The organism is Allobosea sp. LC85, assembly GCF_000735605.1.
GTDB lineage: Bacteria > Pseudomonadota > Alphaproteobacteria > Rhizobiales > Beijerinckiaceae > Allobosea.
Genome location: NZ_JPKG01000019.1, coordinates 56,048 through 110,951, shown reverse-complemented (window position 1 = coordinate 110,951; position 54,904 = coordinate 56,048). Strand labels below are relative to the sequence as shown.

The window sequence follows — 54,904 nt, the reverse complement described above, 5'->3', positions numbered from 1 at the left end:
CTCGGCGCCCGTGGCGTGGTGGGAGGCGGTCATCGCCTATGTCGGCGCGGCGGCCACGAAATCGATCCTTCTTGGCCTGATCATCCTGCTGACGGCCACGGCCTTCGTGCCGCTCAGGGTCGAGCATCCGCTCTGGATGCTGCTTTTCCTGTTCCTGACCGCGATGACCTTCAGCCTGTTCGGCTTCATCATCGGCATCTGGGCCGACGGTTTCGAGAAGCTGCAGGTGATCCCGCTGCTGGTGGTGACACCGCTGACCTTTCTCGGCGGGTCGTTCTACTCGATCGACATGCTGCCGGGATTCTGGCGGACGGTGGCGCTGTTCAACCCGGTCGTCTACCTGATCAGCGGTTTCCGCTGGAGCTTCTTCGGCGTCTCGGAGGTCGGCATCGTCGTCAGCCTGGGAATGACGCTGGTCTTCCTTGCAGCCTGCATCGCGGCGGTCGGCTGGATCTTCCGGACCGGATATCGTCTGAAGACCTGAGCCGGCCTCAGGCGGCCTTCACGTCCGTGAAGAAGGTCTCGACGGCACCCCGCAGCGTCTCCGCTTCACGGCTCAGGCTTTCTGCCGTCTTCAGAACCTGGCTTGCCGAGAGCATGGTTTCCTCGGATGCAGCGGTGACCCCTTCCATCTTGCGCGAGACGCGGATGGTGCCATCCGACGTCGCCTGCGCATTGCGGGCGATCTGCGCCGTTGCCTGCATCTGTTGCTCAGTCGCCCCTGCAATCGCCACGGTGTGCTGGGCCACTTCGGCCATCACCGCCGCAATCGCTTCGATTGCGGCGACCGCGCCTCGTGTCTCGGTTTCGAAGGCCGCGATCTGGGCGGCGATCTCGTCCGTCGCCTGGGACGTCCGGCTCGCCAGGGTCTTCACCTCGCCAGCGACGATGCTGAAGCCGCGCCCGGCCTCGCCGGCACGCGCCGCCTCGATCGAGGCGTTGAGGGCGAGGAGATTGGTCTGGGCGGCAATGTCGCGGATCATCGAGACGATCTTGCCGATCTCCTCGGCGGCATAGGTCAGATTGGCGACATTCGCGCTTGCGCTGATGGCATCACGCGCGGCATCGCCAACGACGCCATTGGCCTTGGCGACGCGCCCCGTGATCTCGGCAATCGAGCCGGAGAGCTGTTCCGAGGCTGCCGCAACATTGCGGACGCTGTCGGCGGCATCGAGGCAGGCAGCGCGCGCGTCCTCGGCCTGTGAGGTTGCGGCAGTCGCTGCGTCATTTAACGTCCGGGCCGTGCTCTCCATCTGGCTCGAGCCGGTTCTCACCGTCTTCAGCACGGCGTCGATCCTGGCATCGAAGCTGCGGATGAGGTCGTCGATCCTGATCTGACGATCGGCACGGGCGGTCTCGGTCACCCGAGCGGCATCTTCGAGTTCGGCGCGCGCCATGGCGTTGTCGCGAAAGACGACGACCGAGCGGGCCATGTCCCCGATCTCGTCAGGGCGTGCGGCCAGAGGAATTTCGGCGACCGGTTCTGATTGGGCCAACCGGCGCATCGTTGCCGCCAGGCGCCTGAGCGGCTGTGAAACGCGCCGGTGCACGATCCAGAGCGCGAGAGCGAGACCGGCCGCGATCATCAAGGCGCCGATCAGCGTCTGCCGCCTTGCGCTGCTTTCCTGGAGCGCGTCGAGGCGGGAACCGATGATGCGGCTGTTGACGTCGTTGAGGACCGCAATGTGTTTCAGCGCCTCGTTCAGTGCCTTGCGGTTCGCCCGGTTGACCTCATTGTTGCCATGCCGGTCGGCTGCGGACGGGCCCTCCATGCGTGCGAGCCGGACCGTCTCGCGCCGGAACCGTATGAACTGTTCGATCTGATCGGAAACAACGGCGAAGGCGGCGCCGTCCTCGGCCTGTACGAGGGGGCGCCAATCGTCCATCACCTCGCGGATCTGCGCGAGTTCATCCAGCAGGGGCAGGGCGAAACGCTCGGCGTCGGCAGAGTCGCGGCTCATATAGAGCCCGCGCGTTTCCATCACGACGGCATTGACCAATCCGTTGATACGTTCCGCCATCAGCACGCGGCGTGATGCGAGCTGCATCTCGTCCGTCATCGCCGCGTAGCGGCCGAGTGCCTGGACGCCGAGGATGGTTGCCAGGGCGGCAGTGACAGCAAGAAGGAGGACGGCTCCGAAGATCTGGCTCGAAATCTTGCGCAGGGACGCCATCCGCTCGTGGGTTGAAGCGCCGGCCGCAACTGGCGCAGATGTGATCGCGGCGCCGGATGATGGCTGCGAATGGTTAATCCATGGTGATCTGCGGGCTCGCGAAGTGGCGTGGCTCGCGTCAGGACGCGCTACGGATGATTGACAGCGGACGCCCTTCCTGTCTTCACACCGGCATGACCGATATCTCCACCCTTGATGCCCCGGCGACCGCCGTCGCGCCGCATGCCCGCCGGCGCACCTTCGCCATCATCTCGCACCCGGACGCCGGCAAGACGACGCTGACCGAAAAGCTGTTGTACTTCGGCGGCGCCATTCAGCTTGCCGGCGAGGTACGCGCCAAGGCGGGCCGCCGCCAGACATCATCCGACTGGATGAAGATCGAGCGTCAGCGCGGCATCTCGGTCGTCACGTCGGTGATGACCTTCGAGTATGGCGGGCACGTCTTCAACCTGCTCGACACGCCGGGCCACGAGGACTTCTCGGAAGACACCTATCGCACTCTGACGGCGGTCGATTCCGCGGTGATGGTGATCGACGCCGCCAAGGGCATCGAAGCGCGGACCAAGAAGCTGTTCGAGGTCTGCCGGCTGCGAGACATCCCGATCGTGACCTTCATCAACAAGGTCGATCGCGAGACGCGTGATCCCTTCGACCTGATCAACGAGATCGAGACGACGCTGGCGCTCGACGTTGCGCCGATGACCTGGCCGGTCGGGCGCGGGCGCGACTTCGTCGGGACGCTCGATTTCGCCTCGAATACCTTCCGCCGCAACCAGAAGGGCGATGAGAGCGACGCGGGAACGCCCGTTGCGGGCGAAGACGATCCGCTCTTCGACGGGCTTCTGCCGAACGGTCTTGCCGAGACCTGGCGGGAGGAGGTTTTCCTGGCGCGCGAGGGCCTGAAGCCGTTCGACCTGGAGTCCTTCCGCGAGGGCCATCTGACGCCGGTCTATTTTGGGGCGGCGCTGCGCGACTATGGCGTGCGCGACCTGATCGACGCGCTCGGCCGTCATGCTCCGAGCCCACGCGCCCAGGTCGCGGACAAGCGCGCGGTCGAGGCGGAAGAGCCGAAAATGACCGGCTTCGTCTTCAAGATCCAGGCGAACATGGATCCGAACCATCGCGACCGCATCGCCTTCATGCGGGTCTGCTCGGGCAAGCTCTCGCGCGGCATGAAGGCGAAGCTGGTTCGCACGGGCAAGCCGATGCCGCTGAACGCGCCGCAGTTCTTCTTCGCGCGCGACCGCTCGATTGCCGAAGAGGCTTTTGCCGGCGATATCGTCGGTTTGCCGAACCACGGCACCTTGCGCATTGGCGATACGCTCACCGAGGGCGAGGACATCGTCTTCAAGGGCGTGCCGAGCTTCGCGCCGGAAATCCTGCGCCGCGTCAAGCTCAAGGACGCGATGAAGGCGAAGAAGCTGCGCGAGGCCCTGCAGCAGATGGCGGAGGAGGGGGTGGTCCAGCTCTTCCTGCCGCATGACGGTGCCCCGGCGATCGTCGGCGTGGTCGGTGCGCTGCAGCTCGACGTGCTGAAGGAGCGCATGGATGTAGAGTATTCGCTGCCCGTCGATTTCGAACCGTGCCAGTTTGCGATTGCGCGCTGGGTCTCCTCGGACGATCAGGCGGCGCTCGCAAAATTCGTCGCGCTGAAGCCGTCCTCGATGGCAGACGACCTCGATGGCGACCCGGTCTTCATGGCCTCGTCGCAGTTCACGCTGAAATACGATGCGGAGCGCGTGCCGGAGATCACCTTCTCCGACGTCAAGGACTATCAGAAGGTCGCGAAGGCCTGAGATTTCTCCCCCTCCGAGGAGATGGAGAGGCCAGAACGGGGATCGGCGACGCGCCCAGTCCCCGTACTCAGGCCTATCCGCCATTCGATCTCGACACCAGGGCGTGCGTTACCGTCGACTGCGCGCCCGTTTCCGGCCGGGGCGCGTCGCCTCTTCAGGATGCGGCGCTGCCGAGTTCTCCGCTCCCGCGGGCTGACGAACGGGCTTACCCCGCGCGATTGCCCGAAACGATCGCCAGTGCCTCGACGAAGCGATCGAGATCCGCTTCCATGATGTAGGGCGCCGGCGAGATCCGGATCGTGTTGCCCTTGGCGACGCCGCCGCGGCGAACGGTCATGACCTTGTGCTTGTCGCGCAGCTCCGCAACGATCGCATTGGTCTCCGCAGGGCTGCGCTTGCCGGTCAGGGCGAACGAGGTGATGCCGGCCACCATGCCGGGGTCGTCCGGGGTCTGGATCTCGACGCCCTTGAGCTCGCGAGCCTTGGCGACCCAGTGATTGCGCAGGTGACGGTAGCGTGCCTCCTTGGCCTCTGGCCCGATCTCCTGATGCAGGGCGAGTGCAGCGGGAACTGCGAGCTGCGCGGCGAAGTTCGGCGTGCCGGTATGAATCCGCGAGCGGACATCGTCGGCCTTGAAATCCTCGTCGGCCATGTAGGGGTCGATATCGCCGAGCCGGTCCTTTGCAATGTAGAGCAGGCCGACACCGAGCGGTGCGCCGATCCATTTGTGCAGGTTGAAGCCGATGAAATCGACGCCAAGATCCCGGGCCTGGAACGTGACCTGGCCCCAGCTATGGGCGGCGTCGAGGATGACATCGGCGCCACGCGCCTTGGCCATCGCGGCAAGTTCCTTGACCGGCATCATCAGCCCGGTGCGGTGGCTGATATGGGTCAGCAGAAGAAGCTTCGTCCTGGGATTGGCATTGAGCGCCGCATCATAGGCATCGAGCACCGCCTGACGCGTGGCGGGCTCCGGAATGTCGAACCTGACGACATCGACGCCACGCCGAGTTTTCAGCCAGTTCATCGCGTACTGCATCGAATCGTAGTCGAGATCGGCATAGAGCACGGTGTCGCCGGGCTTGAGCCTGTTGTAGCCGGAGATCAGCGCCTGCAGCGCCTCGGTCGCCCCCCGCGTCAGCGCGATCTCCTCGCGCGCCACACCGAGGAATGCGGCAAGCGGGGTGCGGACATTGTCGAGATCGGTGCCGATCCTGCTGCGGGCATAGACCGTATTCTCGAAGTTCACGAAGTCGGTCAGGCGCTTGTACTCGGCCTTCACCGGTTCGGCCATGATGCCCCAGTAGCCGTTCTCGAGATTCACCATGTCGGGCGTGACGCTGTAGAGGCCGCGCACGGTGCTCCAGTAGCTCGCATCGGTGCCGGGATTGGCGGTCGGAAGAGCCGGCAGGCTGCGCGCGGCGGCAGGCATCGCCTGCGGTATCAACGCTGCAGCGCCAAGGCCGAGCAGAAGCGTGCGGCGGTTCGTTTCAAGGGCCTGGCCGGTCATGAGCGTCATCTCCTCGCTGATGCCGCGCAGAGCTAACGATGGGCTGTTGCAGGCCTGTGACGGTCCACCGGGTCAATCGTGGGACTTGTTCCCCGGCACGCTCGAAAGGCGCGGCACCATTTGGGGCAGCGACGCCAAGCGCTTCCATGGACCATGCGCTTCCACGGACGCGACGTGTTCCAGCTCACAGGCTGCTGGAAGCCGGCGTTTCGGGACCCATTTGACGCCGACGACGTCGTCGGCATGCTGATCACCGGAGAGGCGGCCGCGCGCGTCTGCTGGCTGTGGCCCAGACTACCCGGAGCTAAAGCATCGGCCCGAAAAGTGGATTGCGGTTTTCGGGAAAGACGATGCAAACGCAGACGGTTAGATCATCGGGCCGGATAGGATATCCGGTCCGATGATCTAGGCGTGTCCGGCCTTCAGCGCCTGGTCGAGGTCGTTGTAGAGGTCTTCGACATCCTCGATGCCGGTCGAGAGGCGCAGCAGATCGACCGGGCAGGGCGAGCCTGGGCCCTCGATTGAGGCGCGATGCTCGATCAGGCTCTCGACGCCGCCAAGCGAGGTGGCGCGCTTGTAGAGTTCGACATGGGCCGCCGCCTTGACCGCCGCCCTCTCACCGCCGGTGACCTGGATCGAGAGCATGTAGCCAAAGCCGTGCTGCATCTGGCGCGCCGCGATATCATGGCCCGGATGCTGCGGCAGGCCAGGATAGAGTACGCGTGCCACGAGCGGGTGGGCGGAAAGCTTCTGGGCCAGCGCCATGGCAGAGGCCGTCTGGCGTTCCTGGCGGACGTGCAAGGTGCGCATGCCGCGCATCAGCAGATAGGCCTCGAAGGGGCCCAGAATGCCGCCCTGCATCTTGCGGACGGTTTTCACGCGGTTCCAGAACGCGTCGTCCTCGCGGGCGCAGAGGGCGCCGGCGACGACGTCGGAATGGCCGTTCAGCACCTTGGTCGCAGCGTGCATGACAATGTCGGCGCCGAGCGTAAGCGGGCGGGTATGGACCGGGGAAGCGCAGGTCGAATCGACCGCGAGCTTCGCACCGGCCGCATGGGCGATTTCGGCTGCGGCGGCAATATCGGTGATGGTCCAGAGCGGATTTGAGGGCGTTTCGGCCCAGACCAGCTTGGTGACGCCCGGCTTCACGGCGGCTTTCAGCGCGGCGAGATCGTCGGTCTCGACGAATTCGATCTTCAGGCCCCAGCGCGTGGCTTCCGTCAGCAGCCAGGAGCGCAGCGCCCAGTACATCACCTTCGAGGCGACGACATGATCGCCGGGCGAGAGCGCCTGGAAGACAGCGGTGGCTGCCGCCATGCCCGAGCCGAAGAGCAGAGCACCTGCCTTCGCCTCTTCCAGCATGGCGAGCACGCTTTCCGCCTCGCGCACCGTCTCGTTGTCCGGGCGGCCATAGACGAAGCCGGAGGAATAGGCGTTGTCCTCGTCGCGGATATAGGTCGTGGCGATATGGATCGGCGTTACGACGCCCTTGGTGAGCGGATCGATCTTGCCCATGGCCTGGGCGGCCAGCGAACGGGGATGAAGCGGGCGCTTGGCCATGGAGCGATTCCGGAAAGGTTCCATGAGGAACGGGAATGTCCATCTGGCGCAGGCAAGGGGGGTGGCGCAAGGGGCTCGGCTTGCCGACACCGCAGACGCACCCCATGCTGAGGGCATAAGCACATTGTCGAGCAAGGCCCGAAATTCGCCGCGGCCGATTTGGGGCGATCTGTCTATCGCGGTCGTCCCTGTGGTCGCTGCATCCTTGCTGGGCAGCGCGGCAACTGTCCCGCAGATTCCAGGCTGGCATGCGGCGCTCGCCAAGCCGTGGTCATTCGCGTTCTTCGGAATGCAGAGCCCACTCGCCGGGATCCTGGTGATCCTGCCGCTACTGGCGATGATCCTGGTCACGATCACCCGGTTCAGACCACTCGATCGGCACGCGGCGAACCTGCTCCGGCCTTATGCCGCCTGGGTGTCCTTCGCGACCCTGCTGACGATCTCGATCTGGTTGCTGAACCGGTCGATTTTCGCTCGGTTCAGCCAAAGGCGACGTCGAAGAGCAGCTTGATGTTCAGGGCGATGATGATCGCTGCGATGACGAACGCGCTCGCCGTCAGCCAACGCGGTGCGACCAGTTCGCCCATCTTCTTGCGCGATGCCGTGAACATGACGAGCGGCACGATGGCGAAGGGCAATTGGAAACTGAGGATCACCTGCGAAAGGATGAGCAGCTTGCCGGTCTGGGCTTCGCCATAGACGATCGTCACGACGATGGCGGGGATGATGGCGACCAGTCGCGTCACCAGGCGACGCAGCCAGGCCGGCAGCTTGAGGTCGATGAAGCCTTCCATGACGATTTGTCCGGCCATGGTGGCGGTCACCGTCGAGTTCAGGCCGCAGCAGAGCAGCGCAATGGCGAAGAGCGATGGGGCGATCGAGGCGCCGAGCAGCGGAGCGAGCAATTCATGCGCGCGCCCGAGTTCGGAGACGGTGTTCTGACCCGTTTTGTAGAAGGTCGCGGCGGCGAGGATCAGGATCGCTGCATTGATGGTCAGCGCGAACATCAGGGCGACGGTCGAATCCAGTGTCGCGTATTTCAGCGCATCGCGCTTCTCGGGCAGGCTGCCGCCATAGGCGCGCGTCTGCACGATGCCGGAATGCAGATAGAGGTTATGCGGCATCACGGTCGCGCCGATGATGCCGAGCGCCAGGTAGAGCATGGTCGGATTGGTGATGATGTCGGTCGTCGGGGCAAAGCCGCGAATGACCTGTCCCCAATCCGGGTCTGCAAGCGCGATCTGGATCGCGAAACAGACTACGATGACGCCGAGCAGCGTGATGATGAAGGCTTCGATCCAGCGAAAACCCCTGGTCTGCAGCCAGAGGATGACGAAGACATCGAGCGCGGTGATCAGTACACCGATTTCGAGCGGGATACCGAAGAGCAGATTGAGGCCGATCGCCGTGCCGATGACCTCGGCGAGGTCGGTCGCGCAGATCGCCAGTTCCGCAAAGATCCAGAGCGGCCAGGAGGCCCAGCGCGGATAGGCGTCGCGGCAGGCCTGGGCGAGGTCCCTGCCCGTCGCGATCGCAAGCCGCGCGCAAAGCGACTGCAGGATGATCGCCATGATATTGGAGACAAGCGCGACAACCAGCAGCGTGTAGCCGAACTGCGCGCCGCCGGCGAGCGAAGTCGCCCAGTTGCCGGGATCCATGTAGCCGACGGCAACCAGATAGCCTGGGCCGAGAAATGTGAGGAACTTGCGCCAGGGAGTGGCCTTGGCCGAAACCGGGATCGATCGAAAGACGTCCATCAGCGACGGATCACCGCGCGGCCGTTGCCAGCCGGCAGGGTGCGAGGCGCCTGCGACATCCTTCGACGTGCTCACGACATCGATCGTCATTCTCGACCCCGACCTGCAAATCATTTGCAAGAGCAGGATGTCAGGTCGAGATAGACCCGTCAATGCAGCTGCAACTCGGTTGCAATAAATGCAACGACGGAAGTCCGCGACTTAGATCATCGGACCGGATATCGTACCCGGCCCGATGATCTAACCTTTTGTGTTTGCATCGGCTTTGCCCCAAAAACCGCAATCCACTTTTCGGGCCGATGCTTTAGCCAAAAGTCGGCACACTCCGGGCTGCCGAACTGGCCGGGGCGTGTGATGTCGGTGTAATCGCGATGTTCAGATCGAGCGTTCGATCACGCGCATGACGGTGGCGCGCAGTTCGGCGATGGTGAAGGGCTTCGTCATCACTTCCGAGACGATCGCCTCCAGACTCTTGGCGCGCTCACGCTGCTCGGCATAGCCCGTCATCAGCATGATGGGCAGGTCCGGAAACTCCTGCTTGGCGGCAAGCGCGAGCGCGATCCCGTCCATCAGCGGCATGCGGATATCGGTGAGCAGCAGGTCGAAACGCCCCTTCTCGGCCATGAGGATCTCCAGCGCCTCGGCGCCGTCGCCCGCCATCATGCAGACATGTCCGTCAAGCGTGAGACCGCGCGCCACCAGGGCGCGCAGGCTTTCCTCATCGTCGACGACCAGAATACGCGACATCGCTCAGATACCCGGAAGGCCAGCCTGATCGGCAGTCTCGATGACGCCGACATAGGGCAACTGCCGATAGGAGTGTGCGACATCCATGCCGTAACCGACAACGAAGTAATCGGGACAGTCGAAGCCGACATAATCGGCCTGAATGTTGACGGCACGCTTGGCCGGCTTTTCCAGGAGCACCACCGTCGAAACCCGCGATGCACCGCGGGCCGCCAGCAGGTCCTTGGCGAAGGCGAGGGTTCGGCCGGATTCGAGGATGTCGTCGACCAGCAGCACCTGGCGGCCACGAACATCGCTCTGCACGTCGCGCAGGATTTCAACCTGCCCGGAGGAGATGGTCGCAGTGCGATAGCTCGACAGATGGACAAATTCGACCTGCGGCGTCATGCCGGCGCGATGCATCGCCCGGATGAGATCGGCCACGAACATGAAACTGCCCTTGAGCACTGCGACAACCAGCAGGTCGGGCGGGTAGGCAGCAGCGATTTCGCGCGCCATTTCCTCATTCCGCTTGGCGATCGCGGCCTCTTCGTAGAGCACCCGGATGCGTTGGGGCTGAGTCATCGTCGTCAGTGTCCTTTCGGGTCTCGCCGGCTGCCGGCCGCCCGCTTGGCGCAGCGTGCTGCGCAGTCTGGTTCCAATCGCAGGTTTATACGATCGCTTGCAGCGGGATAGTGCGGCGAGGTGAAGGCGCGGGCAACCTCGACCGTTGTCTGATCAGCGTGCGCTGGCGATCCCGGCCGATTTGGCGGCCGTGAAGCGCACCAACACGGATTGCCCGGCTTCCGGGGGGGCTGCGAGCCGGGCCCGGAAGCGAACGAGTTCAGACGGTTCCAGGCTCGGGCGGGGCGGCTCCGTTGCCCAGGTATAGAGTGTCTGGCCGGCCGAATCGCGCACTGCGACCTCGATCTGCGGCACTTTGGCGACGGACTTGGTGATGTTGGTGACATCGCCCTCGACCACCAGGAAGCGGCCTTGCGCGTCCTGCACGACCCCGCTCTCGATGCCGGTCAGGCTAAGGCCGCGCACGTTCACCGGCAGACCGATCTTCTCGAAGACGACAGCGAGCTGGGGAGCCCCGCGCACCGCCATGTCGCGTTTCCAGACAAGCAGGCCGAGCACAGCAAGGCCACCGATTGCGAGCGCGGGGGCTGCCATGGCTCGCAGGCGGAGGCCCAGCGGCTGCGGAACGGCCTTTCGGCCCTTGCGTGCAGAACGGAGACCGCGCGGCCTGGCGGCAGAGGCAGCCTGCTCATCGCTGTCGGCCAGGGCTGCGCGCTCGGCTGTGAGTGCGGACACCTGTTCCTCGATCTCGGCTGCGCGGCGCAATTCTTCGTCGAGCAGGGCAGTCGTTTCCTCACTGCTCGGCGCATCGGGAAATGCGACGGGCTCGGGCTCGGCCTCGACATGCCAGCGCGTCTCGCATTTGGCGCAACGCACCTTGCGTCCGGACGGGCCAAGTTTGGCCGCATCGAGTTCATATTGGCTGGAGCAGGACGGGCAGACGATCAGCATGGTTTGGCGAATGACTCTTTCGCAATGGCACCGGTACGGGCGGCTCAAGCGCCGCTCCAGATTTCTTCCCGGGCGCAGTGCGATTCAAGCTTTCGCGTGCGGCTCGTGGAGGTCTCGCCCCATTGGGGGGATTTATGGTTAACGCCCCGTGAAGAACCTGTACTGCATGGATTGACGGTGGGCCGGCTTTCCGCCGCCGCCAGCTTGCGGTGTAGGATCGCAGGTGAGATTCGCAAGGGATGCCCGCGACTGCCGGGCTTGCTCCGAAGGGACGAGGGCTTGGTTCGGTTCGAGAATGTCGGTCTGCGTTACGGCATGGGCCCCGAGGTGTTGAAGGACATCAACTTCAGTATCGCGCCGCGCTCGTTCCAGTATCTGACCGGCCCGTCTGGCGCCGGCAAGACGACTCTTATCCGGCTCGTTCTGATGGCGCTGAAGCCGACGCGCGGGTTGGTGAACCTGTTCGGCCAGGATGTGTCACGGCTGGATGCGACGACACTCACGGCCTTTCGCCGCCGCATGGGGGTGGTGTTCCAGGATTTTCGCCTGCTCGATCACCTCACCGTCTACGAGAACGTCGCGCTGCCGCTGCGCGTGCTCGGCAAGGAGGAGACGAGCTACCGGGCCGAGGTCGTCGAGCTGCTGCGCTGGGTCGGTCTCGGCGAACGCATGCATGCGGTACCCACCATTCTCTCAGGCGGCGAGAAGCAACGCGCCGCGATCGCGCGCGCCTTGATCGGGCGGCCGGAGCTGTTGCTGGCGGACGAACCCACCGGGAATGTCGACCCGGCGCTCGGCCGGCGACTGCTGCGCCTGTTCATGGAATTGCAGTCACTCGGGACCGCAGTCGTCATCGCAACGCATGATCTCGCGCTGATGGAGCTCTATGATGCTCCACGTCTTGTCATTGCCGACGGCCATCTTCATGTCGACAGCTGACTTCGAGCAGGATGGGGAGCCGCGTGAACGCGCGCTACCGCTCAATCTCCGACGGGACCAGCCGCTGGTCCCGGTCGATTCGGCTGCCGGACGGGCCCTGGTCGCCGTGATCGCGATCCTGACCTTTCTCGCGGCCCTCAGCGCCGGCGCGGCGCTGCTCGCCGCGCATGCCTCGGAGCAGTGGCGCGGTGCTGTCGCCAATGAGATGACGATCCAGATCAGGCCGGACACACGCCGCAACATCGAGAGCGACGTCGCGCGCGCTGTCGAGATGGCACGGGCCGTTGCCGGCGTCGACGAGGTTCGCGCCGTGCCAAAGGCCGAATCGGACAAGCTGCTCGAGCCCTGGTTGGGCGCGGGACTCGATCTTGTCGAACTGCCGGTGCCGCGGCTGATCGTGTTGAAGCTGCGCAGCGGCAATTCGGCGGAAATCGCAGCGTTCAAGGAAACGCTACGGCGCGACGTCCCGACCGCGAGCCTGGACGATCACCGCCTCTGGATGCGCCGTCTCTCGACCATGGCCAACACCATCATCCTTGCCGGTGTCGTCGTCGTGCTGCTGGTCCTGACGGCCGCGGCGCTGGCCGTAGCCTTTGCGACGCGCGGAGCGATGGCCGGCAGCCGCGACAGCGTCGAGGTCTTGCATCTTGTCGGAGCTGACGATGACTTCATCGCGCGGGAATTCCAGGCGCGTTTCGTCAGGCTCGGGCTCAGGGGAGGGGCGGCTGGGGGGCTTGCTGCGATCGTGGCCATCGCCATTCTCGGCTGGCTCGCTTCCAGCTGGAGTTCGTCGCCAGGGTCAGAGCAGATTCAGGCCATGTTCGGTGCTTTCGAGATCGGCTGGTCAGGTTACGCCGCTGTGCTTCTGGTGGCGATGGTGGTGGCGGCGATATCCGGTCTCGTTTCACGGTTTACCGTGCGCCATTATTTGCGGGTGCTGGCGTAGTGAAGTCTTAATCTCTGGGGCGGAGGACGGCTTTTCGCGCCGCCCTTATGCCCGATTGCCGGTTTAGCCTGGCAAGACATGGTGATGATGGGAATCAGACACGGACAGCTGCCGGTGAAGGGGGGTGACGATGCGATGTCGCTGACCGCGGCGAGCAGGAGGAGCACCGCAGGAGTCTGGGCGCGGCGCCTGGCCATTGCCGTTGCTGCCCTGCTGACGATCGCGCTCGCCTGCGGTTTTGCCGGGTTCATTGCCAGGATCGAACAGCGCGAGCCGGCGGTCGCGCCGCGTACGGATGCGATTGTCGTCGTGACCGGCGGGGCCCAGCGTGTTGGCGATGCCATCGGCCTGCTCGGGGCCGAGCGCGGGTCTCGCTTGCTGATCAGCGGTGTCAACGAGCGCACCGGCCGCGAGGAGCTCGCGAAGCTCAACCCCTCGGCGCGCGAACTGCTCGGCTGTTGCGTCGATCTCGACTATCGGGCCCGCAACACCATCGGCAATGCCATCGAGGCACGGCGCTGGGTCCGCCGGCACGATTTCAAGTCGCTGCTGCTGGTGACCTCCAATTATCATATGCCGCGGGCGCTGGCCGAGTTCAGCCACGCGATGCCGGGCGTTCGTGTCGTGCCGCATCCGGTGGTGACCGACCATATCGATGCAGCGAGCTGGTGGCACGAATGGCGCGTCGCAAAGGTGCTCGTCCCGGAATATGTGAAATATCTGGTGGCGCGGCTGCGCAGCATGCTGGAGGACGACCCTGAAACATCGCGCCTGTCGGTGATCATCGGCGGGAGAAAGCCGGTCTCCTCCAAGCCTGCCAGCGTGCTCGGCCCCGAGAATGAAAAGCGCACGCGGCTGGGGGCGGAGGAGCGCGGCGCTTGACGTCGGCGAGCCGGCGCGCTCTTTGCGCGCCATGCTCGTGCTGCGCTCGCTCCTTTTCAATGTCCTGTTCTATCTGAACCTGATCCTGTGGCTGGTCTTTGCGGCATTGCCCGCGCTTGTCCTGCCGCGACGCTATATGCTGGCGGTCGCCCTGGGCTGGGCGCGCAGCGCGTTGTGGCTCATGCGGGTTACGGCTGGAACCCGCTACGAGATCACCGGTCTCGAGAATATTCCGCAGGGCGGCATGATGGTGGCCGCGAAACACCAGTCGTTCTGGGAAACTTTCGCACTCGTCACCATCTTCCAGGACCCTGTGTTCATCCTGAAGCGCGAACTGACCTGGATCCCGTTCTTTGGCTGGTGCCTGTGGAAGATGCGCATGATCCCGGTCGATCGCGGCGCGCGGGCACGGGCGCTCTCGCATGTGACCCGCAGTGCGAAGGTCGAGCTCGGCCAGAACGGCCGTCAGCTCCTGATCTTCCCGGAAGGAACGCGCCGTCCGGCCGGGGCGCCGCCTGCCTACAAGTTCGGCGTCGCGCATCTCTATGCCGAACTCGGCGTGCCCTGTGTGCCGGTCGCGCTCAATTCGGGGCTCTACTGGCCGCGCCGTAAGTTCCTGCGCCGGCCCGGGACGATTCGTGTCGAAATCCTGCCGCCGATCCTGCCCGGCATGTCGAAGGAAGCTTTCCAGGCCTTGCTGCAGGATCGCATCGAGACTGCGAGCGACAGGCTGCTCACTACGGGACGCGGCGAACTCGCCAAGATCGGGCACGATCCCCTCGCTTAGACGAAACCGGCAGCGCACTCTGCTCGCGCAAGGTTCGCGGTGCTTGACAGGCAGCGAAATCTGTTCTCTTTTTGTTTGGAACAAAGGAGGAACAAATGCCTGTTCTCGCCCTTAAGCTGGACGAATGGGGCGCCGAGCCTGGCACCGACGCGCGCGAAATGCCGCTGCGCAGCGCCGCGGGATTGGGCGAACGTCGCTTCACGGCCTGGCGTGGTCGATCAGGGCAGCGCTATGTCGCCTCAGTCTTTTCGGTCACGGACGATCATGCGCTCGGCTTCAGCGATGCCGTGCTGCTCGCGGTATCGGAAGACCGGCAGATCATCGCGGCGCGCGAGAGTGGTCCTTTCGGGATCGAAGCCGCGCTGACGCGCTGGCGCCGTTCGGTCGTGCTTGCAGGGGCGAGCGAGATCCATATCCATCTGCTCGCCGAAGACGGCTTGAGCCGCCGGGCCGCCCTGCTCGACCTGATGCCGCAGGTGTGAGGCTCAGAGCGGCGGGCGCGACTCCGGAAGACCGGGCGCCAGCACATGAGCAAGATGACTCAGGACCGGGTCGAAGATGCCCATCTTGCGCAGATGATCATGCGTGCGCAGGACGTAGTCGGGATTCTCGCCGGAACTTCCGCGGCCCTGGCGCACCAGTTTGAGCAACTCCTCCGCCGGCAGGCGGCCAGCATATTGCAGGTGTTTGCGGTCGGCGACATAGACCAGCGCCCGGACACGGCGGCCATCCTCGAGGCTGACGGGCAGATGGCGTTCGAGATAGACGGAGGTCGCCTGCTCGCGCTCGCGCAGATAGGCGATGGTCCCGGCGGCATGGGCGGGCGCCACCTTGAAGGCGAGCCCTCGGCAAATACCGCCCCGATCGAGCCCAAGCACCAGGCCTGGCCGTTCCGGGGTGCCGCGATGGACATGCGAGAAGACGCAGAGCGAGCGATGATAACCGTTGAGCCGGGCCGCCACGCTTTCCTCGAAGGCGAAGCCGGGGCGCCAGATCAACGAACCGTAGCCGAAGACCCAGAGATCGTCAGAAGTTGCATCCGCTGTCATCGTTATCCCACAGTTTCGCCGTCAGGAACTGCTTGACGAAGGAAGCGCCCGAATCCGCCGAGAGATTGGCGGGTCTGGCGCTTCCTGCGACCGGGAGCTAACAATCCGGCCGCTTTCGCGCAATGGATCGCTGCTGCATGACCGACCTCCCTTCCGCGCGCCGCCGAGGCCGCTTCTGGCTCTATGCGCCCTTCGCCCTGCTCGTGCTGCTGGCCGTGGCCTGGTCGGGCTTCTGGTTCTTCATCAAGGGGCGGGTGGTCGAGGGGCTTGATCGCGCTGTCGCCCGCGAGGTCCAGATGGGTCGGACATGGACATGCAGCGATCGTTCCGTCGAAGGCTTTCCCTTTCGGATCGAGGTCCGCTGCGCCGGGCTGACGCTGACCTCGTCGCGCTGGGGCGATACGGTCAAGGTCGAGACTGGCCCGGGCGTGGCGGTCGGGCAGATCTATTCGCCCGGCCTCGTCATCCTTGAGGTGAAGGGGCCGCTGCAAGCAGTCCTGCCCGAAGGCCGCAAGCTTGATCTCGGCTGGAGCCAGCTCGAGGCCAGCCTGGCGCTGAAGGAGCGCGAGCCCGAGCGTTTCTCCATGGTGCTGGTCGAGCCGAATGCGACATTGACCGCGCCCGGCGCGGGCAATGAAACCTGGCGCGCCAATCAGCTGGAAGTGCATCTGCGCCGTAATCCGACGCGTTTTGCGGCCGAGCAGGTGGCAGATCTTGCGCTGACTGCGAAGGGTTCGGTGCTGCCCGCGCTCGATGCTCTGCTCGGAACCACCGAACCTGGTGATATCGAGATGCAGGCGAGCCTGACGCAATCGCTGGCGTTCAAGGCCGGGTTCAATCCCGATGCGCTCGAAGCCTGGCGCCATACCGGCGGGCAGCTCGAACTGACCCGGCTGCTGACGACAAAGGGGCCCGCTCGGCTCGAGGCCAGCGGGCGTCTGCTGCTTGACCAGACGCATCGCATGTCCGGTCAGATCGATGCCGCGGTCGCGGGCATCGATCGGATTGGCGGCATGAAGGTCGGTGGTCTCGCCGCCGGGCTTGGCGGGCTGCTTGGTGGCAAGCCGAGCGGCGGCGCACCCGGGTTGACGCCTCTGCCGCCGGTCGTCCTGCGCGAGGGGCGGGTCTATCTCGGGCCGTTCCGGCTGCCCCTGCAGCCTTTGGCCCCGCTCTACTGAACAGAAAAGGGGGCGTCACCGCCCCCTCTTCGTATTGTGCTGCCTAAGGTTTCAGGGTTCAGTTCGCGGGCAAGGCAGCCCGCGGCGCTTCGATCCTGGTCAAGGCCTTCTTGACGGCCTCCTGCACCTTTTCAAAGGCGCGGACCTCGATCTGCCGGACGCGTTCGCGCGAGACCCCGAACTCTTCGGAGAGTTGTTCGAGCGTGATCGGGTCATCGGCCAGCCGGCGCGCCTCGAAGATCCGGCGTTCGCGCGGATTGAGCACGGTCAGCGCTTCGCGAAGCGCCTGGTGGCGGTTATCGCTTTCCTCGGAGTCGGCCAAGCGGCGTTCCTGGCTCTCGCTGTCGTCGACGAGCCAGTCCTGCCATTCGCCCTCGCCATCCTCGCGCAACGGCGTGTTCAGCGACGCATCGCCGCCGAGACGGCGGTTCATGTCGATGACGTCCTGCTCGTTGACGCCGAGCTTGGTCGCGATGGTCTTGACCTGATCCGGCTTGAGGTCGCCCTCGCCAAGCGCCGAGATCTTGCTCTTCGCCTTGCGCAGGTTGAAGAACAGCTTCTTCTGATTGGCGGTGGTCCCCATCTTCACCAGCGACCAGGAGCGCAGGATGTATTCCTGGATCGAGGCCTTGATCCACCACATGGCGTAGGTGGCAAGACGGAAGCCCTTGTCGGGCTCGAAGCGCTTGACCGCCTGCATCAGGCCGACATTGCCTTCAGACACGACTTCGCCGATCGGCAGGCCGTAGCCGCGATAGCCCATGGCGATCTTGGCCACCAGCCGCAGATGCGAGGTGACGAGCTTATGCGCCGCATCGCGGTCGCCATGCTCGCGCCAGCTCTTGGCGAGCATGTATTCCTCGCTCGGCTCCAGCATCGGGAACTTGCGAATTTCTTCGAGATAACGTGAAAGTCCGCCCTCCGCGGACATGACGGGCAGCGATGCAATCGCCATGCTCGTTCTCCTTTCCTGGCTCCCGCTTCGCGGCAAGCCAACCGCGCGAACGACCCTCGCGCAGGTTTTGGATGATGTGCCTGAACCAACGCGCGAACCATGTGACGGTTCGCCGGACCCGGCCCCATGCGGCGCCCCTTAAGCCATCCGCATCCAACTCCCATTATATGCCAATGGAGCTTGGCGGAAAGTAGGCGAAGTGGCCAGATTAGCTCACAGGGCCGCGAGTTCCGCTTGCAGATTTGCAAAATCGACCGGCGGAGGAGCCTCGAAATACATTTCCTCGTCCGTCACGGGATGGGCAAAGCCGAGCACCGTCGCATGCAACGCCTGCCGGCCGAGGGCCGCCAGCGCATTGCGCGCGCCGTCGGGAAGGCGACTTGCCTTGGTCATGTAGCCGGAGCCGTAGAGCTGGTCGCCCAGCAAGGGGTGGCCGAGATGGCTCATATGGACGCGAATTTGATGCGTGCGCCCGGTTTCCAGCCTGCACTCGATCAGGCTGGCCAGCGCTTCGGTTTCCTCATGCCCGCGAAGCAGCGGCGGATAGCGCTCCAGAACCGTGAAGTGGGTGATTGCCTCGCGGCCGCGGCCTTCGGCAACGACCGCCATCTTCTCGCGGTTGCGGTTCGAACGTTCGAGTGCGGCCTCGATCGTGCCATGCGGCCGGCGCGGCGTGCCCCAGACCAGCGCGAGGTAGGCGCGCTCCAGCGGTCCTGTGCGGCCGTGGTCGGCAAACTGCTTGGCAAGCCCCTGATGCGCCTTGTCGGTCTTGGCCACCACGAGAAGTCCACTGGTGTCCTTGTCGAGCCGATGCACGATGCCGGGCCGCCTGACACCGCCAATGCCGGAGAGGCTGTCACCGCAATGGGCGATCAGCGCATTGACCAGCGTGCCGTCCGCATGTCCTCCCGCGGGATGGACGACAAGCCCGGCGGGCTTGTTGATCACGATCAGGGCATCATCCTCGTAGACCACCTCGAGCGGAATTGACTGACCCACGGGCGCCGCAGGCTTGGCTGCGGGCATGACCAGCGTCAGGACGTCTCCGGCGGCCACCTTCCGGCTCGGATCGCCTGCAACGGTGCCGTTGAGGCTCACGCCGCCCTCTCGGATGACCTGCTGCAGGCGGGCGCGCGAGATTTCGCCGGCAAGCATGGCGAGCGCCTTGTCGAGGCGCGTTCCTGCCTGTTCCGGGGCGACATGCAGGCTGACGCCCTCAGCGTTGTCCGGGGAGGCCGAGATTGGGGCAGTCGGTTCGGTGTTCATGAGACCGCTATAAGGGGCGGGAGGGAGGCCCGCACCCCTTTTCGCGCGATCACCCATGCGGAAGCGGCGCGTCCCTCGGCCGGCTCGCGCGTCGATCAGCCGAAGAGGCGAAATTTTGCCTTGGCGGCCGCGGCTGGTTGAGCGTCCTCTGGGCCGGGGTCGTCCGGTGCGTGCGATACCGGGAAGATCACCGGGGACGGACGATGATCGCGGATCGAGGCTGCCGCGGCGGGAGCCGCTGTCGCCTCGATCACCGGAGTTGGGAGCTTGGCGGCGGGGGCCGGTTCAACTTTCGCGACAGGCTCCGTTGCCGGCTTCTCGTCCACTGCAGGCTTTTCGTCCATCGCAGGCTTGGCGGGCTCGGCCTTCGCAGGCTCGGTTTCGACGAGCGTTGCCTGCTCGACCACCGGCCTGGCGGCCTCGACAGGTGCTACCATCTCGGCACGCCCTTCCAGCAGCGGTGCGGAATCATCGAGATCGGCCAGCACGTCGTCGATCGCGGACGCCTGGCTGCCGAGTGTTGCCGGAGGAACGGTCCAGACGAAGGCGTCAAGCCGCCCCGAGATCGGTGAGACGGGCAGCCACTGGTCAGAGACCAGCCCGTCCGCGACCCAGGCCGCGTCACGCGGCGCACGCGTGGCGCGCGAGAGCCATTCGCGAACCCGACCGGCCGAACCATGCTCGGCCTCTTCGAGTTCGGCCATCAGCAGGCAGACGCGGACGGAAGCGCCGCCGGCCAGCAATGGCTTCAGCGTCTGGCGGGCCTTGGCGAAATCACGGGCATGGATCGCCGCGCCGGCGAGAGCCAGCACGCCCTCCGGGTCGGCCGGGCGCAGCTTCACGAGTGTTTCGGCCCGCGCGAGGCGATCCCGCGCACTGTCGCCGGGGCGCACATCGAGATAAGCGGCGGCGATGTCGGGATGCGAGACCTCGCGCCAGGCAGCCTCCAGCAGCTTGGCGGCCTTGCGGATATCGCCGCGCTCGGCGAGCATGCGCCCTGCAAGGGCGGCTGCAGGCGTGAGGCCTGGAGCGAGTTTTGTCGCTTCCAGGGCGGTGGCCAAAGCCTTTTCCGGTTCGCTGCCTTTCGCGTCGAGGGCTTCCGCCGCCAGCAACACGGCGCGTTGGCGCCTGGCGTCCGCCTTCTCGGCCAGGCGCAGGGCGGCGCGGCGTTCGACGGCCGTGCGCGCTGCCTGCCAATCTCCGGCGCTGGTGTGGAAATCGAGCAGCGCGTCATTGGCCCAGGCGAGCGAGGGGGAACGCCGCACGGCGTCGTCGGCAAAGGCGCGTGCAGCCGCCATGTCGCCACGGCGGCGGGCCTCGACGAAGAGGCCGCGCAAGCCGAGCACCCGTGTTTCCGGCTTGTCGAGCATGGCCTTGAAGGCGGCTTCCGCCCGGCCCCGGTCGCCCGAGAGCTGGGCTGTCTGTGCTTCCAGCAGCAGGGTCAGCGGTTCGTTGCCGGAAAGCTTGCGGGCGTCGACGGCATAGCGGCCGGCGGCCACCGGATCACCCGCACCGATCGCGACCATGCCCCGGGAGACGGCCTCGAAGCCGCGTGCCCGACGTCGCGCGCGCGAGGCGAAGCTGAAGGCGGAGGGCAGGCCGAGAACGAAGCGCACTGCGGCCCACGCGAGCATGGCGAGGAATGCCAGGATAATGACGCCGATCGCCGCGATCGCGACGCTCGTCTCGATGCGGTAGCCCTGCCAGAGGACCGAGACCTCGCCGGGGCGGTCGGCCAGCCAGACGGCACCAGCCGCGAGACAGGCGATGACGAAGAGATAGAGCAGCACGCGAACCATTGAACGCTATCCTCCGTCAGCCACCCGCGCCGAGCGCGGCAACCGCATCCTGTGCAATCCTGCCGATCGCGGCTTCCGCGGCAGCGCGCTTCTGCAAGCCGGCACCGAACTCGGCACTGTCCCGCCGCGCCGGCTCGGGCAGTTGAGCCCAGAGGCCGGCGGCCTTGCCGAACTCGCTATGCGCAAGCGCGTTCTCGAGGCGGATCACCAGCGTCGCAGGATCGTTCGCGCCGCTATCTCCGACCGGGCGGATGGTGACGACCTTGCTGGCGAGCCCGAGAAGGCGGTCCTGCCAGTCCTTGGCGGCAGGCGTCATTTCTCGGTCGAACATGGCGCGATGTAGCCGGAACTGCGCCAGCAGCGCATCCTGCGTCGGGGCGCCGGTGGTGGCTACGGCGGAGAGGGCGGCCAGCTGTTCGGCCGAACCGCCGCCCTTGCCGAGCGCTGCGATATCGGCTGTGAAAGGCCTGCCGGCAGAAAGCGCGCCCTGGATGCGTTCAGCCAGCACGATGCGCGCCGCGGCGAATGCCTGGGGGCTCGGTGAGGCGGCGGACTTGGCCAGCGTTTCGACAGTGCCGAGGCGTTGCGTCAGCCCGGCGATGGCCGAACTGTTCTCGACCGTGGCCGGGACGGGCGCGTTTGCGAGTTCTGCCAGCCGTGCTGTGGCGGTCTTTGCTTCCGCGACGGCATTGGTGGCGGCCTCCGATGTTGCGCTGACCCGCCGATCGAGCGCCTCCAGCGCCGCGCGCTGAGGCAGGCTTGTGACCGCGCCTTGCAGACTGGTCGTCGTGCGCTGCAGGGTCTCGATGCGCCCCTTCAACTCGGCGATCTGCTGTTCGCTGGTATCGGGCGTCGAGCGGGAATCGACCAGCATCATGAGACCCGCCCCAAGGACGCCGCCGATCAGGCCGGTCGCGGCCAATGCAGCCCATGGCAGCCGGGAAGGGGGAGACGGCTGGCCCACAACGGGCGGCGCAGAATCGGATGGAGGCAAGCCAATCGGCTCAGGCGCCGGTGGCGCGCTCTCGTGCGTGAACTCACCCGACTGCGTGGCTGCGGGGGGCACCTGGTCAGTCTCCGATGAGGCGACTTCGGGTGCGGCCGTCGCGGCCTCCTCGGCCTTGCCGTCGATGGTCGGGGGAGTTCGCCGGTGGCGTCCGCGCGGCGTGGATGTCTGCGGCTCGCTCATCGCGTCCTTGTCCGTCTCGACGCCGGCCGGCGCGGTCACGGCCTGTCTAACATCCTCGGCGCGACGATTGCGAGCGGTCACTTGATCGAGGGCGGCCAGCAGGGCCGCTTCCTCGGGGTATTCCGCAACCAGGACCGTGCTGGCGCCTGCTGCGATCAAGGGAGCCGCAACCTCCGCCGAAAGCGTGACATGTGTCAGTTCGAGCGCCTGTTCACTGAGAGCGGAGGCGCGTGTCAGGGCGAGGAAGGTCTGGGCGCCCCGTGGTGAATAGTGAAGCGCGGCTTCGGCGCGCCCATCGCGCAGGCTGGCTGCTGCCGCTTCAGGCAGGCTGGGCTTGGCCTCGGCCGCATAGGCCGTCCAGCTCGCGATCTCGTAGCCGGCCTTGCCCAGGCGCTCCGCGACGTCGTCATGACGGTCCCGGCCAGCGACCAGAAGCAGCCGTGCTGGCATGGCGATGTTGCGCTGGATCAGAGCGATCAGGTCGTTGCGGTCGCCATCGGCACTGCGCGCATCCTCAAAACCCGCGTCGCGCATCTTCGCGGCCGTCCGCGCTCCGACGGTGAAAACCGGCAGGTCCCGCCAGGCGGCCGGCGCATCGGCGAGTGCCGGCACAGCATTGCCGCTGGTCAGGATCAGCGCGGCGAATGTACCCTTGGGTACGGGCTCGGAGAGGCGGACCACGTCGAAGAGCGGCGCCACGATCGGCTCATGGCCATGGGCGGTGAGCGCGCGGGCGCTGCGTTCGGCATCCGCCTGCGGTCTGAACACGAATACGCGCATGCGCCCTCCTGTCGCGTCGTTGGCGTTCATGGAGCGCCCGGCCTCATGAGTAGATTCCCGCCGGAGCCCTGGCGCGCAGGGCGCGTCCGAGTTCGGCACCACGTTCCGCGGCCTCGCTGACGGGACCGCTGCAGCTATCCTCGGCCACCGCCGTGCCGTCGGGAGAAAGCAGCAGCCCGCGCAAATGGAAGCTGTCGCCCTCGACCGTGGCATGGCCGGCGATCGGTGTCCGGCAGGAACCATCGAGCTCGGTCAGGAAGGCGCGTTCGGCGGCGAGTGCGATGCCGGTGTCACGGCAGAGGATCGGCTGGACAGCCTCCAAGCTTGCCGTGTCCCCGGTGCGAACCGCAACTGCGATCGCACCCTGGCCGACGGCCGGAAGCGATTCCTCGATGGAAAGGATGCCGCTCGCCTTGTCGGCGAGCCCGAGCCGCTTCAGCCCGGCGATGGCGAGCAGGGTGGCGTCGATCTCGCCCTTCGCCACCTTCTCCAGCCGCCTTGCGACATTGCCGCGCAGCAGGACGATCTCGAGATCGGGCCGGATGCGCCTCAAGATGGCCTGGCGGCGCAGCGAGGCCGAACCGACGACAGCGCCTTGCGGCAGGTCGGCAACGCGGGAAATGCCGCGCGCGATCAACGCGTCGCGCACATCCTCGCGGGGGAGATAGCCAGCGATGGTGAGGCCGTCGGGCAATTTTGTAGGAAGATCCTTGGCGGAGTGGACAGCGTAGTCGATCCGGCCCTCGATCTGAGCCTGGTCGATCTCCTTGGTGAACAGACCCTTTCCACCGGCCTCCGAGAGGGGACGGTCGCGAATGGAGTCGCCCGTCGTGACGATGATTTCGAGCGGCAGCTCTTCTCGTGCCCAGCCATGAGCCTCGGCGAGGCGGCCCGCGAACTCATTGGCCTGCGCCAATGCCAGGGGGCTGCCGCGCGTGCCAATGACAAAGCGGCCGACCTGGCGTCCGCGAACCGAAGCTACGATCTCGTTCATTCTGTTTGCGTCTTCCTGATGCCGGCGGCTGGCCGGCGAACTCCACGGCCTCTTGGCCTTATGCTCCATGGCGCACTATACGAGGGAATCCCCGGCGCGAAACCGTCGGAGCTCCGCCCGCCTTCCCCTTGTGGCCCGTTCGGGCCGAAACCTGTCCGAGATTTGTCGATCGATCATGCGCGTTCTGGGGATAGAGACGACTTGTGACGAGACCGCGGCTGCAATCGTGGGCGTTGATCGCGCCGGCGAAGCCAAAATCCTGTCCAACGAGATCCTGAGTCAGATCGCCGCACATGCGGCCTATGGCGGCGTGGTGCCGGAGATCGCGGCGCGTGCGCATGTCGAGGCCATCGATCGGATCGTCGCTCGCGCCTTCGCGAATGCCGGACTCAAGCCCTCCGAGATCGACGCTGTCGCCGCGGCTGCCGGGCCGGGTCTGGTCGGCGGTGTCATGGTCGGGCTGACCACGGCGAAGGCGATCGCGCTGGTGACCGGCCGCCCCTTCATTGCGGTGAACCATCTCGAAGCTCATGCGCTGACGGCGCGGCTAACCGACGGCGTCGCCTTTCCCTATCTGCTGCTTCTGGTCTCGGGCGGACACACGCAGCTCCTGGCAGTGCGCGGTGTCGGCGATTATCTGCGCCTCGGAGGCACCATCGACGACGCGGTCGGCGAGGCTTTCGACAAGATTGCGAAGATGCTCGGCTTGGCCTATCCGGGCGGCCCCTCCGTCGAGCGAGAGGCCGAAAAGGGCGATCCCGAACGCTTCGAATTTCCACGGCCCATGGCTGGGCGGCCCAAGCCCGATTTTTCGCTTTCCGGCCTCAAGACCGCGGTCAGGCTGGTGGCGGAACGCATTGCGCCGCTTTCGGACCGCGACGTCGCTGACCTCTGTGCCTCCTTCCAGGCAGCGGTCGTCGACGTGCTCGTCGACCGCACGCGGGCGGGCCTGCGCGCCTGCCGTGGCGCCGGGATCATGCCCACGACCTTGGTGGTCGCCGGTGGCGTTGCCGCCAACCAGCCCATCCGCCGCGGGCTGACCCGCTTTGCGACCGAGGCCGGCCTGCCGATGGTTGCACCACCGGTTGCGCTTTGCGGGGACAATGGCGCGATGATCGCTTGGGCCGGGCTCGAGAGGCTGAGGCTCGGGCTTGTCGACGACATGAGCGCTGTTGCCCGGCCACGCTGGCCGCTGGACGAAATCAAGGTCCAGGCGTGATCCGTGAGCGACGCGAGCGGGCCGACATGAGCAAGGCCATCGAGACGATCGGCGTCGTAGGCGGCGGCTCCTTCGGTGCCGCACTGGCTCTGGCCGCGGCGCGGGCCGGGCGAAGCGTGCTGCTCTGGGCGCGCGATCCCGAGGCCATTGCAGCCATGCGCGAGCGTCGCGAGGTGCCGCGCCTGCCGGGCGCGACGCTGCCCGCCGCCGTATCGCCCGTGACCGACCTTGCCGCGCTTGCCGAGGCACAGGCGCTGATCCTCGCCGTTCCGACCCAGGCGCTGCGACAGGTCTGCACCGCGCTCGCGCAAGCTTTGCCCGATGGCGTGCCGACGATCTCCGCGGCCAAGGGCATCGAGCAGAAGAGCGGGTTGTTCACGACGCAAATCATCGCCGAGCTTTGGCCCGGCGCGGTCCCGGCCATCCTGTCCGGTCCGAGCTTTGCCGCCGACATCGCACGCGGGTTGCCCACCGCTCTGACACTGGCAGCGCGCGAGGCGGATCTGGCGCAGGATCTGGCCGAGGCTCTGAGTTCTGCATCCTTTCGCATCTATCATGGCGTCGACATCCGTGGCGTCGAGATCGGCGGAGCCGCGAAGAACGTGCTGGCCATCGCAGCGGGGATCGCGATCGGGCTTGGCTATGGCGAGAGCGCCCGTGCCGCGCTGGTGGCGCGCGGCTTTGCCGAGCTCAGGCGCTTCGGCGAGGCTTATGGCGCGCAATCCGAAACGTTGATGGGGCTTTCGGGGCTGGGCGATGTCGTGCTCTCCTGCGCTTCGGCGCAGTCACGCAATTTCGCCTATGGATTGGCGCTCGGCCAGGGCAAGACGCCGGCCGAGGCCGCCGTGGGCAAGCTGGCTGAGGGCGCCTTCACGACGTCCATCCTGGCGGAGATGGCGCAGGCACGCGGCATCGAGACTCCCATTGCCGAGGCCGTCGCGGCGATTATCGCCGAGCGCATCGGCGTCCGCGAAGCGGTCACGGGGTTGCTGGCGCGGCCGGTCCGGGCGGAGAATTAGGGAGCAAGACCATGGCAGGCGACTGGTCGGATCTGAGCAAGCGCGTGGCACGCGGTGTCGCCGAGGTACGGAAGGCCACCGGCTCGGAGCTGGTTGCCGAGAGCATGCCGGTGGCGCTGGCCGGGCGGGTGCCCGCCGGACCGGTGATCCAGCATCGCCGGCGGCGTGGCGACGACACCCACCGCTTCGTGCTGATTCTGCCCTTCGGCGAAGGCGAAGTAAGGGTCGAACTCGGCCCGCAGGATTATGCCGCGCTGACGCGCGAGATGGTGCGATTCTGGAACGAACAGGGCGAGGCCGCGATGCGTCCGCCTGCCCCGACGAAAGAGGATGACGTCTGATGGCTCACTGGCTGGTCAAATCCGAACCGTCCGCCTGGTCCTGGGACGACCAGGTCAGGGCCGGAGCCAAGGGCACGCATTGGGATGGCGTGAAGAATCACACGGCCAAGCTCAACCTGATGGCGATGAAGACGGGCGATCAGGTCTTCTTCTACCACTCGAACGAGGGGCTCGAGGTCGTCGGCATCGTCGAGGTCATCAAGGAGCACTATCTCGCGAACCCGGGCGAGCCTTGGGTCTATGTCGACTTCAAGGCGGTGAAGCCGCTGCCGAAGCCGGTGACCCTTGCTCAGGTGAAGGCCACGCCGGCACTCGCCAAGATGGCGCTGGTCACGTCCTTCCGCCTGTCGGTGCAGCCGGTGACCGACGATGAATGGGCGTTGGTGTGCAAGATGGGCGGGCTCTGAGCGCGCTGATTTTGGCTGTCTGCCTTCGTCGGCAGTTTCACTTACTCAGCGGTCACGATGGCGCCTCCTGGTAAGGCGAAACCTGCGTTTGCTGCCGCCGGACTGATTGTGCGTGGGGTCTTCCCGCCGCTGATGAGCCTTGTCATGATCGTCTGCGCGCTGATCCTCCTCGGCTATGGCCTTGGCCTTTACGGGCGCTTCGGGCCCGCGGCCTGCGTGCTTGTGGCGGCCGTAACCTCTGCGTCCCTGCTGGCGCTGGCGTCGCTCTGGTCGCGGACCTTCAGCAAGGGGCCGTTCGAGTGTTTCGTCGAGCGCATGGCAGGGCCGCGTCGGTTGCGGCAATGACGGCCAATATCGCACGATAGCGGGCAATCCGGCGCCTGGTCGACCTAACCGACCCTCGCCAAAAGTCTTTGAAACCAAAGTGCGAGGGCGCGTGGCTTGCCGCCGCTCTTTCGCGCTTTATGATGCGCGCAATTCGAAAGAAGCGGTCGTTATTTGCCGAGGAATCCGGCACTCATGCCATGAGCCGCGACGAAGATGGGCTGATTGCGGTCCAAGTCCGGGGAGAAGTCTTCTATGTCCGACAAGATCTATGACGTGCCGGCCGCCTGGGCCAAAAAGGCGTATCTGAACGACGCCAAATACAAGAAGATGTACGCGGCCTCGATCAAGGACCCCGACAAGTTCTGGGCCGAGCACGGCAAGCGGATCGACTGGTTCAAGCCGTTCAGCAAGGTGCGGAACGTCAGTTACAAGCCGGGCAAGGTCTCGATCAAATGGTATGAAGACGGTACCACCAACGTCTCCTACAACTGCGTCGACCGGCATCTGGCGACGCGCGCCAAGCAGACGGCCATCATTTGGGAAGGCGACGATCCGTCCGAATCCAAGAAGATCAGCTACGGCCAGCTCTATACCGAGGTCTGCAAGTTCGCGAACGTGCTGAAGGCGCAGGGCGTCAAGAAGGGCGACCGGGTCACGATCTACATGCCGATGATCCCCGAGGCGACCTATGCCATGCTCGCCTGCGCGCGGCTCGGCGCGGTGCATTCAATCGTCTTCGGCGGCTTCTCTCCGGATTCGCTGGCCGGGCGCATCGCCGATGCAACTTCGGATGTGGTGATCACGGCGGATGAAGGCCTGCGCGGCGGGCGCAAGGTGCCGCTCAAGGTCAATGTCGACGCGGCAGCCGAAAAGGCCCCGGTCAAGGCCGTGATCGTGGTCAAGCGCACCGGCGGCGATGTCGCGATGCAGGAGGGCCGCGACGTCTGGTATCACGAAGAGGCCGCCAAGGTCTCCGGGCATTGCCCACCGGTCGAGATGAAGTCCGAAGATCCGCTCTTCATCCTCTACACCTCGGGTTCGACGGGCAAGCCCAAAGGCGTTCTGCACACCACCGCCGGCTATCTCGTCTATGCCTCGATGACGCATCAATACGTCTTCGACTATCATGACGGCGACATCTACTGGTGCACGGCCGATGTCGGCTGGGTCACCGGGCACAGCTATATCGTGTACGGCCCGCTGGCGAATGGCGCGACGACGCTGATGTTCGAGGGCATCCCGACCTATCCGACGATCTCGCGCTTCTGGGAGGTCGTCGACAAGCACAAGGTCAGCATCTTCTACACCGCGCCGACTGCCATCCGCTCGCTGATGGGCGCCGGCGAGGAGCCGGTGAAGAAGACCAAGCGCAAGTCGCTGCGCCTGCTCGGCTCGGTCGGCGAGCCGATCAATCCGGAGGCCTGGGAGTGGTATCACCGTGTCGTCGGGGATGATCGCTGCCCGATCGTCGATACCTGGTGGCAGACCGAGACGGGCGGAATCCTGATCACGCCGCTGCCCGGTGCGACCAGGCTCAAGCCCGGATCGGCGACGCGGCCCTTCTTCGGCGTCAAGCCGGAGATCATCGATGCCGAGGGCAAGGTGCTGGAGGGTGCGACCGAAGGCAATCTGGTGATCGCAGAGAGCTGGCCTGGCCAGATGCGCACGGTCTATGGCGACCACAAGCGCTTCGAGGAAACCTATTTCGCCACCTATCCGAACAAGTACTTTACCGGCGACGGCTGCCGGCGCGACGCAGACGGCTACTACTGGATCACCGGCCGCGTCGACGACGTGATCAACGTGTCCGGCCACCGCATGGGCACGGCGGAGGTCGAGTCGGCACTGGTGGCGCATCCGAAGGTCTCGGAGGCTGCGGTGGTCGGCTATCCCCACGATATCAAGGGGCAGGGCATCTACGCCTATGTCACCCTGATGCAGGGAGAGGCATCGAGCGAGGCCCTGCGCAAGGAACTGGTCGCGCATGTGCGCAAGGAGATCGGCCCGATCGCCTCACCGGATCTGGTCCAGTTCGCGCCCGGCCTGCCGAAGACGCGGTCCGGCAAGATCATGCGCCGTATCCTGCGCAAGATCGCCGAAGACGAGTTCGGCGCGCTCGGCGACACGTCGACGCTGGCCGATCCGGCCGTGGTGGACGACCTGATTTCCAACCGCCAGAACAAGCGCAAGGCGGGCTGAGAGCAGTGACGCGCTCCGACGCCATGCCCGGCCTTGTGCCGGGCATGGCGCAGCGGGATGCTTCAGCGGGAAACGTTGATGGTCGGGACGAGACCGACCATGGCGGCTCAGTCAGCCTTCCCGGCGCTCTTGCGCTTGTTGGCGCCCGGCATCTTCCGTCCGTACAGTTCGAGCCTGTGGCGGACGATCTCATAGCCGAGTTCGGCCGCGATCTTGGCTTGCAGCACCTCGATCTCGGGCGACGAAAATTCGACGACCTGACCGGTCTCGACATCGATCAGATGATCATGGTGATGCTGGTCTGCGTGCTCATAGCGCGAAACGCCGTCCTCGAAGGCGTGGCGTTCGATCGCTCCTTGCGTCTCCAGCAGCTTCATCGTCCGATAGACCGTCGACAGTGACAGGGTCGGGTCATGCGCAAAGGCGCGCGTGAAGATGCCCTTGGCGTCGGGGTGGTCGTCGGCCTCGGCCAGCACGCGCAGAATCAGCCGGCGCTGCTGCGTCATCCGCAGTCCCGCCCGCCTGAGCTCCTCCTCGAAGAGGGCTACCCGTTTATCGATTCCCTTCATGCCAACGGGATAGCATGTTGAGACGCATTTGCAAAAGTTCGAGCTTATCGCAAATCGCTTGCAACTGCGTTGACAGATGCAAGTGATTTGCATTAGCGTGAGAGGATCGAGCCTGCAGCAGGAGAGATCATGCCTTCGCGTCGCCGCTTCACGAATCTGGCCGCCGCCATCGCCTTCGCGGCCGGTTTTGCAGCAACGGGTCAGGGGGTGCTGGCTCAGGCCGGCGCGTCCAGGCCGCTGCGCGTTGTCACGACCTTCACGGTGATCCAGGACATTGCGCAGAACGTCGCCGGCACCGCGGCGATCGTGGAATCGATCACCAAGCCCGGTGCCGAGATCCATGACTATCAGCCGACCCCGCTCGATGTGGTGAAGGCGCAATCGGCCGATCTCGTGCTCTGGAACGGCATGAATCTCGAGCGCTGGTTCGAGCGTTTCTTCGAGAACGTCAGGGATGTGAAGAGCGCGGTCGTGACCGAGGGCATCGTGCCGATGGGCATCAAGGAAGGGCCCTATGAGGGCAAGCCCAATCCGCATGCCTGGATGTCGACGGCGAGCGCGCTGATCTATGTCGAGAACATTCGAAAGGCGCTCGCGGCTGCTGATCCTGCGAATGCCGAGACCTATTCCAGGAACGCGAAGGCCTATTCCGAGCAGATCAGGGCGATCGACGCGCCGTTGCGGGCCCGGCTCGACAAGGTGCCGGAGGGCAGGCGCTGGCTCGTCTCCAGCGAAGGTGCCTTCAGCTACCTGACACGCGATTTTGGCTGGAGGGAGGCCTATCTCTGGCCGATCAATGCCGATGAACAGGGCACGCCGCAGCAGGTGCGGCGGCTGATCGACCTCGTGCGCAAGAACAAGATTCCCGCTGTCTTCAGCGAGAGCACGATCTCCGACAAGGCAGCCAGGCAGGTCGGACGCGAAACCGGCGCGGCCTATGGCGGCGTCCTCTATGTCGACTCGCTCTCCGCCGAGAACGGACCGGTGCCGACCTATCTGAAGCTGCTGGACGTCACCGTCGACACCATCGCGAAGGGTTTCGGGCAGTGAACATTCATGTGACCGCCCGGCCGGGCGAGCCTGGACCGCAACCCTCGATCACGGTCGAGGGTGTGACGGTGCGCTACAGCAACGGCGTGACAGCGGTGAACGATGCCTCCTTTGCCCTCGGCGCGGGCACGATCTGCGCGCTGGTCGGCATCAACGGCTCGGGCAAGTCGACCCTGTTCAAGACGCTCATGGGCTTTCTGAAGCCGGCCCATGGTCGCGTTGCCATTGCGGGGCTCGAGGTGCGGCAGGCGTTGAAGCGCGGGCTGGTCGCCTATGTGCCGCAGTCCGAGGAGGTCGACTGGAGCTTTCCGGTTCTCGTCGACGATGTCGTGATGATGGGGCGTTACGGTCATATGGGCCTGATGCGCATCGCTCGGCGCGCCGACAAGGAGGCGGTCGAGGAGGCGCTCGCGCGCGTCAACATGCTGGATTTCCGCCGCCGCCAGATCGGAGAACTCAGCGGCGGACAGCGCAAGCGCGTCTTCCTGGCGCGGGCGTTGGCGCAGGGCGGGCAGGTCATCCTGCTCGACGAGCCCTTCACCGGCGTCGACGTCAAAACCGAGGATGCGATCGTCGGGCTGATGCGGGAATTGCGGTCCGAAGGGCGGTTGATGCTGGTTTCGACTCATAATCTTGGCTCGATCCCGGATTTTTGCGACCAGGTCGTGATCTTCAACAAGACCGTGCTGGCGGCCGGACCGACCGCAACCACCTTCACGGAAGCCAATCTGCAGCGCGCCTTCGGCGGCGTGCTCCGACATTTCCGGCTAGGGGGCGCACAGCTCCACGACGATGCCGACGACCGGCGCGTCACCGTCCTGACCGACGACGAGCGTCCGCTCGTGCTCTACGGCGAGCGCGATCACGAGACGGTCGTCGGCGCCGGTAGGGATATGGCCCGGTGATCGACCTCCTGCTCGAACCCTTCGCCTACCAGTACATGGTCAAGGCCATATGGGTCTCGGCGCTGGTCGGTGGCGTCTGTGCCTTCCTGTCCTGCTATCTGATGCTCAAGGGCTGGTCGCTGATGGGCGACGCACTGGCGCATGCGATCGTGCCGGGCGTTGCGCTCGCCTATCTGCTGAAACTGCCCTATGCCGCCGGCGCCTTCCTCTCCGGTCTGCTGGCTGCGCTCGCCATGTCCCTGGTCCGGGTCCGCACGCAATTGCGGGAAGATGCGGTGATCGGCATCGTCTTCACCACCTTCTTCGCTGTCGGGCTGCTGATCGTCTCGATCAACCCGACTTCGGTGAATGTCCAATCGATCGTGCTCGGCAACATTCTGGGCATCTCCGACGAGGACGTCGTCCAGGTTGCGATCATCGCCTTCGTCTCTCTGGTGATCCTGGTCGCACGCTGGAAGGACCTGATGCTGGTCTTCTTCGACGAGAACCAGGCACGCAGCGTCGGCCTCTCGCCGACGCGCCTGAAGATCCTCTTCTTCGTGCTGCTCAGCGCCTGCACGGTCGCAGCCCTGCAGACGGTCGGCGCGTGCCTCGTGATCGCCATGGTGGTGACGCCGGGCGCCACGGCCTACCTGCTGACCGACCGCTTTGGCCGCCTGATCATCATCGCGGTCGCGATGGGTGTCGCGACCAGCGCGATCGGCGCCTATGCCAGCTACTTTCTCGATGGCTCGACCGGGGGGTTGATCGTCGTCTTCCAGACCGTGCTGTTTCTGCTCGCCTTTGTCTTCGCGCCGAAGCACGGTCGGCTCGCGGCGCGCCGCGCGGCCCGGGCCCTTCCGGAGCAAGCCGCATGAGCCTGATCGAAACCTGGTTCCTTTCGCCCTTCGCGCATGAGTTCATGCAACGGGGGCTGATTGTCGCGGTGCTGGTCGGCCTCGTCTGCGCCGTCCTGTCCTGCTTCCTCGTGCTCAAGGGCTGGTCGCTGATGGGTGACGCGGTCTCGCATGCGGTGCTGCCCGGCATCGTACTCGCCCATATCCTGAGCCTGCCGCTGGCGATCGGCGCCTTCGCTGCTGGCCTCGGCTGCGCACTCGGCATCGGCTATCTCAAGCAGAACAGCCGGGTGAAGGAGGACACTGTGATGGGCATCGTCTTCTCCGGCATGTTTGCGCTGGGGCTGGTGCTCTTCGTCAAAGTCGATAGCGACCAGCACCTGATGCACATCCTGTTCGGCAACATGCTCGGTGTGCGCTGGGCCGATATCGCGGAGACGGCGCTGATCGCGGTGCCGACCATCGCGATCATGCTGGCGAAGCGGCGCGATTTTCTGCTGGTCTCCTTCGACCCTGCGCATGCGCGTGCGATCGGCCTGCCGGTCGCAGCGCTGCATTTCGGCTTGCTGATTCTGTTGGCGCTGACGATCGTCGCGGCACTCACGGCGGTCGGCATCATCCTGGTCGTCGCGATGCTGATCGCGCCAGGCGCGATCGGCTACCTGATGACGCGCCAGTTCGACCGGATGCTCATGACGGCGGTCGGAGTTGCAACCGTATCGAGCGTCCTCGGCACTATCCTGAGCTTCCATCTCGATGCCGCAACCGGTCCATGCATCGTCGTGATCCAGGCCGGCTTCTTCCTTGCTGCGCTCACCCTCAATCTCTGGCGCGCCTCGCGACGCGCCAGCCTCAGCGTGAGCGTTTCACGGGTGCAATGACGCTTACGCCGCCCTGATCTGGTTTCTTGCCAGGTTAGGTATGATGTCGGCGAGGATCTCGTAGGATCGCTTGCGTGCGATGTGATCGTGGATCGGCGCGGTGACCATGACCTCGTCGGCCGCCGTCGCGTCGAGGAACGCATCGAGCTGGCGCTTCAGGCTTTCGCGCGAGCCGACGAGAGCATAGCGCAGCATCTGCGAGACATGTGCCTTCTCGGCAGGGGACCAGTCGCTTTCGATATCGTCGATCGGTGGCTGCAACTTGCCGCGCGTGCCGCGGATCATGCCGATGAAGCGCTGCTGGACAGAGGTGAAGAGATAGCGAGCCTCCTCATCCGTATCGGCGGCAATGACGTTGATGCCCGGCATCGCATAGGGCCGATCCAACTGCTCCGACGGCTTGAAGCGCTCGCGGTAGATCGCAAGCGCCTGAATCAGTGCATCCGGTGCGAAATGCGAGGCGAAGGCGTAGGGCAGGCCGAGTTCTGCAGCGAGCTGGGCGCCAAACAGGCTGGAGCCTAGGATCCAGAGCGGCACCTCCGTCCCGCCGCCCGGCACGGCCTGCACCACCTGCCCGGGCTGCACCGGGGCGAGGAAGGCCTGCACTTCGAGCACATCCTGCGGAAAGCTGTCCGAGGCCATCGGGTCGCGTCGCAGGGCCCGGACCGTGCGCTGGTCGGTACCCGGAGCACGACCGAGGCCGAGATCGATCCGGCCGGGATAGAGCGATTCCAGCGTTCCGAACTGCTCGGCAATGACGAGAGGCGCGTGGTTGGGCAGCATGATGCCGCCGGCGCCGAGGCGGATGGTCTTGGTTCCAGCCGCGAGATAACCGATCACCACCGCGGTTGCGGCGCTGGCGATGCCGACCATGTTGTGATGCTCGGCGACCCAATAGCGGCGATAACCGAGTGCCTCGGCGTGGCGGGCAAGGTCGAGAGAATTGCGCAGAGCGTCGCCGGGCTCCTGCCCCTCGATCACCGGTGAGAGGTCGAGGACAGAGAAATCAACCATGCAGCGCTCCTGCGTATCGTCGCCCGGCTCATCATGCCGCGCCCGTGGCAGATGGGAGTGCTGCCGGCTTGCGTCCAGCCTTTTCGCGATCTGGCATGGCGCCAATGCAGAAGCGTTCTGGCGAGAAGAGCCATCCGCGACGCGGCACACTGGACGACGGCCCGGAACGGCTCCAGAAGGGCGCAATCGATGCGGCGGAGTGAGATATGAAGCAGGAGATCAAGCAAATCTCGGCAGAGCTCCTGATCCGCAATGGCTATCAGGGCTTCCGCTTCCGTGACGTTGCGGACGTCCTCAACACGACGCGCGCGAACATCCACTACTACTATGGCAACAAGCTCAACCTCGCGGAGGAGGTGATTGTTGATTACGTCGAGCAGACGCTGGCGAACTGGGAGGCGAACTGGCGCAGCGACAAGAGCTTTGAAGACAAGATCCATGGGATGACGGAGTCGAACCGTCAGCGCTATCTCCGCTACAATCCGACGGCCACGACTGCCAATCCCTGGAGCCTGATCGGCCGGATGCGGCTGGAGCAGGACGTGATCGCCCCGAAGGCGCGCGAGGCGCTGGCCCAGTTCGGCGTGACGCTCGAGAATCTCGTGGTCGCCGGAATTGATCAGGCCGTGGCACGGGGCGAGCTTTCCAATGACATTCCACGCGGTGACATCGCACTGCAACTGGTCGCCATCGCCAACAGCGCCGGGCCGATCACGCAGGATGGCGGAAATTTCGACCGGCTGGAGCAGCTCTATCGCTCGTTCAGCCGGATCGTCCATCATGCCTACGGGATGAAGCGGGCGTGAGCACGGATATGGAACGCTAGCGGCGGCTTTTGCGTTTCGGTCTCATGTCACGTTCGGCGCCGTGACGATCAGAGATGCGAAACGGGGGATATCATGGCGAAGGCTGCGACCAAGATCAGCCCGGCGGCGCAGAGCCTGCGCAAGGAGCAGGCCGAGCAAAGACGAGCGAAGCGCAGGAAGGGCAAGGATGCCGATCTGAACGAAGCATTGGATGAGACGTTTCCGGCTAGCGATCCGGTCGCGCTGGAGAGCCCGACCAAAACCGGGCCAGCAACGCGAACCTGACCGGGCTTGCATACATTTCTGCCTGGAAGCCAAGCCTATCTTTAGAAGGCGTCAGAAGGCTTCGTCGCGGCTCTCTCGCTGCAGGAGAAAATTGCATACAAGATTTGACAAGTGTTGACGGCTTGCGGGAGCGCATCCCATAGTCGGCGGCCTTTGCCTTCAACGACAGCCGAGCCATGCCCCGCCCGACGCCTTCCACCGCCCTTGCGAAACTGCGTGTCCTCGATCTGTCGCGTGTTCGGGCCGGGCCGACCTGCGCACGCGTCTTTGCGGATTTCGGCGCGGATGTGATCAAGGTCGAAAGCCCGCCGGGGCTCGATCCGAACGAGAACATGAGCGGGGCGCGGCATGGCTATGACATGCAGAACCTGCACCGCAACAAGCGCTCGCTGACGCTGAACCTGAAGACCGTCGAGGGCAAAGCGATCCTGCTCAAGCTGATCGAGAGCGCCGATCTGCTGATCGAGAATTTCCGCCCGGACGTGAAGGGCAGGCTCGGGCTCGATTTCGACACGCTGCACAGGCTCAATCCGCGCCTGATCCTGGTCTCGGTCTCCGGATTCGGCCAAAGCGGTCCCTACCGGGCCCGCGCCGGCTTCGACCAGATCGCCCAGGGCATGGGTGGGATGATGTCGGTCACCGGCCTGCCGGGGCAGGGGCCGGTGCGCGCCGGAATCGCGGTCGCAGACTCGGCTGCGGGCCTTTATGGCGCCCTTGGCGCGCTGGTTGCGATCACCGAGCGCGAGACATCGGGGCTCGGCCAATGGGTCCAGACCTCCCTGCTCGAAGCCCAGATCGCGATGATGGATTTCCAGGCTGCGCGCTTCCTGGTCGAGGGTACGGTGCCGCCGCAGGCCGGGAACGATCACCCCTATTCGACGCCGATGGGGGTCTATGCGACGAGGAACGGCCATATCAATATCGGCGTCGGCGCCGAGGGACACTGGCGCTCCTTCTGCAAGGCGATCGGTCATCCCCAACTCGGCGACAACCCGGTCTATGACAGCATGGAAAAGCGCTACGACAAGCGCCCGGAATTGCGGGTCATCATCGAGAGCATCCTGACCCAGAAGGATTCGGCGCATTGGCTTGCCGCCTTCGAGGAGCATGCCGTTCCGGCCGGACCGATCTATGCCGTCGATGAGATGTTCGACGACCCTCAGGTGCAGCATCTCGGCATCGCGCAGCCGGTCAGTCATCCGATCCTCGGGGATTTCAGGGTGGTGGGCGAGCCGGTCGGATTGTCGCGGACGCCCGCCGGAGTGGTGTCGCCGACGCCGGAGGCAGGGGAGCACAATGCCGAGATCCTGGCCGAGCTCGGCTACGGCTCAGGCGCCGTCGCGCGCTTGCGCGAGGCCGGGGCGATCTGAAGGAGCAGCGGGTTGATGAACGACGAGATTCTCTACGATCTGAAGGACGGGGTCGGTACCATCACCCTCAACCGTCCGCAGGCCCGCAACGCGCTGACCTTCGGGATGTATGACCGCATCGCCGCGATCTGCGGTGACACCGAGGGCCATGGTTCGCCCAAGGTACTGGTCCTGACCGGGGCCGGCGACAAGGCCTTTGCCGCAGGCACCGACATCTCGCAGTTTCGCGCCTTCAACAAGCCAGAAGACGCTCTCAACTACGAGACGCGGATCGAGGAGATCATCACCACGATCGAGAGCTGCCCGATTCCGACGATCGCGGCGATCTCCGGCGCCGTGACCGGTGGCGGAGCTGCCATCGCCTGCGCCTGCGATCTCCGGGTCGCGACGCAGTCGGCTCGCTTCGGCTTCCCGATCGCGCGCACGCTCGGCAACTGCCTGTCGATGAACAACCTCGCCCGGCTCGCCTCGCTGCTCGGACCCGCACGGGTCAAGGACATGGTCTTCACGGCTCGGTTGATCGAGGCGGAAGAAGGCCACCGCGTCGGCCTCTATGGCGAACTGGTGGCCGATCATGCGGCTCTGCTCACGCGGGTCGAAGAGCTGGCGCAGACCATCGCGGGCCATGCGCCGCTGACGATGCGCGCCACCAAGGAGGGCTTGCGCCGGATTGCCGCAGCACGCGGCCATGCCGATGACAAGGACCTCGTCCTGATGTGCTACATGAGCGCCGACTTCCGTGAGGGCATGGAAGCCTTCCTGGCCAAGCGCGCGCCCAACTGGCAGGGGCAATAGGGGGCTGCCCGTCAGGGCGTCTCGTGCCCCTCATCGCCCTGCCGCGGTGTCGTCTCGGCGGCATGCCCGGCTCCCGGGTTTGCGGTGGCGAGGATGGCGGCGAGGCTATTGGCAAAATGGATCTCGATGAGCCGCGCCAGGCCCTCGCCGTCGCGGGAGACGAGGGCGGCGAGCATGGCATCATGCTCCTGCATCGCAGCCTTCCAGCGCGTGGGCTGGAGGTTTGGAAGGTATTTCGCGCGCTCGATGCGTGCGGACAATCCTTCCCAGGCTTCGAGCAGGGCCGCGTTGCGTGCGGCCTCGACTAGCGCCCGATGAATCTGCTGGTTAAGCGCGAAATACTCGAGCTGCTCGGCGCGAGCCTGGTGCCGCATCATCCGGTAATGCAGCATGCCGATCTCGGCGATGGCCTCGTCCGAAATGGTCTTGCAGGCGAGCCGCGCTGCCAGGGCTTCCAAGGTGCTGACGACCTCGTAGAGCCCCAGGATATCATCCAGGGTCAGGGAGGCGACTTCGGCGCCGCGATTCTGCGTCAGCCTCACCAATCCCTGCGCAGCCAATGTGCGCAACGCTTCCCGTAAAGGCGTGCGCGAGACGCCGAGCTGTTCGCAGATCTCCTGCTCCCGCAGCTTCTGTCCGGCCGGCAATTCGCCGGTGATGATCATCCGGCGCAGCGTCGCGACCGTCGCGCCATGCAGTCGCCCCTTGCGACCAGGCTGAGGGCTGCCGGTCTCCGGAGCCGGCGTCGGCGTCGTGGTCATGAGGCCTCGGGTCACGGGCGGAACCTCGCCCTCCGTCCCAGCACGTCTCGCAGGGCCCCTGATCTGTAGGCAAGGCAGCGAGCCCGAACAAGCGGGGCCGCACTGGCGGGCGGGGTCCTCGCCTGCTCAAAGGGGCGCGCGGGAAGTGTTCAGCCGTAGAGAAATTTCGGCAGCCAGAGCGCGATACCGGGAAAGACATAGACCAGCACCATCGCGAACAGCACGATCAGCAAATAGGGCATCACGCCGGAGAAGATCTCGTTGATGGTCACGTGCGGTGGAGCGATGCCCTTCAGATAGAAGGGCGCCATCGCCACCGGCGGAGAGAGGAACGAGGTCTGGATATTCAGCGCGATCAGGATGCCGAAGAACAGCGGATCGATATCGAAGAAGTGTAGCAGCGGCAGGAAGATCGGGACGAAGATCACGATGATCTCGGTCCATTCCAGCGGCCAGCCGAGCACGAAGATGATCAGCTGCGCGACGATCAGGAACATCGTCGGCGACAGGTTCAACGCCGTGACCAGATCCTTGATCGGTTCGTGCCCGCCGAGAATCGCGAAGATCGACGAGAAGATATAGGAGCCGACGAAGAGCCAGCAGACCATCGCCGAGGTACGTGCTGTCAGAATGACCGATTCCCTGACCTTGCCAAAGGAAAGCGAGCGATAGGCCGCGGCCAGGATCAGGCTGCCGAGCGAGCCGACTGCGGCCGCTTCGGTCGGCGTCGCGAGCCCGAAGAAGATCGCACCGAGCACGGACATGATCAGGATGGTCAGGGGGAAGAAGCTGGTCATCAGCGCCCAGATGACCGTGCTCCAGGGAACGTCCGTCTGTTCCTTCGGCAGCTTCGGCGCCAGCGTCGGATTGAGGGTGCAGCGGACGATGACATAGACCATGTAGAGGCCAGCCAGCAGCAGCCCCGGGAAGAGCGCGCCCGCATAGAGTTTCGGGACCGAGACGCCCGCGGTCGCGCCATAAAGGATCAGCATGACGCTCGGCGGAATCAGGATGCCGAGGCAGCCGCCGGCGCAGACGACGCCGGCCGAGAGCTTCACATCGTAGCCGGCGCGCAGCATGGCGGGGAAGGCGAGCAGTCCCATCAGCGTTACCACCGCCCCGACGATGCCGGTTGCGGTCGCGAAGATCGCGCAGGTCGCGAGCGTTGCGATGGCGAGTGAGCCGGGGACGTTGCCGAGCGCGATCTGGATCGAGTGAAACAGCCTGTCGAGGATGTTCGCGCGTTCGATGATGTAGCCCATGAAGATGAAGAGCGGGATCGAGACCAGCACGTCGCTGGCCATGACCGAATAGGCCCGCTGCACGACCAGCGCGAAGACATTGTCGCCCATCGCCCAGTAGCCGAAGCCGACGCCGAGAGCCATCAGCGTGAAGGCGATGGGGAAGCCGAGCATGATAAAGACGATGAACAGGACGAGCATGACCACGCCCAGTTCGGGATTGCCCAGTCCGAACATCAAATCGATTCCTCGCGGGTTGCGGCTTCCTCGAGGATGAGCTTCTCGGTCTCCTCGACATCATGCAGGCGCGGAGGCCATTCGCCGGTGCGCAGGCAGATGATGCAGCGCGCGACCTCGGCGAGCCCCTGGACGCACATCAGGACCCCGACGATCGGGATCAGCGACTTGAAGTGGTAGAGCGGCGGGCCGTTCGGCGAATTCGAGGAATGTTCACCGATCAACCAGGAGAAGGCTGCGAACTTGTATCCGGCCCAGGCCAGCGCAATGACGCCGGGGAAGAAAAACAGAAAATAGAGAGCCAGGTCGAGCCCGGCCTGGGTTCGCGGGGACCATTGGCGATAGAGGAAATCGCCACGCACATGGGCGTTGCGTGCGAGCGCGTAGGGCCCGGCCAGCATGAACAGAGTGCCATAAAGGATATAGCTGACGTCGAAAGCCCATTCGGTGGGCGCGCGCAGGACGTAGCGCGAGAAGACCTCGTAACTGATCGCCAGGGTCAGGATCAGGATCGTCCAGCCAGCAAGTTTTCCGATGGCGGTGTTGAACCTGTCGATCGCGAGGATGAGTCCCATCACGGTATCCGCGGCTCTCTGTGAGTCTTGCAGGCGCGAAAAGCGCCCGCCATCCGGTGGCGAATGGCGGGCGCTACGATGATGACAGAAATTCAGCCCCTGAAGAAATGCGTATAGGCCAGTTCACGCGAGGGCGTGTTGACGCGCTCATAGGCGACACTGCGCTTGACCCAGGCCTTTTGCGACTCGACCACCTTCTTGAAGAAGGCGTTCTCGGCCGAGAGCCTGTCGAGCACCTTGTCCCAGGCATCGAGCTGGGCCTTGAGGATCACCTCCGGGGTCGGCACGATGTTGACGCCCTTCGAGCGCAACATGTCGAGGTCCTTGGAGTAGCGGTCGAGCGCCTTCCAGATCATGTCGGACGAAGCTGCCTCCGCCGCATATTTGATGATCGCCTTCTGCTCGGGGGCGAGAGCATCGAACTTCGTCTTGTTGAAAATGATTTCGAAGCATTCGGCTGCTTGATGATAGCTCTGCAGCATGTAAACCTTGGCGACGTCCTGGAAGCCGAGGATCGAGTCGGAGGAGGGGTTGTTGAACTCCGCTCCGTCGATGACGCCACGCTCAAGCGCCGGCACGATCTCGCCGCCAGCCAGGATGGTCACCGCGGCGCCCATCTCCTTCATCAGATCGGCGGCGAGGCCGACTGTGCGATATTTCAGGCCCTTGAAATCGTCCGGGCTCTTGAGCTCCTTCTTGAACCAGCCGAGCGGCTGGCAGGGCATCGGCCCGCTGAGGAACCCTACCAGATTGAGCTTCAACGTCTGGCCGACCAGCTCGTTATAGAGCTCATAGCCGCCGCCATGGTTCATCCATCCCAGGAAGCTGGTTGCGTCCCAGCCGAGTGACGGAGGTGTGCCGAAGAGCGAGAAGGCCTTGTTCTTGCCGTACCAATAGGCGCAGACGCCATGTCCGCCATCGAGAATGCCGGCCGCGACCGCGTCCTGCATCTGGAAGGCGGGGACGACTGCGCCGGCCGCGAGCACGTCCAGTTTCAGTCGGCCGCCGGACATCTCATTGACGCGCTTGGCAAAATCGCCGGCGAATTCATGGAAGATGTCCTTGGTTGGCCAGGTCGACTGGAACTTCCAGGTCACCGTCTGTGCGCGGCTGACCTGGGGCATGGCGATGGCGCCTACGCTGCCGAGCGCGGCGACCTTGAGGAAATTACGACGGCTGGAGCTTGGTTTGCTGGACTCGGAAGTCATGGTTTGTCTCCCTTGGGTGCTCCGCCATGTATCTGGCGTGTCGTTATTTCGGCCTTCTGGCCGCGATATAGCAGACTTGCTGTATTCAATTGCCGTTGCAAGCGACAAGATTAATACTAAAGTCGTATAATATCGCTCGGCTCATCCTTCGCGAATGCACAAGCTCAAGATGAGACAGTGCCGCATCGACGGCAAAAGGCGGCGCCCAGCTGCAGTGGCAGGGCAGGGCGCGGCATCGAGCGTCTGTGCGCTCGAAATGGCGATAAACGCCAGTTTCCCGAATGTTACCCTGCGTCGGTGCGCCGGGCCAGAGTCATGGCGCCGCAGGGCAGCTCCGCCTATTGCGATGCAATGACGGCTTGCGATTGCCCTTCGCACTGAAGGAGGAGCATTGCAGAATCGGAAAAAATGAGGCGCGTCATAACGCGCCTCATTCCTGAATCACGACTGGGGGTCGAAACCATTCAGCCCGAGGCGGGCGAAGGCACGTTTCAGCGGCGGCCTTTGCCGGCGGCGCGCATCTGCATGTACTGGACGGCCTCGAGCAGAACCTTGCGGGGGCGCTCGGCGTCGCGCTTGGCCTGTTCGGCCTTGCGGGCGGCCTCACGCACCAGTTCGGCCTGACGCTCGGCTTCCTCCTGGGCGGCGCGCTCGATCGCCGCGAGACGCTCGGCCTCGACGCGGGCAGCGGCCTTCTCGGCGTCGCGGACAGCGCGCGCATCGGCAATGGCCTGGCGCTCCGCGCGGCGCTGCTGCATGATCGGGTCATCGGCCTTCGGCCGTGCCTGGAAACGCTCTAGCAGCGCCTTCTTGGCATTGGCGGAGTTGGCCTGACGATCAGTGAAGCTGCGGTCGTTCGGGTTCTTCAAGGTCTACCTTCTTGGGTTGAGCGGGCTCTACTCGCGAGCCCGCGGAGGCAATAATCCAGAACTCGCCGGATGTGTATTGTAATCAGCGCGCAGGCGCTGCGCCTGCGGCGCGGGTCGGCTTCGCCTTGGGCTTCGGCGCGGCGATGAGGCCTTCGCGCTGAGCCAGCTTGCGAGCGGCCTTGCGGGCGCGGCGAACGGCATCGGCCTTTTCGCGAGCGCGCTGCTCGGATGGCTTCTCATAAGCTGAGCGGCGCTTCATCTCACGAAAAACGCCTTCGCGCTGCAATTTCTTCTTAAGCACTCGCAGCGCCTGATCGACGTTATTGTCGCGGACGAGAACCTGCATCCTGGTTTCCTTCATTCGAAATACGAAAACACCCCGCTGAACCCGGGCCCGAGATCCAGCGAAATCTTCGTAGCATCATGTTGAAGCGCACCAGAAGGCCGCGCGCCGGTTGTTCGATCTGAGCGGGGAAGGTCGTCGGCGGGCACATTGACATGCGCGGGACCGCGGCGTTCGGCCGAATATCGACGGCCGCCATATGGCCTCTCGAACGGTGAATGTCAATGCAATTGCCAGGCTTCACGCAGGCTTTTGCATGGGCATGCATAGCCGAACGGGCGGTGGTGCGCTTTACAAGTGTCAGGTTTTCGCCAACAGGCAATTCTCGCTTCCGTTACTCGATCCGGGTCTTCTCCGTGAACACGCCGTCGCTGAGTCAATTCCGCCGTATCGTGGTGAAGGTCGGCTCGGCCCTTCTGGTCGACCGTGAGCGTGGCCGGTTGCGCCAGGCCTGGCTCGCCGCGCTCGCCGAGGACCTCGCCGAACTGCACTTGCGCGGCGCCGATGTGCTTGTCGTCTCGTCGGGAGCGATCGCGCTCGGCCGTACCGTGCTGGGACTTCCGAGCGGCCCGCTGCGCCTGGAGGAAAGCCAGGCGGCCGCGGCCGTCGGGCAGATCGCGCTGGCGCGGACTTGGTCCGAGGCCCTGGGGCATCACGGGCTGACGGCCGGGCAGATCCTGCTGACCCTGGCCGATACCGAGGAGCGCCGCCGCTATCTCAATGCGCGCGCCACGCTTGGGCGCCTGCTCGATCTGCGCGCGATTCCGGTGATCAACGAGAATGATACCGTCGCGACGACCGAAATCCGCTATGGCGACAATGACCGCCTCGCCGCCCGCGTCGCGACGATGGCGGGCGCCGACCTGCTGGTACTGTTCTCGGATATCGATGGGCTCTACACGGCGCCCCCGGCGCGGGATCCGGCTGCGCGCCATATCCCGCTGGTCGAGCGGATCACGCCGGAGATCGAGGCCATGGCCGGCGGAGCGGCGTCCGAGCTCTCCCGCGGTGGCATGCGCACCAAGATCGAGGCGGGCAAGATCGCCGCGGCTGGCGGCACCCATATGCTGATCGCGGATGGGCGGACGAAGAATCCGCTCAGCGCGATCGTGGCTGGCGGGCGCTGCAGCTGGTTTCTTTCGGCTTCGAATCCCGCAACGGCGCGCAAGACCTGGATTGCCGGCTCGCTCGAGCCGCGCGGCACGCTGCATGTCGACGCAGGTGCTGCTCGTGCCTTGCGCGGCGGAGCGAGCCTGCTGCCTGTCGGGGTCAGCCGGATCGAGGGCGAGTTCGCGCGTGGCGATGCCGTGCTCATTCGCGATCCGGATGGGCGCGTGCTCGGTCGCGGGCTGGTGGCTTATGATGCGGCGGAGGCGGGGCTCGTGCTCGGCAAGGCCTCGCGCGATATCGAGGCCATCCTCGGCTATCCCGGGCGCGCCGAGATGATCCACCGTGACGACATGGCGCTCGGCGTCGGCTAAGGTCGCCGGGCTAAGGAAACGGGTGAGTTGACAATGACTGGCGAAGGCGCGCTGCGCGTGGTCTCTGCAAGTGACGGCCAAGAGGATCTCGGCACGGTCATGCATGCGCTCGGCCGGCGGGCCCGTGCCGCCGCACGGCTCGTCGCGCTTGCGTCGGCCGAGCAGCGCAATGCAGCGCTGATGGCGATGGCTGGGGCCCTGCGCGAGCGCGCGCCGGCGATCCTTGCCGCCAATGCGCGCGACCTCGACGAGGCGCGAGGCGCGGGCCAGAACGCCGCCTTCATCGACCGTCTCATGCTGGACGAGGCCCGGCTCGCGGCGGTTGCCGAAGCGGTTGCGAATATCGCCTTGCTACCCGACCCCGTCGGTCGGGTGCTCGCCAGCTGGACTCAACCCAATGGCCTTGCCTTCGAGCGCGTGGCGACGCCGCTTGGCGTCATCGCGGTGATCTTCGAGAGCCGCCCGAATGTCACCGCCGATGCCGGCGCACTCTGCCTGAAGAGCGGCAATGCCGCGATCCTGCGCGCGGGCTCGGATAGCTTTCGCACCTCGACCGAGATCGCTGTTGCGCTCCGCCAGGGACTGGAGGCTGCCGGATTGCCGGGCGATGCGATCCAGCTGGTGCCGACGCGCGATCGCGCAGCCGTCGGCGAGATTCTGGCGGGGCTCGGCGGCACCGTCGACGTCGTCGTGCCGCGCGGCGGCAAGAGCCTGGTCGCCCGTGTCCAGAGCGATGCGCGCGTGCCGGTCTTCGCGCATCTCGACGGCAACTGCCACGTCTATATCCATGCTGCCGCCGATCTCGACATGGCCAAGGCGCTCGTGCTGAACGCGAAATTGCGCCGCACCGGCGTCTGCGGTGCGGCCGAGAGCCTGCTGGTCGACGCCGCTTGCGCAGCGACCCATTTGCAGCCGCTCCTCAGGATGCTGGTCGAGGCCGGCTGCGCGGTTCGCGGCGATGTCGCTGCACAGGCCGCCAATCCGCAGGTGACGCCCGCAACAGAGGCGGACTGGGCGACCGAATATCTGGACCGTATCATCGCGGTGAAGGTGGTCGACGGGCTCGATGCGGCGATCGCGCATATCGAACGCTACGGCTCGCACCATACGGATGCAATCGTGACCGCTGACGACACGGCGGCGCAGCGCTTCCTGGCCGAAGTCGACTCGGCCATCGTCGTCCATAATGCCTCCACCCAGTTCGCCGATGGCGGCGAGTTCGGCTTCGGCGCCGAGATCGGCATCGCGACGGGGCGCATGCATGCGCGCGGGCCGGTCGGTGTCGAGCAGCTCTGCTCCTTCAAATACCGGGTTCATGGCAGCGGCCAGATCCGGCCGTGAGGGCAGAGGATCTGCGCCTGCCGCCCCACGCGCCGGGCCTTCGGATCGGGCTGTTCGGCGGGAGCTTCAACCCGGCGCATGACGGTCACCGCATGGCGAGCCTGACGGCGCTGCGCCGGCTGCAGCTCGACCGCGTCTGGTGGCTTGTCAGCCCGGGCAATCCGCTCAAGGACAACGCGGCGCTGCCATCGCTCGGCGAACGCATCGCGACGGCGCAAGAGCTTGCCGATCACGCCCGCATCCATGTCACCGGAATCGAGGCGAGCCTGCGCACCCGCTATACCGCCGATACCCTGCGCGCGCTCAAGCTGCGCTGTCCCGGCGTCCGCTTCGTCTGGATCATGGGTTCCGACAATCTTGCGGGTTTTCACCGCTGGAACGAGTGGCGAGCCATTGCCCGGATGATGCCGATCGCCGTGATCGACCGCCCGGGATCGACGCATCGCGCGGTGGCTTCGCCGGCTGCCAACTGGTTGTCGCGCTGGCGGGTTTCCGAGAATGCGGCCGCCGCCCTGCCGCTGCTGGAGCCCCCCGCCTGGGTGTTCCTGCATGGCCGGCGCTCGGAGCTGTCCTCGACCTATTTGCGCGAGTTGGCTGGTCGCGATTGAATTTCGACCTCATATCGCTTAATTTGGGATCGTCGCGCTGAGAGCGCGTCGTCATGTGAGGATACGGAACTGAACCGTCAAACCCTTGGTGAAGCCGAGCCGAAGCCGCTTCCCCAGGCTGCTGTCCCCGGAAACCCGTCCGCCGACAGCGTGGCCCTCGCAATCCATGTTCTCGAAGATATGAAGGCCGAGGACATCACCGTCATCGACCTGGTTGGCAAGACCTCGCTGGCTGATGCGATGATCATCGCGTCGGGACGCGTGAATCGTCATGTCGCCTCGATCGCCGACAGCCTCGTCGAGGCCATCAAGAAGGCGGGGCTGCCGACGCCGAAAGTCGAGGGCATGCCTGCGTGCGACTGGGTGCTGATCGATACGGGCGATCTCATCGTCCATGTCTTCCGGCCGGAAGTGCGCCAATTCTACAATCTGGAAAAGATGTGGGGCGCCGACCGCCCGAATGAGCGGCTCGTCGGCTGATCCTGATCTCCGGTGCGGCTCGCCATCATCACCGTCGGCCGGCTCAAGGACGGGCCGGAGCGGGACCTGTGCGAGCGCTACCGCGAACGGAGCAATGCTCTCGGGCGCAGCCTTGGCCTGAGCGGGCCCGATGTCACGGAACTGCCTGAAAGCCGGGCGCGGCGGGCTGAGGAGCGCAAGCGCGATGAAGCTGCCGCTATCCTTTCAAAGCTCTCGCCGGGGCTGCTGATCGCACTTGACGAGCGCGGGAGGAGCCTGACGAGCGATGCCTTCGCCGGCAGGATCGCGGCCTCGCGAGACGCCGGTGCGGGCACCGCGAGCCTCGTGATTGGCGGCGCGGACGGGCTGGACGAGACCATTCGGGATCGCGCCGACCTGACGCTTGCCTTCGGGGCCCTGACGCTGCCGCATCAACTCGTGCGCGTGCTTGCGCTGGAGCAGCTCTACAGGGCCATGACGATTATTGCCGGACATCCCTATCATCGCGCATGACGTCCGTCGCATCAGTGATTCGAGCCAGCTCGCGCCGCCTCGGCAGCGCCGCTTTGCTATGGCTCGCGCTCGGTCTCAGCCTTCTGCCGGCCAACGCCCAGGAGCTGGCGTCCGACCCGGATCGCGTGGCGCCCGAGATCGCGCAGAAGCTGGCTGAGAAGCAGGCCCGTGAAGCCGAGCTGAAGGCGATCGAGGAGCGGCTGGCGGGCAATGCCGAGGCGCGAACGAAACTGGAGGCGGAGATCGCCACGATCCGGGCCGATCGGGCCGGGCTCAACAAGGCGCTGCTCGAGGCGGCGGCCCGTACCCAAGGCGTCGAACGTCGTATCGGCGCGATCGAGGAGCGGCTGGTGCTGCTGCAAACCAGTGAAACCGCGATCCGGCGCTCCCTCGAGGGCCGCCGCGGCCTGATCGCCGAAGTCCTGGCCGCGCTGCAGCGGATCGGCCGCCGGCCGCCGCCAGCCGTCCTGGTGCGGCCGGAGGATATCCTGGAGGCCGTGCGCGCCTCGATGCTGCTGGGCGCGGTGGTGCCCGATCTGCGCCAGGAGATCGAAATCCTCAGCACCGATCTCGGTGAGCTGGTGCGGCTGCGCGGTGGGATTGCGGAGGAGCGCAAGGCGATGACCGGCGAGCTGGAAGCGCTCGCGGGCGAGCGTCAGCGCCTTGCCTCGCTGATCGAAGCCAGGCGCGAGCGCGAGGCCAGCGCCGCCAAGGATATCGAGGCGCAGCGCGGGATGAGCGGGGAGCTTGCGCTGCAGGCGAAGGGCCTGCGGGATTTCGTCGAGCGCATCGAGAAGGAAATCTCAGTCGCGAATCGCGCCGCCGAAGCTGCGCGCCAGGCTCTGGAAGCCGAGACCCGCGAGCAGCGGCAGCGCATGGCGGCGCTCGCCTTCAAGGACCCGGCCCGGCTCGCGCCAAAGATTGCTTTCTCGGAAGCTCGCGGCATGCTGCCGCTGCCTGCTGCCGGATCACAATTGCGTGGTTTTGGTGACAATGACGGGGTTGGCGGCACAACGCGCGGTATTTCGCTAACAACCCGCCCTAATGCCCTAGTTTCGGCGCCTTCCGACGCTTGGGTTGTTTATGCCGGGCCGTTCCGCTCCTTCGGGCAACTCTTGATCCTGAATGCGGGTGGGGGGTACTATTTGCTCTTGGCCGGCATGCAGCGGATCGACGTGTCGCTGAACCAGTTCGTCCTTGCGGGGGAGCCGGTTGCGATAATGGGTCAAACGTCGGAAGCTGCGGCGACGATCGTAGGTTCGGGGACCGGGGAACCGGTTCTCTATATAGAGTTCAGAAAAGACGGCGTTTCGATCGACCCGGCACCGTGGTGGACGAAATCGCAAAGCGAAAAGGTTCGCGGATGATGCGCAAGGTCTCCCTCGTTCTCGCCGGCGCGATCGTTGGCGCGGGCCTTACCAGTCTGGCGACGCAGACCCACCTGCTGTCCTCGACCAGCGCGGTCGCGGCCTCGGCGGAGGTCTATCGCAGCCTCAACCTGTTCGGTGACATCTTCGAGAAGATCCGCACCGACTATGTCGAGAAGCCGGACGAGCAGAAGCTGATCGAGGCCGCGATCAATGGCATGGTCTCTTCGCTCGATCCGCATTCGGCCTATCTCGACGCCAAGAGCTTCCGCGACATGGACACGGACATGCGCGGCCAGTTCGGCGGCCTCGGCATAGAGGTCACGATGGAGGACGGCGTCCTCAAGGTCGCCAAGCCGATTCGCGACACGCCCGCCTCCAAGGCGGGCATCCTCGCCAACGACATCATCAGGGAGATCGATGGTGACCAGGTGAAGGGTCTGAGCCTGACCCAGGCCGTGGAGAAGATGCGCGGCATCATCAACACACAGGTCAAGCTCAAGATCGAGCGACCGGGCAAGCCGGATCCGCTGGAGTTCACCCTGACGCGCTCCACCATCGTCGTGCCGGCCGTCGAAGAGCGGGTGGAAGGCGATGTCGGCTATATCCGCATCGGCACCTTCAGCGAGCAGACCTATGAAGGGCTGCGCAAGGCGATCGACAAGGTGAATGCCGAGATCGGCGTCGACAAGATTAAGGGTTATGTGATCGATCTGCGCAATAATCGCGGCGGCAGGCTCGACCAGTCGGTGCTGGTGTCGGACGCGTTCCTCGAGCGCGGCAAGGTCGTCTCGACGCGCGGCCGCAATGCCGAGGAGACCCAGGTCTTCAACGCCAAGTCGGGTGACCTGACCAAGGGCAAGCCGGTCGTGGTTCTGATCAACGGCTCCTCGGCCTCGGCGGCCGAGATCGTTGCCGGCGCCCTGCAGGATCACAAGCGCGCGACCGTGATGGGCACGCGCTCCTTCGGCAAGGGCTCGGTCCAGACCGTGATCCCGCTCGGCTCGAATGGCGGCCTGCGCCTGACCACGGCGCGCTACTACACGCCGTCGGGCAATTCGATCCAGGCCAAGGGCATCACGCCGGATATCGAGGTCGTCCAGGAGATTCCGCCGGAGCTCAAGGACAAGCTGACGGACAGCAAGGGCGAGGCATCGCTGAAGGGGCATCTCAAGTCGGGCGACGGCAAGGACGAGCAGTCGGGTTCGGCTTCGTACGTGCCGAACGACCCGGCCAAGGATACGCAGCTGCTTGCCGCGCTGAACCAGTTGCGCGGCGTCAAGAAGGACGTGGCTGCGCCGGCCCCGACCCCGGAGCCCGCCAAGCCGAACTGATCTTCATTCGAGTGCGAGGAGGGCGCCGTTATCCGGCGCTCTCGACTGCTGGCGCCGCACGCGCCAAGACTAGGCGTGCGGGCCGCTGATTCGGGTCCGTTTCGAACAGCTGAGGACGGCTGCCCTTGGCCGGAACGCCGCTTACCGAGCTCGATCGGCCCTTGGGGCAGGATCGCCCGGTGCACCACGGCAAGCCGTGGGCGCGCTGGATGTCGTTTGCGCTGAGTGGAGCGGTGGGGTGCACGGCGCTCGCGGTGGTGGCCATCCTGCTGTTCCGGCGCGATCCCGACGGTGGCGAGCCCATGGCGACTGCCGCGATCGAGATCAGGCAGCCTTCACGGGAGATCGCGGCTGCGCCTGCCGTCGAACCGAACGCCAGGGATCCACGCTCCCAGTCGACCGCACGTCAGCTTGAAACCGAATCAGGCGTGACCGTGGTGCGCCCGGGGGCAGATGCACCGGGTGCCATCGTCATCACGATTCCCGACAGCGGCGAGGTCAAGCTCGCCCCGGCCCCGGACAACCGGCTGGTCGAACGCAGCCGGTTCGGCCTCCTTCCGAAGGTCGGATCGGACGGTACGACACCGATGCAGGTCTATGCCCGCCCGCCAGGCCCGGCAGCCGAGACCAGGCCTGCCGGCCGCATTGCCCTCCTCGTCGGCGGGCTGGGCATCAGCCAGAACGGTACGGCAGATGCGATCACGCAGCTGCCGGGGGCGGTTTCGCTGGCCTTCGCGCCCTACGGGGCAGAGCTCGAACGCGTCGTACAGCGAGCTCGCGGCGACGGCCACGAGGTCTTCCTGCAGGTTCCCATGGAACCGTTCGACTATCCCGACAACGATCCCGGGCCGCACACCCTGCTCGCCGGCCCCAAGGCAGCTGAAAATCTCGACCGGCTGCATTGGGTGCTCGGTCGTTTCACCGGCTATGTCGGCATCGTCAATTTCCTCGGCGGCCGGCTGACCGCCGATGAGAACGCCTTGTCACCGGTCCTGCGCGAGATCGCCGGTCGCGGGCTGATGGTTGTCGATGACGGCTCCTCCTCGCGCAGCCAGCTCGCGAGCGCGGCGGCGCGGGCGCAGATCCCGGCGCTCAAGGTCGACAGGGTGATCGATACGGTCACCCGCGCCGACGCGATCGACCAGCAGCTGCAACGGCTTGAGGCTCTGGCGCGCGAACAGGGTGTGGCGATCGGAGCGGCGAGTGCACTGCCGGTCTCGATCGAGCGCATCGCCCGCTGGGCCAAATCGCTCGAAGCCAAAGGCCTCGTCATCGTGCCGGTCAGCGCAGCTCGCGGGTTGCGCAATCCCTCCACCACAGGTTCCCTGAAATGACCGAGCCGCCTCCCGGCTATCGCCCCTGCGTCGGGCTCGCCCTGTTCAACCGCGACGGGCTCGTCTTCGTCGGGCGACGGGCCGACAAGACCAAGCGCGAGCATGTCGCGCCGGGCTTTGCCTGGCAGATGCCGCAAGGCGGCATCGATCCCGGCGAGACGCCTTATCAGGCGGCACTGCGCGAGCTGCAGGAGGAGACGAATGTCACCTCCGTCTCGCTGCTGGCCGAGGTGCCGGACTGGCTGAGCTACGATCTTCCCGTGGATATCGGCCATCAAGCCTGGAAGGGCCGCTGGCGAGGCCAGGCCCAGAAATGGTTCGCCTTCCGTCTCGACGGTCCCGACAGCGAGATCGATATCCTGCACCCCGCTGGCGGTCACAAGGCAGAGTTCGACGCCTGGCGCTGGGCACGGCTGGACGAGACACCCGATCTGATCATTCCGTTCAAACAGGCCGTCTATCGCGACGTGGTCCGGTCCTTTTCTGTCTTCGCAGCGGACTGATCATTCCAAGTCTGACTCTGTGTGAAACAAACATTTCGCGCGCCTGGTTTTGCACTACCATTCCCTGGGGAGTGATTCGCGCTGCTTGCTGCCTGATGCTCCCTGTCACGAAATGCTCACATGAGGGGGTGACGCTCGCGATATGGTTGATTCGGTTTTCAAGCTTCACACTGCGGTTCTTGCCGCGCGCACGCGCGACCCGGCCTTTTCGCGCACCGCCAAGCTGATCGGCGAGGGGCTGCCGAAGATGGCCAAGAAGCTGGCCGAGGAGGCGGTGGAGGTCGGGCTGGAAGCGGTCCAGGCCGACCGCGAGCGGGTGATCCTCGAGAGCGCCGACCTGATCTACAATCTCGTCGTGCTCTGGAGCGAGATCGGTATCGCGCCCCAGGATGTCTGGCGCGAGATGGACCGGCGCGAACAGCTCTACGGCATCGCCGAGAAACTGCCGAAGAATCGGACCGCGAAGCAGACGAGGCAGGAAGGCGCCGAGGTCACCGCGATTATCGGTGGCGGCTCGCGCGAAGACTGAGCATCAGGCCGGTTTTTCCGCACTCGCAGCCTCATCCCCGGGAATGTCAGATTTCCGGGAAGACGGGGGTTGCCAAGCCGAAGCGTTGCGGTTATTCCCGCCACATCAGATCGACACGGCCACGGCCGAGCCACCTGATACGCGCCCGTAGCTCAGCTGGATAGAGCATCAGACTACGAATCTGAGGGTCAGAGGTTCGAATCCTTTCGGGCGCGCCATTTCGGTTCAAAACAGCGAACCGCCTTTTCCGTCGAAGCGCCAAGAGCCACCGCCTGTTCGCGGGTGGCCTTGTCGCCGACGATGCGAACGATGTGATCGTCGACTTCGATACGATCCACCAGGGTGCGGATGTCGGCCTTCCGGAACGGAATCTCGCCCCTCGTGATGTTGTCGCGCATGACACGGCCGAAGGCATCGATCAACGCCGGGGCGAGTGAGTGCGGGCCGGTTCGGGAGCGCGTGATTCGGTCGAGTGCCGCTTTTGCCTTGTCGCGGCTGAGCTTCAGATCGGCGATTCGCTCTTTCAGGATGTCGTCCAGTTCGGTCAGCCCGTCCTCGATCATAGGGTAGAGCCGCTTCAGCTTCTCCTCGGCTTCCATCGCTCTGCAGCGCCGTGACGCGCTGATCGACCTCCACTCCCTTCTGGAGGCGGCGCTGCAGGGTCGAGGCCAGGAGCTCGGTCGGGCGGTCGGGTGCAAGAGCCGATCGAGGTGATCGGTGACGAGCGTGTCGAGCTTGTCCATGGCGATCGAGCGGCCCTTGCAAAGTCGTTTTGCCCATCCGTGCGCAGGTTGAGCAGGTGTAGTAGCGATGGACCTTGCCCTATCGCGACGTGCCGGTGCGCAGAGTCATCGCTCCCTGTCAGCTGGCGCAGGTGGCAAGACCGCATGCGATCGATCAGCATAAAGCTTCGACTTCGCTGCTCCTTCTAGCGCGATCGGGCACATGATCAGCCCTTCGGCTGCAAGATGTCCGTGAGACTCTGCGCTCCGCTCTCACCCAACGTCAGGTCGAGGCCCGAGAGCAGATCGACGAGGTGGCCTCTCATCAGGTCGGAGGCGCCCTTCCCGTCACCCTTGGCGATGGCCTCGACCAACTCGTGATGAGCATGGGTCTCGCAGGTCGTATCGCGGCGCTGCCAGTAGAGCGCAATGATCAGCGAGGAACGCGAGACGAGTTCCTCGACCATCCCGGTGAAGGTCGAGTGATCGGCAATCTGCGCCAACGTCACGTGAAAGCGCGCCGACAACGCTATGGCGTCGCTGACCCGCCCGCTCTTGAGCGCCACATGCTCTTCTTCCAGATGCTTGCGCAGGAGTGAAATATCGTGACGTTTTGCGGCGTCCGCGGCAAGGGCTGCAACCCGAGGCTCGATCAGCGCGCGGGCCTCGAAGATCTCCCGAGCCTCCTTTTTCGACGGGTGCGCCACGAAGACGCCGCGATTCGGCTCGAGCCGCGCCAGCCGGTCATGGGCGAGAGCCTGCAACGCGGCGCGGACGACGCTCCGCCCCACGGCGTAGATCGAGGCCAGCTCATCTTCCGGGAGTTTCGTGCCGGGCGTGAGGCGATGGGACAGGATCGCGTCCTTCAAGGCGCTATACACCTCCGGCCAACGCTTGGCCGCCTTTGCGTCGTCCCGTTTCCCAGCGCGGATATTGCGTTCGGCCGCCATGCCAGTCTCTCGATTCCCCTGCAACGTGCTCGCTATCTAGCGCATGTTCCATTCGCGTAGAAACGACCCGTTCGGCAGGCAGAGGCGCCCGGTCCATAACGGCCGGTGCGCAACTGAACCGCTCCCCGGCTAGGACGCTTCCGCCTTGCCAGGGGCGGTCTCAAGCGGGCCTTCAGCTGGCGAAAATGACGCGTATGCACCGGAAAAGGGCTTTTCACGCGGCGCGGCGTAACCGCCCACCTTCGAAGTCCTGAGGCCGAGGCTGACGAGCCCCTCGCACAGCTTTACCGCGCAGGCCACGCCATCCAGAACAGGCACGCCGTGTTCGCGCGCGAGCGTGGACGCCAGATCGGTCATGCCCGCGCAGCCGAGCACGATCGCCTCCGCCCGGTCCTCGCGGAGCGCGCGACTGATCTCCTCGGATATGCGATGGCGCGCGCCAGAACCGGGCTGTTCCAGTTCGAGGACCGGCACATCCGATGCCCGCACCTTGGCGCAACGGGTCGCGAGCCCGTACTTGACGAGATTGTGCTCGATCGCCGGGACCGAGCGCGACAGCGTCGTCACCACGCTGAACTTGCCGGCAATCAAGCTTGCCAAGTGAAAGGCCGCCTCGCCGATGCCGATCACAGGCGCGGCGGTCGCACAGCGCGCGGCATCGAGGCCGGTATCGTCGAAACACG

57 protein-coding genes and 1 tRNA gene (2 of these 58 cut by a window edge) are annotated in these 54,904 nt (G+C 65.3%); 34 read left to right on the top strand and 24 right to left on the bottom strand.

Annotated features, from left to right (window positions below):
• On the top strand, nt 1–484 hold the 3' portion of the coding sequence (locus FG93_RS09395) for an ABC transporter permease (RefSeq protein WP_043234057.1). The gene continues 278 nt to the left of window position 1, outside the view; the window shows 484 of its 762 coding nt (coding positions 279–762); the start codon falls outside the window, past its left edge; the stop codon is at nt 482–484.
• Nucleotides 485–491: 7 nt separating this feature from the next.
• On the opposite strand, the gene FG93_RS09390 is transcribed toward FG93_RS09395, so the two are convergent.
• Nucleotides 492–2,174 carry a methyl-accepting chemotaxis protein gene (locus FG93_RS09390; protein ID WP_043233886.1) on the bottom strand — a complete coding sequence of 561 codons (1,683 nt, stop codon included), beginning with the start codon at nt 2,172–2,174 and terminating at the stop codon, nt 492–494.
• Nucleotides 2,175–2,347: 173 nt separating this feature from the next.
• On the opposite strand from FG93_RS09390, the gene FG93_RS09385 reads away from it, so the two are divergent.
• The gene (locus tag FG93_RS09385; protein WP_043233885.1) at nt 2,348–3,970 is read left to right on the top strand and encodes a peptide chain release factor 3; all 1,623 of its coding nucleotides are present in this window, start codon (nt 2,348–2,350) and stop codon (nt 3,968–3,970) included.
• 205 nt (nt 3,971–4,175) lie between these two features.
• Here FG93_RS09385 and FG93_RS09380 read toward each other — a convergent pair whose 3' ends face one another.
• Both FG93_RS09380 and FG93_RS09375 read right to left on the bottom strand, forming a co-directional pair.
• The gene (locus FG93_RS09380; protein WP_244448546.1) at nt 4,176–5,480 is read right to left on the bottom strand and encodes an aminotransferase class V-fold PLP-dependent enzyme; all 1,305 of its coding nucleotides are present in this window, start codon (nt 5,478–5,480) and stop codon (nt 4,176–4,178) included.
• 405 nt (nt 5,481–5,885) lie between these two features.
• Nucleotides 5,886–7,040 carry a PLP-dependent aspartate aminotransferase family protein gene (locus FG93_RS09375; RefSeq protein WP_043233883.1) on the bottom strand — a complete coding sequence of 385 codons (1,155 nt, stop codon included), beginning with the start codon at nt 7,038–7,040 and terminating at the stop codon, nt 5,886–5,888.
• On the opposite strand from FG93_RS09375, the gene FG93_RS31140 reads away from it, so the two are divergent.
• Nucleotides 7,039–7,551 carry a TspO/MBR family protein gene (locus FG93_RS31140; RefSeq protein ID WP_244448545.1) on the top strand — a complete coding sequence of 171 codons (513 nt, stop codon included), beginning with the start codon at nt 7,039–7,041 and terminating at the stop codon, nt 7,549–7,551. The genes FG93_RS09375 and FG93_RS31140 overlap by 2 nt on opposite strands.
• Here the strand turns inward: FG93_RS31140 and FG93_RS09365 are convergent.
• From FG93_RS09365 to FG93_RS31135, 4 genes are all read right to left on the bottom strand, one after another.
• On the bottom strand, nt 7,520–8,887 hold the full coding sequence (locus FG93_RS09365; RefSeq protein ID WP_043233881.1) for an Nramp family divalent metal transporter: 1,368 nt from the start codon (nt 8,885–8,887) through the stop codon (nt 7,520–7,522). The genes FG93_RS31140 and FG93_RS09365 overlap by 32 nt on opposite strands.
• 285 nt (nt 8,888–9,172) lie before the next feature.
• Nucleotides 9,173–9,544, bottom strand: a complete 372-nt coding sequence (locus tag FG93_RS09360; protein ID WP_043233880.1) for a response regulator — start codon at nt 9,542–9,544, stop codon at nt 9,173–9,175.
• 3 nt (nt 9,545–9,547) lie between these two features.
• Nucleotides 9,548–10,108 carry a hypoxanthine phosphoribosyltransferase gene (hpt, locus tag FG93_RS09355; protein WP_043233878.1) on the bottom strand — a complete coding sequence of 187 codons (561 nt, stop codon included), beginning with the start codon at nt 10,106–10,108 and terminating at the stop codon, nt 9,548–9,550.
• A gap of 153 nt (nt 10,109–10,261) precedes the next feature.
• A complete protein-coding gene (locus tag FG93_RS31135) occupies nt 10,262–11,059 on the bottom strand; it encodes a zinc-ribbon domain-containing protein (RefSeq protein ID WP_052513547.1) in 798 nt (265 codons plus the stop codon).
• Between the two features lie 279 nt (nt 11,060–11,338).
• On the opposite strand from FG93_RS31135, the gene ftsE reads away from it, so the two are divergent.
• From ftsE to FG93_RS09325, 5 genes are all read left to right on the top strand, one after another.
• A complete protein-coding gene (gene ftsE, locus FG93_RS09345) occupies nt 11,339–11,998 on the top strand; it encodes a cell division ATP-binding protein FtsE (RefSeq protein ID WP_274533614.1) in 660 nt (219 codons plus the stop codon).
• A complete protein-coding gene (locus tag FG93_RS09340) occupies nt 11,985–12,944 on the top strand; it encodes an ABC transporter permease (RefSeq protein WP_043233877.1) in 960 nt (319 codons plus the stop codon). The genes ftsE and FG93_RS09340 overlap by 14 nt, the downstream gene beginning before the upstream one ends.
• An 84-nt stretch (nt 12,945–13,028) precedes the next feature.
• Nucleotides 13,029–13,826, top strand: a complete 798-nt coding sequence (locus FG93_RS09335) for a YdcF family protein (RefSeq protein WP_244448544.1) — start codon at nt 13,029–13,031, stop codon at nt 13,824–13,826.
• Complete coding sequence (locus tag FG93_RS09330; protein ID WP_244448543.1) at nt 13,783–14,613, top strand: 1-acyl-sn-glycerol-3-phosphate acyltransferase; 831 nt, start codon at nt 13,783–13,785, stop codon at nt 14,611–14,613. The genes FG93_RS09335 and FG93_RS09330 overlap by 44 nt, the downstream gene beginning before the upstream one ends.
• A 95-nt stretch (nt 14,614–14,708) precedes the next feature.
• Nucleotides 14,709–15,095 carry a hypothetical protein gene (locus FG93_RS09325; protein ID WP_043233876.1) on the top strand — a complete coding sequence of 129 codons (387 nt, stop codon included), beginning with the start codon at nt 14,709–14,711 and terminating at the stop codon, nt 15,093–15,095.
• A gap of 3 nt (nt 15,096–15,098) precedes the next feature.
• On the opposite strand, the gene FG93_RS09320 is transcribed toward FG93_RS09325, so the two are convergent.
• A complete protein-coding gene (locus tag FG93_RS09320) occupies nt 15,099–15,662 on the bottom strand; it encodes a gamma-glutamylcyclotransferase (RefSeq protein WP_043233874.1) in 564 nt (187 codons plus the stop codon).
• Between the two features lie 137 nt (nt 15,663–15,799).
• Between FG93_RS09320 and FG93_RS09315 the strand changes: the two genes are divergently transcribed.
• Nucleotides 15,800–16,840, top strand: a complete 1,041-nt coding sequence (locus FG93_RS09315; protein WP_161783798.1) for a DUF2125 domain-containing protein — start codon at nt 15,800–15,802, stop codon at nt 16,838–16,840.
• A gap of 58 nt (nt 16,841–16,898) precedes the next feature.
• Here FG93_RS09315 and rpoH read toward each other — a convergent pair whose 3' ends face one another.
• From rpoH to hemC, 5 genes are all read right to left on the bottom strand, one after another.
• A complete protein-coding gene (rpoH, locus tag FG93_RS09310) occupies nt 16,899–17,795 on the bottom strand; it encodes an RNA polymerase sigma factor RpoH (protein ID WP_043233872.1) in 897 nt (298 codons plus the stop codon).
• A gap of 213 nt (nt 17,796–18,008) precedes the next feature.
• Entirely contained in the window at nt 18,009–19,061 is a 1,053-nt protein-coding gene (locus FG93_RS09305) for an RluA family pseudouridine synthase (RefSeq protein ID WP_081881409.1), read from the bottom strand.
• 95 nt (nt 19,062–19,156) lie between these two features.
• Nucleotides 19,157–20,860: a heme biosynthesis protein HemY gene (locus FG93_RS09300; protein ID WP_052513546.1), complete on the bottom strand. Its 1,704-nt coding sequence runs from the start codon at nt 20,858–20,860 to the stop codon at nt 19,157–19,159.
• Between the two features lie 16 nt (nt 20,861–20,876).
• Nucleotides 20,877–22,829 (bottom strand): uroporphyrinogen-III synthase, encoded by a 1,953-nt coding sequence (locus tag FG93_RS31130; RefSeq protein WP_161783797.1) that lies wholly within the window; start codon nt 22,827–22,829, stop codon nt 20,877–20,879.
• A gap of 43 nt (nt 22,830–22,872) precedes the next feature.
• On the bottom strand, nt 22,873–23,823 hold the full coding sequence (gene hemC / locus FG93_RS09290; RefSeq protein ID WP_052513544.1) for a hydroxymethylbilane synthase: 951 nt from the start codon (nt 23,821–23,823) through the stop codon (nt 22,873–22,875).
• A gap of 175 nt (nt 23,824–23,998) precedes the next feature.
• Here hemC and tsaD point away from each other — a divergent pair, with 175 nt between their 5' ends.
• The 6 genes from tsaD to acs all read left to right on the top strand — a co-directional run bounded on the left by tsaD (nt 23,999) and on the right by acs (nt 29,335).
• Entirely contained in the window at nt 23,999–25,042 is a 1,044-nt protein-coding gene (gene tsaD / locus FG93_RS09285) for a tRNA (adenosine(37)-N6)-threonylcarbamoyltransferase complex transferase subunit TsaD (RefSeq protein ID WP_043233870.1), read from the top strand.
• Between the two features lie 26 nt (nt 25,043–25,068).
• Entirely contained in the window at nt 25,069–26,061 is a 993-nt protein-coding gene (locus FG93_RS09280) for an NAD(P)H-dependent glycerol-3-phosphate dehydrogenase (RefSeq protein WP_043233869.1), read from the top strand.
• Nucleotides 26,062–26,072: 11 nt separating this feature from the next.
• Complete coding sequence (locus FG93_RS09275; RefSeq protein WP_043233867.1) at nt 26,073–26,402, top strand: hypothetical protein; 330 nt, start codon at nt 26,073–26,075, stop codon at nt 26,400–26,402.
• Nucleotides 26,402–26,809: an EVE domain-containing protein gene (locus FG93_RS09270; protein WP_043233866.1), complete on the top strand. Its 408-nt coding sequence runs from the start codon at nt 26,402–26,404 to the stop codon at nt 26,807–26,809. The genes FG93_RS09275 and FG93_RS09270 overlap by 1 nt, the downstream gene beginning before the upstream one ends.
• A 57-nt stretch (nt 26,810–26,866) precedes the next feature.
• Nucleotides 26,867–27,154 (top strand): DUF418 domain-containing protein, encoded by a 288-nt coding sequence (locus FG93_RS09265; protein WP_043233864.1) that lies wholly within the window; start codon nt 26,867–26,869, stop codon nt 27,152–27,154.
• Nucleotides 27,155–27,388: 234 nt separating this feature from the next.
• Nucleotides 27,389–29,335, top strand: a complete 1,947-nt coding sequence (gene acs, locus FG93_RS09260) for an acetate--CoA ligase (protein WP_043233863.1) — start codon at nt 27,389–27,391, stop codon at nt 29,333–29,335.
• Between the two features lie 107 nt (nt 29,336–29,442).
• On the opposite strand, the gene FG93_RS09255 is transcribed toward acs, so the two are convergent.
• Complete coding sequence (locus FG93_RS09255) at nt 29,443–29,904, bottom strand: Fur family transcriptional regulator (RefSeq protein ID WP_200878089.1); 462 nt, start codon at nt 29,902–29,904, stop codon at nt 29,443–29,445.
• 129 nt (nt 29,905–30,033) lie between these two features.
• Here FG93_RS09255 and FG93_RS09250 point away from each other — a divergent pair, with 129 nt between their 5' ends.
• The 4 genes from FG93_RS09250 to FG93_RS09235 are packed head-to-tail and all read left to right on the top strand — an operon-like array spanning nt 30,034 to nt 33,576.
• Nucleotides 30,034–30,954, top strand: a complete 921-nt coding sequence (locus FG93_RS09250) for a metal ABC transporter substrate-binding protein (protein WP_052513543.1) — start codon at nt 30,034–30,036, stop codon at nt 30,952–30,954.
• 8 nt (nt 30,955–30,962) lie between these two features.
• Entirely contained in the window at nt 30,963–31,859 is an 897-nt protein-coding gene (locus tag FG93_RS09245; protein WP_152579381.1) for a manganese/iron ABC transporter ATP-binding protein, read from the top strand.
• Nucleotides 31,856–32,716, top strand: a complete 861-nt coding sequence (locus tag FG93_RS09240; protein WP_043233862.1) for a metal ABC transporter permease — start codon at nt 31,856–31,858, stop codon at nt 32,714–32,716. Before FG93_RS09245 ends, FG93_RS09240 begins: the two co-directional genes overlap by 4 nt.
• Nucleotides 32,713–33,576 carry a metal ABC transporter permease gene (locus tag FG93_RS09235; RefSeq protein ID WP_043233860.1) on the top strand — a complete coding sequence of 288 codons (864 nt, stop codon included), beginning with the start codon at nt 32,713–32,715 and terminating at the stop codon, nt 33,574–33,576. Before FG93_RS09240 ends, FG93_RS09235 begins: the two co-directional genes overlap by 4 nt.
• 3 nt (nt 33,577–33,579) lie before the next feature.
• Here the strand turns inward: FG93_RS09235 and FG93_RS09230 are convergent, their stop codons facing one another.
• Nucleotides 33,580–34,590 (bottom strand): LLM class flavin-dependent oxidoreductase, encoded by a 1,011-nt coding sequence (locus FG93_RS09230; RefSeq protein WP_043234038.1) that lies wholly within the window; start codon nt 34,588–34,590, stop codon nt 33,580–33,582.
• Nucleotides 34,591–34,796: 206 nt separating this feature from the next.
• On the opposite strand from FG93_RS09230, the gene FG93_RS09225 reads away from it, so the two are divergent.
• The 4 genes from FG93_RS09225 to FG93_RS09210 all read left to right on the top strand — a co-directional run bounded on the left by FG93_RS09225 (nt 34,797) and on the right by FG93_RS09210 (nt 37,846).
• Entirely contained in the window at nt 34,797–35,396 is a 600-nt protein-coding gene (locus FG93_RS09225; RefSeq protein WP_043233859.1) for a TetR/AcrR family transcriptional regulator, read from the top strand.
• A gap of 93 nt (nt 35,397–35,489) precedes the next feature.
• Nucleotides 35,490–35,681, top strand: coding sequence for a hypothetical protein (locus FG93_RS09220; protein ID WP_043233857.1), 192 nt, complete (start codon nt 35,490–35,492; stop codon nt 35,679–35,681).
• A 176-nt stretch (nt 35,682–35,857) separates the two neighbouring features.
• The gene (locus FG93_RS09215; protein ID WP_043233856.1) at nt 35,858–37,051 is read left to right on the top strand and encodes a CaiB/BaiF CoA-transferase family protein; all 1,194 of its coding nucleotides are present in this window, start codon (nt 35,858–35,860) and stop codon (nt 37,049–37,051) included.
• A 15-nt stretch (nt 37,052–37,066) separates the two neighbouring features.
• Nucleotides 37,067–37,846 carry an enoyl-CoA hydratase/isomerase family protein gene (locus tag FG93_RS09210; protein WP_043233855.1) on the top strand — a complete coding sequence of 260 codons (780 nt, stop codon included), beginning with the start codon at nt 37,067–37,069 and terminating at the stop codon, nt 37,844–37,846.
• An 11-nt stretch (nt 37,847–37,857) separates the two neighbouring features.
• Here FG93_RS09210 and FG93_RS09205 read toward each other — a convergent pair whose 3' ends face one another.
• The 6 genes from FG93_RS09205 to rpsU form a co-directional block, all read right to left on the bottom strand.
• Complete coding sequence (locus tag FG93_RS09205) at nt 37,858–38,607, bottom strand: GntR family transcriptional regulator (protein WP_052513541.1); 750 nt, start codon at nt 38,605–38,607, stop codon at nt 37,858–37,860.
• Between the two features lie 149 nt (nt 38,608–38,756).
• On the bottom strand, nt 38,757–40,085 hold the full coding sequence (locus FG93_RS09200; RefSeq protein ID WP_043233854.1) for a TRAP transporter large permease subunit: 1,329 nt from the start codon (nt 40,083–40,085) through the stop codon (nt 38,757–38,759).
• Nucleotides 40,085–40,660: a TRAP transporter small permease subunit gene (locus FG93_RS09195; protein ID WP_043233852.1), complete on the bottom strand. Its 576-nt coding sequence runs from the start codon at nt 40,658–40,660 to the stop codon at nt 40,085–40,087. Before FG93_RS09195 ends, FG93_RS09200 begins: the two co-directional genes overlap by 1 nt.
• Before the next feature lie 92 nt (nt 40,661–40,752).
• On the bottom strand, nt 40,753–41,868 hold the full coding sequence (locus FG93_RS09190) for a TRAP transporter substrate-binding protein (protein ID WP_043233849.1): 1,116 nt from the start codon (nt 41,866–41,868) through the stop codon (nt 40,753–40,755).
• 491 nt (nt 41,869–42,359) lie between these two features.
• The gene (locus FG93_RS09185) at nt 42,360–42,737 is read right to left on the bottom strand and encodes a DUF6481 family protein (RefSeq protein WP_244448542.1); all 378 of its coding nucleotides are present in this window, start codon (nt 42,735–42,737) and stop codon (nt 42,360–42,362) included.
• Between the two features lie 82 nt (nt 42,738–42,819).
• Nucleotides 42,820–43,083 (bottom strand): 30S ribosomal protein S21, encoded by a 264-nt coding sequence (rpsU, locus tag FG93_RS09180; protein ID WP_043234034.1) that lies wholly within the window; start codon nt 43,081–43,083, stop codon nt 42,820–42,822.
• A 353-nt stretch (nt 43,084–43,436) separates the two neighbouring features.
• Here rpsU and proB point away from each other — a divergent pair, with 353 nt between their 5' ends.
• The 11 genes from proB (at nt 43,437) to FG93_RS09125 (ending at nt 52,767) form a co-directional block, all read left to right on the top strand.
• The gene (proB, locus tag FG93_RS09175; protein WP_043233848.1) at nt 43,437–44,561 is read left to right on the top strand and encodes a glutamate 5-kinase; all 1,125 of its coding nucleotides are present in this window, start codon (nt 43,437–43,439) and stop codon (nt 44,559–44,561) included.
• Nucleotides 44,562–44,660: 99 nt separating this feature from the next.
• A complete protein-coding gene (locus FG93_RS09170; protein ID WP_052513583.1) occupies nt 44,661–45,902 on the top strand; it encodes a glutamate-5-semialdehyde dehydrogenase in 1,242 nt (413 codons plus the stop codon).
• A complete protein-coding gene (locus tag FG93_RS09165; RefSeq protein WP_043233847.1) occupies nt 45,899–46,510 on the top strand; it encodes a nicotinate-nucleotide adenylyltransferase in 612 nt (203 codons plus the stop codon). The genes FG93_RS09170 and FG93_RS09165 overlap by 4 nt, the downstream gene beginning before the upstream one ends.
• Before the next feature lie 150 nt (nt 46,511–46,660).
• Nucleotides 46,661–46,990, top strand: a complete 330-nt coding sequence (rsfS, locus tag FG93_RS09160) for a ribosome silencing factor (protein ID WP_074471540.1) — start codon at nt 46,661–46,663, stop codon at nt 46,988–46,990.
• A 12-nt stretch (nt 46,991–47,002) separates the two neighbouring features.
• Entirely contained in the window at nt 47,003–47,482 is a 480-nt protein-coding gene (rlmH, locus tag FG93_RS09155) for a 23S rRNA (pseudouridine(1915)-N(3))-methyltransferase RlmH (protein ID WP_043233844.1), read from the top strand.
• Entirely contained in the window at nt 47,479–48,849 is a 1,371-nt protein-coding gene (locus FG93_RS09150) for a murein hydrolase activator EnvC (protein WP_081881407.1), read from the top strand. The genes rlmH and FG93_RS09150 overlap by 4 nt, the downstream gene beginning before the upstream one ends.
• The gene (locus tag FG93_RS09145; protein WP_043234029.1) at nt 48,849–50,183 is read left to right on the top strand and encodes a S41 family peptidase; all 1,335 of its coding nucleotides are present in this window, start codon (nt 48,849–48,851) and stop codon (nt 50,181–50,183) included. The genes FG93_RS09150 and FG93_RS09145 overlap by 1 nt, the downstream gene beginning before the upstream one ends.
• Nucleotides 50,184–50,308: 125 nt before the next feature.
• Nucleotides 50,309–51,517, top strand: a complete 1,209-nt coding sequence (locus FG93_RS09140) for a divergent polysaccharide deacetylase family protein (RefSeq protein ID WP_043233843.1) — start codon at nt 50,309–50,311, stop codon at nt 51,515–51,517.
• Complete coding sequence (locus FG93_RS09135; RefSeq protein ID WP_043233842.1) at nt 51,514–52,020, top strand: RNA pyrophosphohydrolase; 507 nt, start codon at nt 51,514–51,516, stop codon at nt 52,018–52,020. Before FG93_RS09140 ends, FG93_RS09135 begins: the two co-directional genes overlap by 4 nt.
• Before the next feature lie 142 nt (nt 52,021–52,162).
• A complete protein-coding gene (gene hisE / locus FG93_RS09130) occupies nt 52,163–52,549 on the top strand; it encodes a phosphoribosyl-ATP diphosphatase (protein WP_081881406.1) in 387 nt (128 codons plus the stop codon).
• 141 nt (nt 52,550–52,690) lie between these two features.
• Nucleotides 52,691–52,767, top strand: a tRNA-Arg gene (locus tag FG93_RS09125).
• Here the strand turns inward: FG93_RS09125 and FG93_RS31720 are convergent.
• The 3 genes from FG93_RS31720 to FG93_RS09105 all read right to left on the bottom strand — a co-directional run.
• The gene (locus tag FG93_RS31720) at nt 52,738–53,148 is read right to left on the bottom strand and encodes a hypothetical protein (protein WP_081881405.1); all 411 of its coding nucleotides are present in this window, start codon (nt 53,146–53,148) and stop codon (nt 52,738–52,740) included. The two genes, FG93_RS09125 and FG93_RS31720, sit on opposite strands and share 30 nt — an antisense overlap.
• A 350-nt stretch (nt 53,149–53,498) precedes the next feature.
• Entirely contained in the window at nt 53,499–54,221 is a 723-nt protein-coding gene (locus tag FG93_RS09110) for a GntR family transcriptional regulator (RefSeq protein ID WP_043233838.1), read from the bottom strand.
• A 129-nt stretch (nt 54,222–54,350) separates the two neighbouring features.
• Nucleotides 54,351–54,904, bottom strand: the 3' portion of a protein-coding gene (locus FG93_RS09105; RefSeq protein WP_043233837.1) for an aspartate/glutamate racemase family protein. Its footprint extends 217 nt past the window's final position; 554 of the gene's 771 nt are visible here — the last part of the coding sequence; the start codon falls outside the window, past its right edge; the stop codon is at nt 54,351–54,353.

What these genes read in the sequence shown, in the direction of transcription:
- FG93_RS09380 (WP_244448546.1), bottom strand. Translation starts at nt 5,480, where the DNA reads ATGACCGGCCAGGCCCTTGAAACGAACCGCCGCACGCTTCTGCTCGGC.
- FG93_RS09225 (WP_043233859.1), top strand. Translation starts at nt 34,797, where the DNA reads ATGAAGCAGGAGATCAAGCAAATCTCGGCAGAGCTCCTGATCCGCAAT.
- FG93_RS09190 (WP_043233849.1), bottom strand. Translation starts at nt 41,868, where the DNA reads ATGACTTCCGAGTCCAGCAAACCAAGCTCCAGCCGTCGTAATTTCCTC.
- FG93_RS09270 (WP_043233866.1), top strand. Translation starts at nt 26,402, where the DNA reads ATGGCTCACTGGCTGGTCAAATCCGAACCGTCCGCCTGGTCCTGGGAC.
- FG93_RS09305 (WP_081881409.1), bottom strand. Translation starts at nt 19,061, where the DNA reads ATGAACACCGAACCGACTGCCCCAATCTCGGCCTCCCCGGACAACGCT.
- FG93_RS09375 (WP_043233883.1), bottom strand. Translation starts at nt 7,040, where the DNA reads ATGGCCAAGCGCCCGCTTCATCCCCGTTCGCTGGCCGCCCAGGCCATG.
- FG93_RS09300 (WP_052513546.1), bottom strand. Translation starts at nt 20,860, where the DNA reads ATGGTTCGCGTGCTGCTCTATCTCTTCGTCATCGCCTGTCTCGCGGCT.
- FG93_RS31135 (WP_052513547.1), bottom strand. Translation starts at nt 11,059, where the DNA reads ATGCTGATCGTCTGCCCGTCCTGCTCCAGCCAATATGAACTCGATGCG.
- FG93_RS09360 (WP_043233880.1), bottom strand. Translation starts at nt 9,544, where the DNA reads ATGTCGCGTATTCTGGTCGTCGACGATGAGGAAAGCCTGCGCGCCCTG.
- FG93_RS09210 (WP_043233855.1), top strand. Translation starts at nt 37,067, where the DNA reads ATGAACGACGAGATTCTCTACGATCTGAAGGACGGGGTCGGTACCATC.
- FG93_RS09255 (WP_200878089.1), bottom strand. Translation starts at nt 29,904, where the DNA reads ATGAAGGGAATCGATAAACGGGTAGCCCTCTTCGAGGAGGAGCTCAGG.
- FG93_RS09335 (WP_244448544.1), top strand. Translation starts at nt 13,029, where the DNA reads ATGATGGGAATCAGACACGGACAGCTGCCGGTGAAGGGGGGTGACGAT.
- FG93_RS09145 (WP_043234029.1), top strand. Translation starts at nt 48,849, where the DNA reads ATGCGCAAGGTCTCCCTCGTTCTCGCCGGCGCGATCGTTGGCGCGGGC.
- FG93_RS09340 (WP_043233877.1), top strand. Translation starts at nt 11,985, where the DNA reads ATGTCGACAGCTGACTTCGAGCAGGATGGGGAGCCGCGTGAACGCGCG.
- FG93_RS09265 (WP_043233864.1), top strand. Translation starts at nt 26,867, where the DNA reads ATGGCGCCTCCTGGTAAGGCGAAACCTGCGTTTGCTGCCGCCGGACTG.
- FG93_RS09195 (WP_043233852.1), bottom strand. Translation starts at nt 40,660, where the DNA reads ATGGGACTCATCCTCGCGATCGACAGGTTCAACACCGCCATCGGAAAA.
- rpsU (WP_043234034.1), bottom strand. Translation starts at nt 43,083, where the DNA reads ATGCAGGTTCTCGTCCGCGACAATAACGTCGATCAGGCGCTGCGAGTG.
- tsaD (WP_043233870.1), top strand. Translation starts at nt 23,999, where the DNA reads ATGCGCGTTCTGGGGATAGAGACGACTTGTGACGAGACCGCGGCTGCA.
- FG93_RS31720 (WP_081881405.1), bottom strand. Translation starts at nt 53,148, where the DNA reads ATGGAAGCCGAGGAGAAGCTGAAGCGGCTCTACCCTATGATCGAGGAC.
- rpoH (WP_043233872.1), bottom strand. Translation starts at nt 17,795, where the DNA reads ATGGCGATTGCATCGCTGCCCGTCATGTCCGCGGAGGGCGGACTTTCA.
- FG93_RS09215 (WP_043233856.1), top strand. Translation starts at nt 35,858, where the DNA reads ATGCCCCGCCCGACGCCTTCCACCGCCCTTGCGAAACTGCGTGTCCTC.
- FG93_RS09280 (WP_043233869.1), top strand. Translation starts at nt 25,069, where the DNA reads ATGAGCAAGGCCATCGAGACGATCGGCGTCGTAGGCGGCGGCTCCTTC.
- FG93_RS09390 (WP_043233886.1), bottom strand. Translation starts at nt 2,174, where the DNA reads ATGGCGTCCCTGCGCAAGATTTCGAGCCAGATCTTCGGAGCCGTCCTC.
- FG93_RS09170 (WP_052513583.1), top strand. Translation starts at nt 44,661, where the DNA reads ATGCATGCGCTCGGCCGGCGGGCCCGTGCCGCCGCACGGCTCGTCGCG.
- acs (WP_043233863.1), top strand. Translation starts at nt 27,389, where the DNA reads ATGTCCGACAAGATCTATGACGTGCCGGCCGCCTGGGCCAAAAAGGCG.
- hpt (WP_043233878.1), bottom strand. Translation starts at nt 10,108, where the DNA reads ATGACTCAGCCCCAACGCATCCGGGTGCTCTACGAAGAGGCCGCGATC.
- FG93_RS09110 (WP_043233838.1), bottom strand. Translation starts at nt 54,221, where the DNA reads ATGGCGGCCGAACGCAATATCCGCGCTGGGAAACGGGACGACGCAAAG.
- hemC (WP_052513544.1), bottom strand. Translation starts at nt 23,823, where the DNA reads ATGAACGAGATCGTAGCTTCGGTTCGCGGACGCCAGGTCGGCCGCTTT.
- FG93_RS09365 (WP_043233881.1), bottom strand. Translation starts at nt 8,887, where the DNA reads ATGACGATCGATGTCGTGAGCACGTCGAAGGATGTCGCAGGCGCCTCG.
- FG93_RS09315 (WP_161783798.1), top strand. Translation starts at nt 15,800, where the DNA reads ATGACCGACCTCCCTTCCGCGCGCCGCCGAGGCCGCTTCTGGCTCTAT.
- FG93_RS31130 (WP_161783797.1), bottom strand. Translation starts at nt 22,829, where the DNA reads ATGCGCGTATTCGTGTTCAGACCGCAGGCGGATGCCGAACGCAGCGCC.
- FG93_RS09230 (WP_043234038.1), bottom strand. Translation starts at nt 34,590, where the DNA reads ATGGTTGATTTCTCTGTCCTCGACCTCTCACCGGTGATCGAGGGGCAG.
- FG93_RS09250 (WP_052513543.1), top strand. Translation starts at nt 30,034, where the DNA reads ATGCCTTCGCGTCGCCGCTTCACGAATCTGGCCGCCGCCATCGCCTTC.
- FG93_RS09320 (WP_043233874.1), bottom strand. Translation starts at nt 15,662, where the DNA reads ATGACAGCGGATGCAACTTCTGACGATCTCTGGGTCTTCGGCTACGGT.
- FG93_RS09150 (WP_081881407.1), top strand. Translation starts at nt 47,479, where the DNA reads ATGACGTCCGTCGCATCAGTGATTCGAGCCAGCTCGCGCCGCCTCGGC.
- FG93_RS31140 (WP_244448545.1), top strand. Translation starts at nt 7,039, where the DNA reads ATGGAGCGATTCCGGAAAGGTTCCATGAGGAACGGGAATGTCCATCTG.
- hisE (WP_081881406.1), top strand. Translation starts at nt 52,163, where the DNA reads ATGGTTGATTCGGTTTTCAAGCTTCACACTGCGGTTCTTGCCGCGCGC.
- FG93_RS09385 (WP_043233885.1), top strand. Translation starts at nt 2,348, where the DNA reads ATGACCGATATCTCCACCCTTGATGCCCCGGCGACCGCCGTCGCGCCG.
- FG93_RS09200 (WP_043233854.1), bottom strand. Translation starts at nt 40,085, where the DNA reads ATGTTCGGACTGGGCAATCCCGAACTGGGCGTGGTCATGCTCGTCCTG.
- FG93_RS09275 (WP_043233867.1), top strand. Translation starts at nt 26,073, where the DNA reads ATGGCAGGCGACTGGTCGGATCTGAGCAAGCGCGTGGCACGCGGTGTC.
- FG93_RS09330 (WP_244448543.1), top strand. Translation starts at nt 13,783, where the DNA reads ATGAAAAGCGCACGCGGCTGGGGGCGGAGGAGCGCGGCGCTTGACGTC.
- FG93_RS09205 (WP_052513541.1), bottom strand. Translation starts at nt 38,607, where the DNA reads ATGACCACGACGCCGACGCCGGCTCCGGAGACCGGCAGCCCTCAGCCT.
- FG93_RS09135 (WP_043233842.1), top strand. Translation starts at nt 51,514, where the DNA reads ATGACCGAGCCGCCTCCCGGCTATCGCCCCTGCGTCGGGCTCGCCCTG.
- FG93_RS09220 (WP_043233857.1), top strand. Translation starts at nt 35,490, where the DNA reads ATGGCGAAGGCTGCGACCAAGATCAGCCCGGCGGCGCAGAGCCTGCGC.
- FG93_RS09325 (WP_043233876.1), top strand. Translation starts at nt 14,709, where the DNA reads ATGCCTGTTCTCGCCCTTAAGCTGGACGAATGGGGCGCCGAGCCTGGC.
- FG93_RS09235 (WP_043233860.1), top strand. Translation starts at nt 32,713, where the DNA reads ATGAGCCTGATCGAAACCTGGTTCCTTTCGCCCTTCGCGCATGAGTTC.